The following is a 57,671-nucleotide window of genomic DNA, read 5'->3' as shown; positions in this document are numbered from 1 at the left end:
CAAACGGAACCAGGGCAGTGCAAAAATCACATAAAGCGGCGCATATTTTGGCAGGCTCCTTACTGAATGCGTCCAGCTGCGCGGTCAAGGCGCTGCAGCTGCAGAAGGAGATTGCCCTGCTGTGCGCGGGGACTCACGACGTATTCAGTCTGGAGGACGGACTGTGCGCAGGATTGCTGGCCGACGAACTGGTCCGGCTCACCGGCGGCGGCTGCGAGGTGAACGACCTGGGTCTGGCCATGATGCATGCGTACCGCCAAACGCACGACCGGCTCCCGGAGACGATACTGTCATGCTCGAACGGCAAACGTCTGATCCGGCTCGGATATAAAGAAGATGTTCTTTACTGCAGTCAGGTCAACCGGATTCAAGCCGTCCCGCAATTCCATGACGGAGCTATGGTGATTTGAAAGCTGCAGGAGAGTTCTGCGCAATGGCAGTGAGAAAATGGGGAGAAGCAGTGAGCAATCATGTCCTAAGCGGCAGCGGGAAGCCGCCGTTCTGCATATCGGCGGCCTCACCGTATGGAATCCCGCGACCGGTTTTGTATGGTTAATAAACAGAAAAATGCTTCGTTCTAATTCGGTTGACCCCTCATACATATAAAGTGATACCAAATGGACAAGGGGCTTAACCATGAACGGAGAGATACTGCTTGTTGCACTGATTATCATCGGGCTGATTGGCCGTTCCCATATTATTACGACAGCCGCCTGTGTGCTCTTGATCGTGAAGCTGATCAGCCTTGAGCGGTATTTGCCCACCATCGAACGAAGAGGGCTCGAACTGGGGCTGCTCTTTTTGACGATGGGAGTTCTGGTCCCTTTTGCCAGTGAGAAAATTTCCATCAAGGACGTCTCTTCCATGTTTACCACTTGGCCCGGAATACTGGCCTTACTGGGTGGAGCCATCGCCACGTATATGAACGGCAAGGGGCTTGAGCTATTAAAATTAGACCCACAAATGATTGTGGGTCTGGTCATTGGTTCGATATTTGGAATTATTTTCCTCAGGGGCATACCCGTCGGTCCATTGATGGCCGCCGGCATTACTGCTTTTTTGCTTAGAGCGTTTACTTTCTTATTTGATAAAATCCGCTAGCTTATCTTCTTTCCGACGGTCCGCCGACAAATACGGTTTGATCCGTATCCAGGCCATATGCCGTGTGCAGAGCTTGAACCACTTCGTTCAAACGGCCATTCTCGATAACGCAGGATGTCTTGATTTCGGACGTGCTGACCAGCAGGATGCTGATACCGAGCTCCGAGATTACTTCGAACATCTTGGCGGCGACGCCCGGCGTACTGACCATGCCTGCCCCCACGATGGACACTTTCACCAAATTCGTCTCGGAGGTCACTTCACGGAAGCCCACGGAAGAGCGAATGCCTGCAATAACCTGCAGCGCTTTTTCCAAGTCGGACGAGGATACGGTAAAGGAGAAATCCGCGAGTCCGTTAATCACACCGCTTTGCACGATAATGTCCACATCGATCTGTTCCTTGGCCAAAGCCGTGAACACCTGGGCCAACTGTCCTGGTTTTTCTTCCACACCCAGAATGCTGATTCTCGCTACATTTTTATCGTATGCAATGCCGCGTACCACGATGCCTTGTTCCATCGCCGCTTCCTCCTTCACTTGCGTACCTTCGTTATGGTTGAAGCTGGATCTGACAACCAGCTTTACATTATAGTTCTTTGCGTATTCAACCGCTCTGGGATGCAGTACCGCCGCTCCGAGATTGGCGAGCTCCAGCATCTCATCGTACGAAATTTCGTTTAACTTGCGCGCACATTTGACGATGCGCGGGTCCGTCGAATAAACGCCGTCCACGTCGGTGAAAATTTCACACACATCCGCCTGAATCGCTGCGGCAAGCGCAACGGCCGTCGTATCCGACCCGCCTCGCCCAAGCGTCGTGATCTCCCCTTCTGCGCTCATGCCCTGAAAGCCCGCAACAATGACGATCTTGCCTTCTTCCAGCGCTTTAAGCACACGCTGCGGCTGAATATCGGTAATCCGGGCTTTGCCGTGGAGCGCATCCGTGTACATCCCCGCCTGCCATCCGGTGAAAGAAACAGCCGATGCTCCCAGACTATGTATCGCCATGGACAATAAAGCAATCGAAACCTGCTCCCCGGTCGTCAGCAGCATATCCATCTCACGCGCAGGAGGGGTTCCTGTGTAAATTTGTTTGGACAAGTCAATTAAATCATCGGTGGTATCTCCCATCGCCGAAACGACAACCACGCACTGATGACCCTCGCGCTGTCTCTCTACTACGCGGTTGGCCACACGTTTCATTCTTTCCGCATCGCCAACGGAGCTGCCGCCGAACTTCATAACTATCAGAGACAAAACTGCTCACTCCCTACACAAACATTTGCATAACTAATGAGACATTATATCACAAGCCCTGTGTCTCTTGAAACAGAAAAATGAGGAAGCTTCAGACGGACCATCGTCTATTGTCTGTTTCTTCGCTGCTTCCAGTGGTGGAGTGCCGGCTTGATGAGAAAGGCATAGAGCAGTACACAACCGATAAAGGTAATCATATAAGCCCACCCCGGAACCTTCACGGCTGTACCGAACGATACGGTCCGATGATGCACCTCTACGGATTCATAGGTACTGATGATATCGGGAACATAGAGCATCGTCATCACATAACCGGAAATGATCTGAACGGTAAATAACAAAAAATGAACCGCCGCGGCAAATATCAATCCGTTTCTTATCGTTTTTACCATCTCGCTCCTCCATTCTACAGGCGACTCATCGCCTCCCGTCTACCGGCTTCTTCCCACCGGTTTCTCCAGGGAGTACAGCTCGTCTTCCAGCGCCGACATCCTCTCCAGCAACGTTCGTCTGGCATCCCCAATGGCATGGTTGTATACCGGGGGTCCTACCAGTCCGATCATAAAATCAATCAACTGCTCGGCCTCCAGATTTCCGATCGATTCGGTTCTTTCTTTTTCAAAATATTGCTGAACGCGCCACACCATTTGTTCTTTTTGCTCTTTGGAAATCTTTAGAGGGATCATTCGGCCCGCCCCTTTCCTTTGGCATCTCCCGGCAAAATGACTCAAAAAAAAAGAATGCCAGAATGCGGTCGCAGCTCTTTTTCTTCTCTTTTCCGAGTTCCAAACCAGCTTGCCTCCGAAATAAATGACCGGATTTCACTTGTTATATATATACATTTTTAGAAAAGACCCAATCCCCCGATCAATGTAATTCATAAGATGACAATATGTTATAGCGAAAGGAGGCTGTCATCAATGAGCTTCGCAAGAGGTTTTACTTCTATTGGCGTGATTCTCGTCCTTTTCATTCTTCTCGTTATCGTTTCGACTGCATGGTTCATCTAATATGATCCATCGACCTGCGCTCGGGCTAACAGCTCGGGCGTTTGGTTTGCGAATGATCAGGCCTGATCATTCGCAGAACGGGTATCCCCTAACGGAAGACCGCGCTGCTTTAACAACGCATGGGACAGCAGAGCCGTTGCACATCCTAAAGCGCCGATCATAATAAAACCCTGCCGCAAGGTCAGCAAATCTCCGGCTACCCCCATGACCAGCGGACCTGCAAACATCCCCAAGCCATAGATGGCCTGATAAAACCCCATCGCTGTAGCCCTTCTTCCCGCATCCATATGCTTTATGCTGAGAGCCATCAATACGGGCGCTGTGAGTCCACGGCCGATCCCCGCAAGACATTGGGTAACCATCAGCATCCACAAGGTTGAAGAAAACGGTATAAGAATTGTAAAGATTCCGGAAAAGATGAAGCCGATGATGATGATATGGTTTTCACCCAGTTTCCGGGCTACATATCTGCCCCCTACCAGGGACGCTATCGCCATAGGAAACGTGGAAAAGAACGTCAGCAGTCCCATATCGAGCTTCGTCGCTCCGATCGACTGGGCATATACGGGAGTAAATCCAAAAACCGTAGCGAATGTCAGCAATTGAAAAAGGACAGCCAGAAAAGAGACGGTCAACAGCCTCTTGTCGCCGCCTACCTCCAGCATGCCTTTGAAGGTCATGGGCTGTGTGCTTTTCTTAGGGGTTTCTACAAGAAAGAAAGCACCCGCAAGCCCCAGAGCGCCTACGGCGGCACCGATAAGAAAAGAAGATTCCCAGCCATACCTATCCGCGAACCACCCGCCGCAGAGAATGCCGAACATTTGACCGAGCGAGTTGTAAAATGAAATCGTTCCGATCGCTTGCGTCGTCTCTTCCTGACGGTAGTAGCTGGCAAACAAAACCGTAAAATCTACCCACGTCGCCGCAGCCGCGCCTGCCGCGGCCCTGAGCAGGAGAATCCACGTCAGTTCCTGCGTAACCAGAATCCCGACACCGGATAAAACCGAAAAAAACAAGCCGAATACAATAAACCATTTGTGCTTGTGATAACGGTCCGAGACCACGCCCACCGGTATCCGCAGAAGCATTTGACTCAATCCGTACATGCCGACAATCAGTCCGGCCATTTTATAAGAGGCGCCCAGATATTCAACGTATGCGGTCAAGATCGGCACACAAGTATACATCGAAAACCAGAACAGCAACGTGACCGTACAAAACAGCGGTATCCTATAGTTTCGCACTTCAGGCGTATCATTCATCCCCGGTATCTCCCCGTTTTCACTTCATTCATCCACCCCGCTTTAATGCACACGTTCACTGTTTATCATAACCGATTTCAGGAAGATTCTGAAGCACTAAATTCTGCAATGCTCCGCACCGGAATCATCATTCCAACAGGGTGCCGTGATATAAAAACAGGTTGATTTTTCAAGATCTTATGGTTATTATTGGTATGACAGTTGAATAACAACGGGAGCTTGGGAGTTGCCAGGCTGAGAGGACAGCCGATTGCTGTCGACCGTAAAACCTGATCTGGGTAATGCCAGCGGAGGAAAAGTCCTAGCCTTTGTGTATTCAAAGACCGCTTCTTTCCCGTTGCGGTCTTTTTGGTTTGCATCGAAGGGTTTCTCCGCTTGATCACATTCATTCTGAGGAGGAATTGAAATGGCAAGCGAAATCAAAGAAAAAGAAGCAGCCCCTCATCTTTCGTCTTTTCCGGGGAGCAAGAAGGTGTATGTGCAGGGTTCGCGGGAGGATATTAAAGTACCTATGCGGGAAATTAGCCTAACCCCGACAACCAGCGGCGGCAATGTACAAGAGAACCCGCCTGTCAGGGTATATGATTGCAGCGGTCCATACACAGACGGCAGCATCCAAACCGATATTCGCTCGGGACTTCCGCTTAACCGCCGGAATTGGATATTGGAGCGCGGCGATGTTGAAGAATATGCGGGAAGAGCGGTCAAGCCGGAGGACAACGGATATTCAAAAGAAGAATCCGTCAAGCGGGAAGAACGATTTCCGGGATTGCAGCGCAAACCGTTACGAGCCAAAAGCGGAGCGAATGTAACGCAGATGCATTATGCCAGAAAAGGAATCATTACGCCCGAAATGGAATATATCGCCATACGCGAGAACGTCTCCCCGGAATTTGTCCGCAGCGAAGTCGCACGAGGCCGGGCGATAATTCCGTGCAACATCAATCACCCGGAAAGCGAGCCGATGATTATCGGCAGTAAATTTTTAGTCAAAATCAATGCCAATATCGGCAATTCGGCTGTCGCTTCGTCGATTGAAGAAGAAGTCGAAAAAATGAGATGGGCGACCCGCTGGGGCGCAGATACCATCATGGACCTGTCCACAGGCAAACATATTCATACCACCCGTGAATGGATCATTCGCAACTCCCCCGTGCCCATCGGTACCGTCCCTCTTTATCAGGCCTTGGAAAAAGTCGGCGGTAAAGCGGAGGATCTGACTTGGGAAATTTATCGGGATACCCTGATCGAACAAGCCGAACAAGGCGTCGACTACTTTACCATTCATGCCGGTGTGCTGTTACGCTATGTTCCTTTGACGGCGAAGCGGGTTACGGGAATCGTATCCCGCGGCGGTTCCATCATGGCGGCGTGGTGTTTGGCGCATCATCAGGAAAATTTCCTTTATACTCATTTTGAAGAAATTTGTGAAATCATGAAAACCTATGACGTCGCTTTCTCCCTTGGCGATGGATTGCGCCCGGGATGCATTGCGGATGCCAATGATGAAGCTCAATTTGCCGAATTGGAGACGCTTGGCGAGCTGACCCGAATCGCATGGAAGCATGATGTTCAGGTCATGATTGAAGGACCCGGCCACGTTCCTATGCACATGATTAAAGAAAATGTGGATCGTCAGGTTGAAGTATGCCAGGAAGCCCCGTTCTATACCTTAGGCCCTCTTACGACAGACATAGCCCCGGGGTACGACCATATCACTTCAGCCATCGGCGCAGCCATGATCGGCTGGTTCGGTACCGCCATGCTTTGTTATGTAACTCCGAAAGAGCATCTGGGTCTTCCGAACAAGAATGATGTTCGCGAAGGCGTCATCGCGTACAAAATCGCAGCCCACGCGGCGGATTTGGCCAAAGGCCATCCCGGAGCCCAGGAAAGGGATAACGCCTTATCCAAGGCGCGTTTTGAGTTCCGTTGGAGAGATCAATTTCATTTGTCGCTGGACCCCGAAAGAGCTATGGAATACCATGACGAGACGCTTCCTGCGGAAGGCGCCAAGACGGCTCATTTCTGCTCGATGTGCGGCCCCAAGTTCTGCAGCATGAGAATTACACAGGACATTCGCGAGTATGCCAAACAGCAGGGGCTCGAGGAACAGCGGGCCATCGAAAAAGGCATGGAGGAAAAATCCAGAGAGTTTAAAGAAGCCGGCAGCGTCATTTATAAATAATAAAGCCATGGGGAACGGCAGCTTTACAGCTCCTTCTTTTTCCAATGAAAAGACCAACGAAATCAACGTTGGTCTTTTCATCATGATTTACTTTTGCTTTGCAGGCTGTGCCGCTCTCAGCTCTTCGATCGTTCTGGCTGCCGACACTTGCTGCGGATCGATGCGAACCTCGATCAGCGCAGGCTTTGAAGAAGCCAGCGCCCGCTGCAGCGCAGGTACAAAATCTTCATTCTTTTCTACAAGCTCTCCGTGTCCGCCCATATTCGTCATGATTTGCGCAAAGTTCGGATTCGATAATTCCGTTGCAATCACACGCTTTGGAAAATGCTTCTCTTGATGCATACGGATCGTACCGTACATGTTATTATTAGCGACGATCGCCAGGACAGGGATTTTGCAGCGTACAGCCGTCTCCAGCTCCTGCACCGTCATCATAAACCCGCCATCTCCGGCATAAGCCACAACGGTTTTCTCCGGTTGGGCCACCTTGGCTCCAATGGCTGCCGGAAGGGCATACCCCATCGCACCGGAAGTCGGCCCCACAAAAGTCCCTTCCTCCTGAAACCGGTAATGTTTGGCCATCCATCCGTAGAAATTACCTGCATCCGAAGTGAATATGGTGTCGGAAGGAAGGTGATTCATCAGATCGCCCATGATCCCTTCCAAATTCACATAATGCTGACCAGAAGTGACGCGAACCTCGGAATATTGTTCATATTTCTTCCGCTGTTCCTGTATATAAGCCTCACGCTCTTTGCTTTGCCCTGATTCGCCCAGCTCCGCAAGCAAGTCAAGCATAAAATTTTTCGTGTCAGCTACAATCCCGAGTGCCGGCCGGTATACTTTGTTCAATTCATCCGGTGAAATATCGACATGTATCAGCTTGGTCCCGGAGGTCAACAGCGTATAGTTCTGTGTCGTTATTTGGGAGAAACGGGTCCCCAGGGCAAGAACGACATCCGCTTCCCTTACGCACTCCACCAGATACGGCGCGGCACCCACTCCCAATTGCCCGATGTAGTACGGATGCTGATTAGGAAACGCGTCAAAGCGGCGAAATGCCGTTGCTACTGGAACTTGCAATTTTTCGGCCAGTTTCACTAATTCTTTCGCAGATTTGGTGCTCGTTACTCCGCCCCCGGCGATAATCACCGGACGCTTGGCATGCCGCAGGATTTCTTTGGCTTTGGCCACGGCTTGGCGATCCGGACGCGGATGGGATAACATCTCGGATTCTTGAAAAACCATTTCAGCCGTTTCATCCAGGACGTCCTGAGGCAAGGAGATCAAAACCGGGCCCGGTCTGCCGGATCTGGCCATATGAAAAGCCCTGTGGACTAATTCCGGGACCCGGCGGGCATCGTTGAGCTCCACTGTCCATTTGACCAAATGCCTGAAATAATCCGCCAGATCGATCTCCTGGAATCCTTCCCGTCCTCTAAACGAGCTTTCCACCTGTCCGATGAACGCAACCATGGGCGTGGAGTCTTGATGAGCGGTGTGCAAGCCGATGGATAAATTGGTTGCACCCGGCCCGCGTGTAGCGAAGCATACCCCTACCTTGCCGCTGGCCTTCGCATAGCCCTCAGCCATGAATGAAACCCCGCCTTCATGACGGCCGGAAATCAATTCAATCCGAGGTGTTTCGTACAAAACGTTTAATACGCTCAGATAGCTCTCGCCGGGTACGCAAAACGCCTTCTCGACGCCCTCCCTCAATAGAACCTCTACGATGGCTTTGGCAGCGGTCATGTGTGTCATAACTTTACTCCCCTCTTGTTTGATGTTGCTTGATCAAGTACTCAATGGCATTTTTTCTGGATGAAACAATATGTTCTTTCATTCTCATTTCGACCTTATCCGGATCTCTTTCCAGAAAAGCCTCAATAATGGCTACATGCTCGGGGATCGAGACATTATGCTTCTCATTAACGGATGAGGTGATAGCAAATATTCTATGATTATGGTCGTAAATGTTGCCCATGATATTATGGATAAAGGTGTTAGGGTACGAATAGATGATTTGATTGTGCAGCTCTTTATCCAAATCAATATAATAGGCTTTGCGTTCTTCGGGTGTCATCCCTTCGGGCGGTTCAACCAAGCGTTGCTTCATGTTTAACAGCCAATCCTCCGGAAGCTTGCGGCACACGCTTTTAGCTACGAAGGGTTCGATCAATTCCCGCATTTCATATACTTCATTGAGTAATTCTACGGTAACGCCGGAAACGATGATCCCTTTGCGGGGATAAATATATACCAGCTTCTCTTGCTCCAATTTTTGCAGCGCTTCTCTGATCGGAGTGCGGCTGATGTTAAGCTCTTCCTGCAGCCGATCCTCGGAAATGTCGGATAGCGCTTTCAATTCGCCGCTTAAAATTTTGCCCTTGATGATCCGGTAGGCCAAATCGGTTTTTCCTTGTTTCATTCCATCACCCTTTTTATACTCTATAGATGTATTTATAATATTTAATTGATATATCAGAATAATATTTATCATAATCCCAATAACTTACAGTGTCAATAGGAAATCAGACAAAAAAAACCACGCATACACGTGGGCCGATTTATGATTCATCGTTAAGACTGAAACTGCCTTTATCTATTAAAAATGAACATGCTCACTATGACTACTATTAATATGATTGCCAGCACAATAAAAAATGATTTGAAAAATCCCGCTATAAATTCCATGATTTCAGAGCCCGATTTCCATTCCAGTTTAACCCATAGCGCAATTAATGTAATGAACATGACCGTGACAGCAAAACGCAGTACTGTGAAAATATACTCTCTTAAAGGGATAACCCGATACTCAAAAAATCCCTTGCCATTATTTATCGTTTCCGTATCAGGGTAGATCAGTATGCCTAGTAACAGGCCTATAATCAGACTATATACTGCTCCTTTGACCAGTGTTCTCTCCATCGTTATCCTCCATTTGCGGTTTGCGGCAGCGGACCGGCTAGCTTGGGCCGCGGTTCTATTGAAATATCGATCTGAAATAACGCTCCTAAGATGACCTGATAAAGCTCAGGATTTCGATGATGTTGTTCACCTGGCCTATGGGCTTTACTCCCCTTTTGATCATCTCTTCCATCGTTGTGCCATAGCTGATGAAAGCAATCCCCGCATCATTCGACGCTTTACCGTCAATCCATGAATCTCCAACCGCAACCCATTCATCGGACGAGATATGCTCAAATTGTTTTTTGGCATAATGAAATCCGGATGGGGAAGGCTTAAGCGAAGTCATGTGCTCTCTTCCTATGATCAGATCAAAATACGCTATGATTTGGGTGATTTCCAGAGCCTTTCGAGCCGCTGTTACTGAATTATTCGTTACGATGACTAGAACATAGTTCTTGTACAAAGCTTCCAGCAATTCCCTGACCCCTGGTTCAAGCCCTGCGCCTTCCATCCCTTTTAATTCATGTTTTTCCGTTATCTTGATTATGGTTTCATACATCTCATCGGTCATGCCTGTATTTTTGGCGTGTTCGATCAAGGTGGATGTCGTGTGCTCCTGTACGGGAAATTCGGCAGGAATCACTTTATGGCGGACCAGAAAACGATACACATCGTGCTTCATGGCCGGGAAATCAATGTTGGATTGCAATAATGTGTTGTCCATATCGAATAGAATTCCCTTGATTGTACCGGTTCGCAGCATAAACTCCCTCCGAAGCTTTCCGTTTAAGACCGCAATGTCGCTGCTTTCTTATAACGTTCCAGCGTTTCTACTGTGTCACAACCTCTTTATTTTACATGGAATTCACGAACAAATATAGCTGTTCCGGAAAAATGTTTCGCGGGTAACCGGCTCCGCTTGCCGCGCTGTTCCGGACCGGTGGTCAAAATCTCGAATTCACTGTCATTTTCTATCGCAGGACAGTCCTGCCGTCGCAATCCTCTTGCAGGCTTCGAATCCTTTTAAATAGCGGACTTAGGGACCAAACCATCCAAGGAGTATAGTCATGAAAAAAATATGTACAACCCGAATCGACTGGAATAAAATTACAGAAAAATTGGACGATTTTTGGGAAGAAAAGAGTTTCACATGGAAAAAATGCTTAAATCCAATAACGAACAGAATCGGCTTCGGTATTTACTTTTATAAAAATATAACCATAAACCTGAATCGGATCAATAAAGAGATACTCCGATTCGCCGAGGACAGTGCCGCACTTTCCCAATTTAACAAAACGGCGTTTCCCCGTTTTATATCGGTTGCCGATGGAATTCATGCCAAGATGTTCACCCAATTGCCTAACCATGTCATTGAACAGATCACTTCTTTGATTCAAGCGCTCCCGGGTTATCAACTGCTGCAATCCGCCACGCGTCCATACGGGTATCAATGCGAGCTTTATTACAATCAAGGAAAAGTATTTTTCGGCTCACTGCAGATTCATTTCAAAAAAATCAACCATCAAGAATAGCCTGAACATACGCTCACTGACGATCAAGGGATCGGTGAGCGATTTTTTTACTTCGATTTCATCCTATTCCCACAAAATATATATTGGGGAGGGATCATCATGTTCATTACCAACGGTGTACAAGGATTGGAAGTTTCATCCAATTTCATGGGGCGAATGGATACTATTTATCCTACCCTGGTCTGGGACACAGACCATACGATTTTGGTGGATACCGGATATCCCGGCCAATGGCCGCTCATTCGCCAAGAAGCAGAGAAGTCCGGGATCGCATGGGATACGCTGAATAAAGTCATTATAACACACCAAGACCTGGACCATATCGGCAGTTTACCGACAATTCTCAATGTATTGCCTCAACCTATCGAGGTATTGGCCAATGACGTTGAAAAACCATATATTCAAGGAGAAAAAAGACTGCTTAAAATAAATCCGGAGTCCGTAGCCCAAGCTATGGACTCTTTGCCGGAAAATGTGCCGGAGGAGTGGCGCAAAGCCTTCAGACAAGTGCTTGAAAACCCGCCCAAATCAAAAGTGGATAAAACCGTAGCCGACGGAGAAGAATTGCCCTATTGCGGAGGGATCGTAGTGATTCATACGCCGGGACATACTCCCGGGCATATCAGCCTGTATCATATACAAAGCAAAACACTTATCGCCGGGGACTCTATGATCGTGGCAAACGGAGAGCTGCTTGGGCCCGATCCGCAGTACTGTATCGATGCGGACTTGGCCGTAAACTCTCTGAAAAAATTTGTACAGTACGACATTGAAACTATTATCTGCTATCACGGCGGCCTGTATAAGGATAACGTCAACCGGCGCATAGCGGAATTAGCAAACGGACAGTGACTGGAAACAACAAATCGAGCTCTTCTATCTTGTCTGAAGAGCTCTTGGATTAATTACGATGTTATAGGCGGGGATTCCAATTGCCGGCCATGTTCGTACTCTTGTCTTCGCAGTGCCTCCTTGCGCTGTTTCTCCAAGGCCGCATAACCAATCTCTTCGGCGTCTTCCGGGTTCACGGCGAACAGGCCGTCATCATCGCCTACAATTAAATCGCCGGGACGTATGCTTACCCCGCCTATGCTTATGGTGGTGTTCACCTCGCCCTGAAGTTTAAGGGAACGTGTGGTCAGCGCGCTGATTCCTTTCGAATAGACGGGAAAACCAAGTCCGGTTATCGCGCGAACATCGGTGACGCACCCGGATACAATGACGCCGGAAACTTTTTTGTCCAGCGCAGCGTAAGTCCTGAATTCTCCCCAGCATGCTCTTTGGCCATCGCCGGACATATCCACGACAAGAACATCGCCAGGCTGAACAAGCTCCATGGCATGGGAAATGGCGGCAGAGTCAAGATGCGGAATGCGAACCGTAACCGCGTTTCCTATCAGTTGGATCGGCCGAAAAAGGGGCTGCAGCCCGTTAAGAAAACCAAAATCCGTAAGATGGCCAATGGTGGAAGTACTGATACTCCGGTACAGCTCCAAAAGCTCTGGCGTAACCCCCTGTACTCTGGCCTGAATGCGAAACACGCGTCCCTCTCTCCTTTCCTGAATTCGTTAACCTGCCCTGCCTCATACCGAAGTTTCTATCGCCCCGGCACATACTTTAAAGGGATTCGGCGCTTCTCCGAGCCCAAAGGGCATGCTTCCCGGGACCCTGGAATTGGGCTTCAGAAGCGGCCGGATGATTTGCTTCCAGGGCCATCGTTCCCTGGCGAATAAACATTCCTCGAGTACGCACCTCACCTCATCCGGTACATTAGCCTCAATCATTGCCAGATTCAAACATTCCTGCAGTTCGATCCATAACCGTTCTTCTTTAATGCCGTAATACCGTGACAGGCTGTCAAGGATTGCGTAACTGTTGACCTGGATGCCAAGCATTTGGAAAAAGGAGAACAGCTGATGCGGCGTGTCATGATACAGAGAATTCGGATGACCCGGCCGCAATCGATACTCGGGATCTTCCAGCCCGTTGGCATTTAACCAGGGCACATGCAAACGCAGCGCATCATGATCGCGAAGCAGCAGACCTTCTATTTTCCCCCGGTTCAAGATTAGTATGGAGTTTTGTCCATGAACTTCAGGCATCATCCCCAGTCGGAACAAACGGAAACATATTTCAAAATAAGGCAGCAAAGCCTCTTTGAATAAACGCAAAACGGAGGATTCATTGACTTCCAGTCCTGTCATGCGCAGCCATTCGTCAAACAAATGCCCCTTCCTGTCCCTATCGAAAACCGTCAGAGACGACATGGGCACTAAACGTACATGTTCATGATCTGTGATTTCCGGAGGGTATTGTCTTATCATGGCGGACAAATGTCTGGGAGGATCGGCAAACAAGTCTCTGTTTTCAGGCAGATAAGCCCACCAAACGGTTTCATCGCATAGAAGCAGCCGTTTTTTCAAGACGGGGTCCCGTTCCAGCGCTTGTCTCATCAGTCGTTCCGCGCGCTGTCCATTCATAAGCTTAATGGCCGAAAGATAGCGAAGTCCGCCCAGGGAATGCATGCCCAGCGGAAGCTTGACGTGTAACTGGCCTCCATTGGCGGGCATCAATGACCGTAAGGAAGAAGTGGCGTAAAAGGTGCCCGCTTCAACGTTTAACGGTATGCAAATCCCTTTGCCGATTTCCTCTTGCAGTTGTCCAGGCAATACGGTAGACATTTGCCACGGGTGGACGGGAACAGGTACAAACTCCTCCGTACTCAGCCCTCGCCTGTCCATTTCCTCACGGATCCCGGCTTTCTGGTCTTCGGCAAGCAGCAGATCCGCCGGAGCTACCCCCCCTGTTTCTGCCTGCTTATATTGGTCTTCAATGGAATGTTCATCCAAGCCGCTAACGAGATACCGGCGTTTCACCGCCATCCAGTTCAGTTGAATCGGCCGGGCAAATTCGGCTGTATAGTTGCGGTAATCTTCCTGCGTCCAACCCAGCTTGACTTTGGAGACAGGGTGGAAAGGCCGGTCGCGAAAAGCCGCCTTTCTCTCCAGCTCCAATAATGAAGCTGCCGAAGGCAAACCCAGTATTCCTGCCGACGGTTGTTTGTTTTCAAGAGACCAGGACATTTGCAGCAATGTTTGATCGAGCATATTCATAAAGCGGTCCGCTCCGCCGGCATCTATGGCGGCCGGATCTTTCCCGTAAAGATGAACGATATGCCGCATCAGCCCCAACGGATCGAGCTTTTTCAGATAGACCGTATGGTTCTCCTCTATACGCACTTCGTACATGCCTGCGGATGCCTCAAAGCGGTATGGCTGCAAGATTGCAGGATGTACAGGAAAAACAATCATGGCCTCATGATAATCATCCAGCCGCCAGCAATAGACGCTTGCCTTAGGATGTAAAGAACCGAATTGCCGGTCTGCTGCGGCCAGTCCCATGTGACCGCGAACCATGAACTCCCATTCAGTTTGGGATAGAAGGTTCACCTCGTCGTGTTCGTCAAAAAATGTTTCCGCAAGCAATGCATTGACCAAGTCTTCCATGACCCGGCAATCGGCTTCATCAGCCGCTTCCTTCGAATGTGCGCGGGAATCGGGACCCTTATGTTCCGTCGTCATACTCTCCCTCCTCTGATTGTCCGGTATGGATATAGGGGATTCGGTACGGACTTTGGATCGACCTCCGCGTCTTTCCACAGCCGCCTTCTTGCCAATTGTTCGATTTGAATCGTTTCCGAGAACAGATCATAGTGCTCGAAATTTTGGCTGTATTGCGGATGCTCATCCTGATAGAGATAAATCACCCGGGCAACCATTTCCCAAAAATCCGTTTCCTGAAGCCCGTACTGTTCGTTTAAAAACATGCACAGCTCGCTTATGCACACAAAGAAAAACGCGCTGTGCACAAAGTCTTTGACCGCCGGGAGATCATCGGTTTGTATGAAGGAATGACGATTTAAAGCGCGATGATGAGCGGGCTCCGGATGAAGATCGGGACAAACTTCCGGTTGTCCCAGATGCTGTTTGGAAAACCGAACTCCATCGTGAAAATCTTTCAACGCCAGACGGCAAGGACGTCCCTCTTTATGAATGAGAATTATATTTTGAGCGTGGGACTCCATAGCTATTCCGTGTGCGTACAACATATGAATGATAGGGGTTATCGCAACCTCCAGCAGCCAGCGCGTCCAGTTTTCCAACCCGTACCTGCGAACCCACGGTTCAATCCATGGCTGCTCTCCGGCCATGTGGCAGAGCGCACTGAACGGAACCGCTTCTTCATCGTCTCTTAAATAGCAGTATAGACTCTTCCTCCAAATCACACCCAAGTTCCCATAGGTTTGCAGTTGTACAGTGGACGGAAGCTTCTCGTAATCAAAGGAAATTCCCGCAAATTCAGCTAAAAAAACAAAATCGAGTCTTCGAGCGGTTTCGTCATCCCTGGTTAGAGACAGCAGCCAATCCGAAACGAGGGGCGCGTTCATCACGGTATGCTTCGCCAATATTCGTTTCGTTGATGTATTGGTGATATTCAGCGCCAGCTTCATGTACGCTTTCTCTTTGTGGGAATGATTGGCCCAGCTGCGTATAGACTGCTGCGGACGGTACTCGTCGGAACCGTTGCCAAGCCGGACGATTTTCTTTTCGGATAGCTGACGATGAAAGTACGGCAGAATCATGTGCTCCCACTGCCAGGGATGAACGGGCATAAACCAGTAATCGCCGGCATCCAGCCCCTTTTCATTAAGCAAAGAAACAAAGGCTTCATACGCAGGTTTCCCGAGTTCATGCTGTATAAATGAGTTGTAGTCTGTTCCTTCCGATAAAGAAATCAGGCTCTGCGATTTGGAGACCGCCAACCATACCGGCTTTAGTTTTGTTTTAAATTCCGGTCCGTATAAGGCATTGTCCCCCAAGCTATAGCCGATCCGCGATTTGTAGCACGGATGATACGGATGGCCGTCCAAATCGCTTTCCAGATCATCGTAATCCCATGGCGTTTCCGGTATTGGAGCGACGGACTTATGGTATTGGGCCTGCAAATCTTTTACCAGCGTATGTTCCAGTTCTTGCAGCAGCATCGCCAAACGTTCATTTTTTTGAACCTGACCGAGCACTTCTTCCACAAATCCGGACAACGTTGCCGCAGTCGGGTCTTCCTTTGCTTCCTTGCGTCTTACCGTTCCTTTCTTTATGCGAAAACGGCCGAAACTGAATTGGCGTTTGCCCTCAAACATATATTCAACGGGTTCCCCTTCGTTTGTTTTTCCCGGGAGAACAAGGCGATCCTCGAAATCTCCGGACACGGGAAGCCCATGAAGGGGAACGGCAATTTCTTCATAAAGCACCGCCTCGATCAGCTGACAAAGGACTCGTTGTTCCACTTTAGCATAAATTTCGGACGAATAAGCACGAATCCAATCCTTCTCTTCTCCGCGCTGTAATGGTTCTAACACACTCATCAGTTCACGGCTCCCATCGTTCGAAAGTAATATGGCATCATCCATTTCATCTCCATGAAGCGTTTCGCTTTGATTCCATTCGTTCCCGGATTATTTCACCTCCCCGCTGCGGTTATTATCCTGCACACCGGCCATGCCGACCGGCTTGCTGTAACGGTTGGCGTCAGGGAGAGTGAATTTCATCAAGCCATTGTTGAGCAGCAAAAGAAAAGCGGAGCAAATAAAGATCGACGGTAATCCGAACCGGGAAGCGACGGCTCCCATGCCGAGCGCCCCTGCCATCCCGCCAAGAAATATGGCACAATTGACATAGCTGTAGGTCCGGCTTTCCATCCCTTTCGGCGCAAAATGACGAACGAGAACATGGATTGAAGGCATCATCCCGCCAAGGCACGCCCCCGTACAGAAACGCAGCACGATGAGCTGCCACAGTTCCTGGACAAATGCCTGCGGAACAGAGAACAGGATCGCTCCGAATGCGGCGCAGATTAACACTTTATGCGAGCCGTACTTGTCCCCTAATTTCCCCAGCTGCGGGGCGGTAATCATGTTAGCCATCCCCATCGACGCCGCCGTAATCCCGGCCAAAAAGAACAGATTATCCTGACTCGGCGCCAAGGACTGGACATACAGCGGGATGAAAGGCAAGGTGCCCACCATGGCCGATCGAATGATGGATGCGGAGACAAACAGGGATGCAATTGGTTTTCGGGATACGATTTTCCTGAAATCTTGCACAAAGTTTGTCTTTTCTTTCCGGTCTTGTTTCTCAAAGTTTTCTTTGACCAAAAAGATGACGATCAATGCCGCTATGAAAATACTTACACCGGTAAAGAAAAAGACGGCGGCGAACCCGAACCAGTCGGCCATCAATCCGCCCAATAAAGGGCCGCACATGGTTCCGGCCACAGATCCGGAATGCAAAATCCCCAATGCATACCCGCTCCGCTCCTTGGGCGTGTTCGTGGCTGTCAAGGCGATGGCGGCCGGACCGAATCCGGCCATCATCCCGTTTAATAAACGCAGGATCAGCAAGTGAATATGGCTGGTGGCCAACCCCATCAGCGTAATGGTGACGGCCATGCCAATTCCGGAACGGACAAGCATGAGCTTGCGTCCGTAGCGGTCTGCAATCTTTCCCCAAATCGGTGAAAAAATAAAGGCCGTCAGCAGGTTGGCGGCATAAATTATGCCCGTCCACCAGCGAACTTCTTCCGGATCGGTAAGCCCTAATTCCTGCAAATAAAGCGGTAAAAACGGGGTGACGCAGCTCATTGAAGCCATCGCCAGAAATTGCCCTACGTACAAAATGAACAAATTTCGTTTCCACTTTTCCACGGTGACGACACATTCCTTTCTCATTTTAAAAGGCCGTTAAACCTTATGGGAAAGCGGGCATTGGATGTCTGTCCCATAAAATAGGAATGTTAACGACTTTGGAAACGGAACGCCCTATTTTTACAAGCTTCCCGATTTTTGGGTTCGGCCGGGACCGCGTATTCATTTAGGCTTGTCCCTTGATGGGATTGGGAATATTGACAAACAATGGCATCTCTCCTTTGGACAGAAAGCAGCTTGTAAAATTCGCTTTGGCCGGCAAAACATCGCTGTACAATAAATCGTCGATGTAGGCAAGCAGCCGTTCGTCAGCTCCCGATTTTTCCTGTTCGAGCAAATGGTTGACGATGCCCCAGTAGCGTTCCTCGTCCTCCCTGCAGTAAGCCGCAATCGTATGGATCAGCGAACCCAGGTGATTCACAAAGAAATAATACTTGGTCCTCATCCAAGCTTTGGCTTCTTCATAGAGGACAGGGCTGTGATCTTCAATCAGCGTAGGGATCCAGCCTGCTTCGGCTGCTTTATGACGGTCGATGCTGACCCCTTCGAGATCCCGCACATAATAGCAATCGGGCAGTCCGTTCTTCAGGGTCAGCAGGGAATTTTGCAAATGCGCTTCAAAGCTGATCCCTTTCCCGGCTAAAATGCGAAGAAGCGGCAGCATGGAGATGTGCAAATAGCATTCCAGCCAATAAGTTAAATCAGGCAGCCGTCCTTGATCGTTTTGCCTGATCGCTTGAATCAGCTTGGGCTCCTCTTCTCCCGGAAAGCTTTCCAATAAGGAGGCCATGACAAATGTAGCGGCATGCGGCACGGCCAAGGGCCGGTAGATGACCGTAAAGCTCGATGACCAATCTTCTGAAACCGAATCGAATCCGACTCTGCTGTAGCCCGTTTCCGAAATAATTTTGAAATGCTCCGTGTTCAGCTCGTTTTGTAACCGGTGAATCACGTTGGCGGCATCCATGGTCCGTTTCGTTTGTTCCCGCGTATTTTCGCGTATCAAGTTGGTGATCCGAACATTCAGCGGCAGTTTATATCCGTATCCCCCCTCCGGATCCCACACTGTTCTTACCGAAGAAGTCGGATATACCACGGGACCGGATGGACCCAGACGAATAATGGCGGACAGATTCATCAATTCCTGAACCTCCGGCAGCCGCACAACATAGTTTGCCTGCCAGGGATGCATGGGCACCAGCACATACTCGCTTACTTTATCGCCCAATTGTTGCTGGGCATGTGCCATCACAGCCGGCGGCAGCGCTTGAGCTTCTCCATCAAGCCATTCTTCATAAACCAATTCCTTTCGGACGGCAAAGTAACTCAATTGAAAAGAAGCGCCCATTTCAGGACTGTACTGCGCAAGCTCCTCATCGGCGAACCCTTCCGAGCATTTCGGATAGGGATGAAAGGGATGACCGAAATAAAGCGATTGCTCGGAACGGACGCAATCCGGCTTCTTGTCCGCTATGGAATGCCGTTGGTTCCATTCGTACTCGATATACATGCTCATCTTGCGGAGACTGTTTTCGATGCGCGCCTTCATGTGATTCAGATGAGCCCCGCGTTTGTCAAAAGCTTCGAGATGGCTCAGCTCTTCAAGCAGCAGTGAAATCAACCGATGAATATCCAGCTTCCGAAGCGTTCCGTCTGAACTCACTTCATTAAATGCAGATCCGTAAGCATGCTGTCCGATCACAGAGTAATAAGTCAAAGTCCCCGTGATGGTCTTCCCGGTCGAGGGAAGCTTGATGACGACCGCTTCTCCTGGCTCAGGAAGGGGATTCCTTTGACCAAGCTTTAAGGCCCGTGGATCGATTACTCCGATCTCCCTGAGATAACTATTCAGCAAGGCGCGCATGGTCGCCTTTGCCGCCAGCTCCACACTTCTCACGGAGGTGGTTGCATCCGTTTGCTGCTGCAGCATTCGTATTCGTTCTCTCCTTTCTCATCCAACCGTCATCCGAATTACTCTCTTTAGGTTTCGCCAGTTTCGCTTCCGGATCAAACATACTCTCCCGCATGCAGGGCAGCGCAAGACGCATGGCAGGCTTCACTGAAAATCCGTGCAATTTCATCGATTTGCTGTTCCGTTACGATTAATGGCGGCAAAAAACGCATAACGGCGGAATGCCTGCCTCCAATCTCCAGGATCAATCCCCTGTGGAGACATTCCTGCTGAATGCGGCTTGCCAGCTTGGGATAAGCCGGAAAATGCCCCAGCTTGTCAGGCTCCTCATTGGCATTCACGATCTCTACGCCGATCATTAAACCGCGACCGCGGACATCTCCGATAAATTCCACTTTCGATTTCAGCTCGTTTAAACGATCCCTCAACCGATTTCCCAATTGCTCTGCTTTGGTTGCGATATCGTTTTCTTTTATATATTTCAATGTTGCCAGTCCGGCCGCCATAGCCATTTGATTGCCCCGAAACGTCCCGATATGCGCTCCCGGTTTCCAGGTATCCAGCTTTTTATGATAAATCACAACCGATAGCGGCAGACTTCCGCCGATGGCCTTCGAAAGGACCAGCACATCAGGGAGAATGCCGGCATGTTCGAAAGCGAACATTTTTCCGGTTCTCCCAAGTCCCGTCTGCACTTCGTCAATAATCAGAGGGATGTTTTTTTCCTGCGTAATCCGGCGCATCTCCCGGATCCATTCGACCGGCGCGGGAATAGAACCGCCTTCCCCCTGCACCGCTTCAAATATCATTCCGCAAGGAGAGACAACGCCGCTTTCAGGATCGTTTAGCAAATTCTCGATATAACGGCTGCTAATCCGATGAGTCTGCTCCCCGCCGACACCAAACGGGCAGCGATAGGCGTAAGGATACGGCAGGAAGTGTACATCCGGGATTAATCCGTGGACCCTTTCTTTTTGTCCAAGCGTCCCGCTTAGACTCATCGTTCCGTGCGTCGAGCCATGGTATCCTCCTTGAAACGAGAGAATGCTGCGATGGCCTGTTGCCGTTTTTACCAGCTTAATCGCCGCTTCAATCGCATCGCCTCCTGTCGGCCCGCAAAACTGGATGCGCGCATCTTTGGCAAATGCCTCAGGCAAGCTTGAAAATAATTCATCCACAAATTGCTCCTTCAGCGGGGTTGTCAAATCAAGGGTGTGCAGCGGCCGTTTGCTGTCCAGCATCGTTTTAATCGCGTCGATGACGACAGGATGATTATGGCCTAATGCAAGCGTTCCGGCTCCGGCAAGACAATCGTAATAAACTTTGCCGTCCATATCTTTTACATAAATGCCTTCCGCCTCAAGAATCGCGATCGGGATTCGCCTGGGGTAAGATCTAGCATTGGATTCCCGAGCTGCCTGACTCTGAAGATAGGGGTCATTTTTTGATTTTTCAGCAACATAAGCGTTCACGATATCCGTCCTCCTCCGGAAAAGTACAGAATCGATAATAATGATAATCATTATCATCGATGTCTGTTTTTAGAATAGCAGTAAGTCCAGATAGAGTAAATTCTCCAATCGAATAATCTAGATGATCTAAATGAAGTATGTTTTTCCTCCGTCCTTGCTCTCCCTATCCATCATCTGCTTCAATGTGTAAAGAAAATCCGCACCCGCCGAATCGATATCCAACGCTTTCTTCATGTTCTGAATATGTTTTTTTACCGTATTGACGCTGATATAAAGTTCATCGGCAATTCTCTTAATCGAGTAATGATTGCACAGCATTTCCGCGATTTGCTGTTGTCTCTGGCTCAACGCGGTCATATCCAACGATTCGACGCTTTCCTCATCGTTGGGTCTCTCCGCCGATTGCATGATACGCCCGGCGCCTACATATTCCAATGTTACTTTCACGTATTCTTTCATTTCCAATCGAATCACCTGATCAACAACGATTTGATGCAGCTCGCTGAGCTTGGCGCGATCCTGGTCATCTTTTGAACTGGAATCGATCGTCAGTCTTATTGTGCTTTTGGACATGCTCTCCCCTCACCATTCAGCAATAAAAATTCGCAAGGATAAAAAAAAGGAAGCGACTCAGGTTGCTCCCCTTCCCATTATGTCTTACTTAGTTTAAAGCTTTACATTGGCGGGCTGTGATACCTCCATAGACAATCAGCGGCCTATCGTTCACCAATAGATGGCAATATCTCTGTATTATCTACAATAGCGCTTCTGCAATTTCATCCACGACCAGATTGATGGCAATAGGACCGTAATAGCCGATCCACATCGTCGTGTTGACCGTATAGACCTGATTGGCTTGTACCGCATTCAGGCCTTTCCAGACGGATGTCTTTTGAAATTCATCCGTTAACTCCGTATTGGAATCATCTTTTAAGACAAAGAGGTGATCCGCGTTCAATTCCGGCATGACCTCTAACGAAATGGGCAAGCTGGTCTGCTCGTTATTCACTGCCATTTTCGGCGCTGAAAGACCGAGATCACGATACAAAATCTCTGCAGTACGATGTCCCGTCGTATGCAGCCGGATCATGTTATCGCGCGGACGGATCAAAGCAACGGTCTGCCCGTTCAGCTTGTCTGCCAACGCAGCCTTTAGATCGGCAATTTTTTGATCGTATCCTTCGAGCACCTTCTGCGCTTCCTGTTCCTTGGCGACAATTTGACCGAACTTGAGGAGCATCGTGCGCCAGTCTTCATTTCTGTCAAACATCAGTGTCGGCGCGATCTTGATTAATTTCTCGTAAACTTTCTCCTGAAACTCCGTACAAATAATGAGATCTGGAGCCGCCTCGATAATCGCCTCCAAATTAGGCTCCTCCTTCGTTCCTAACACCTTAACATCATCCAGCTTATCCGTCAGATATTCCGGGAATACCGAGCTGTCGCTCGTAGCGATGACACTTCCGATCGGCTGCTCTCCCAACGCGAGCAGTTGATCGATATACTGGTAGTCCAGCACCACAATTTTTTCAGGCTTTTGTTCGAGAACCAGTTCGCCTTTAAGGTGCTGAATGCTGCGCTGCGTGCTTTCCGCCGTTTTCCCCGCTGTATTGGCATTATCCGCTTCGCCGCGAGTGACGGCCGGCTGCACATTAACGCTGTTGGTCGGGGAGGCCCCTCCTCCACCAGATGTGCCCGAGCATGCGCCTAGCAGCAAAACAAGACTGAGCATCAAACTGATGGCCAATGACGCTTTTGAACTTCTATACATGTGTATAGCCCCTTCGTTTTTGTATTGATAATGATTTTCATCATCACCAATATCACTATATCTTCGCAATCTTCTGGCAACAATAGGGAATTGCGACAGACGAGATGGATTATGGCGACGATCGTTCCGCTGCCATGCCCGTTCCTTGAATAGACTGGGAGAAACCCCCATGTATTTTTTAAACATCCGGCTAAAATAGTAACTGTCCGTATAACCGACGGCCTCGGCAATTTGTTTTAACGGGACATTCGTCTGCTGCAGCAATGCCTTGGCTTTGTCCAGACGCACCTGAATCAAATACTCGATCGGACCCACATGCAGCCTCGCTTTGAATAACCGCTGCAATTGTCGCGCGTTGCAATCCAGCACAGCTGCCAATGAATTCAGCGTAATCGGCTCGGCGTAACGTCCCTCAATATATCGCATCGCTTGGGCAACCAGGTTCGGTTGAGTCGTCTCGCCTCCCTGCTCCTGCAGCTGATGCAGCAATTCATAAACAAATTGATGGAACAAGGCTTTGACATGGAACTGCTCCAGCGTGCCGATTTGCTGCCATTGTCGGTTCATTTGCTCTATTCCCAAAAAGAGCGGTGTCGGAAACTGGGGCGCAAAACCGTATTGTACCTGAAAAGGATTGCTTGTTTGATGCCGATGCACCAATTTTTGGCAGTATGGCGTGGTCAAGACCGCTGTATAAAATACCAGGTAATATTCGAATGCCTCCACTACCTGTGCAATATCCAGAAAAGCACCTTTGCCGGCATGACAAACATAGCACCGATCCACGGCATACTCATTCTCATCAATCAACACATGTGCCTTACCGCGAACAGTATACAGAAATACGCTGGCTGGAAGCTGATATGCGCGCAGGCTTTCGCCCGGCTGCAGGATGGCATGACGTACGTCCTGCACCCTGAGAGCCGCATGATTCCAAAGTAAGGTATGATACTGAAATAGCAACTCTCCCACCACCTGTTATTTTTTTGAATTCATTACCTTTTTCGGATAAGTTTATTATATTAATAACGATTCTCATTATCAATTATATTTTACCTGCGGCATCGGTCGTTGAAGGAATGGAAACAACAAAAGACCCTGGCAATAGGCCAGAGCCGATGCGGAAAAGCCATTTAGCATCCTCCTCGTTTGTATACGAGAAAGCCGCTCTCCTCAACGAGCGGATCCGAAACGCATTCGTAATTTTTGGAGCAAATAGAGATACACGGCACAAATGGCATAAATCAAAATATAACCCGCATGAAGTCCATAGATGGGAACAACGAACAAATAAGCGATATAGAATATAAATAACGCTGTTATACTATACGAATATCCATAAATGACGTATGGAAAAAGCCGATGATCGTCTTCGTAATGCAGTACGACAATGAGCGGAAAAAGGGTAGAGGGAAATGAACTTAAAATATTGGCCCATTTGCTGCCGACCATAGAGGCCGTTCCGGTGATCAGGATTAAAATCACTCCAACCGTTATACCTCTGATGAAATACTGCATTCCCGTGCTTTTGGTTCCCGAACCCTTCCCCTGCTGGCGGACCAGTTTCTTCATCAGGATCAGATTTAACATGAATACCGCAAAAAATATAAAAGAAGCCGATGCCACGTTTACTTCCAATGAATAAATAAAATAACCTGACAATAAAAAGGCAAAAATACCACCCGTGGATGATAAGAAAATAACGGTTCCTTTCCAATTCAATGCAAGACTTCCGGATATGACAAGATAAACGAAACAAAACACAAGAGCGGCAGCTAACCCGGCAATCCCCCAAGGTATCCCGCGAATCGTAAAATCAATCCCCTGCTCCAAAGAAATAAAATATATGGAGAGTCCCGTACCCAATGGAATCCCAGAGATCATCCCGGCCAGATGAGGATTTGCTCTTTTGGAAATCTCCGCCAATCCAAATACGATGAGAACGGAAATCACGATTTTCATGATCGTTAAGCTGAACAGTTCGTTCACCTACTTTATAGAATGCAGCAGCGGGTTGGACAGGCAGGCCTTTTACGAATGCGACCTATGTAAAATATCTTCAAGCGCCTTATCCAATGTATCGAATTTGAACGTAAATCCTTCTCTCTCCAGCCTCTCGGGAATAACCCAACGGCTTTTCAAAACCAATTCGGTTTCCGTTTTTATGACATAGGCACCTATTTCAAGCAGCCATTGGGGGGATGGCAGTCCTATTCTCATATTCATCGCTTTACGGAATTGATGCATGAGCTCACGATTGGTGACAGGGTGAGGCGATGAACAATTGAACACCCCGCTCAGTTCTTCTTTATCTCTAAGAAAGAGAATAATACGATATAAATCCTCGATATGAATCCAACTAAACATTTGATTTCCCGAACCCTGGGCACCTCCAAGTCCGAATCGGACCAGGTTTCGGATCGGATGGATAACTCCCCCGCTCTCCCCTAATACAATGGCTATTCTTAAGGCCGCTTGTCTGGTTTGGGGTAATTGAAAAGAAAAGAATGCGTTCTCCCATGCTTTGGCTACATCAACGGAGAACCCTGATCCGATTTCACCATGATCCTCGGTCATCGGCCGGTCTTCCGCATGTCGATAAATCGTAGCCGTACTGGAATTGATCCATAACGAAGGAGGGTTTTTGCATTCCAAGATGGCATTTCCAAGTATGCGGGTAGTCTCTGTTCTCGATTGCAGGATCTCTTCCTTATTTCTAGAGTTGTAGCGGCAGTTGACGGACTTCCCTGCAAGATTAATCAGCATCCCGGAAGCTTCCAAAGCATCTGCTATTCCTGCATGATCGTTCCATGAGATATGATGGTCTTGTCTGGAAATGATCTTCACTTCATATCCCAGTTCCAAAAATTTTCTCTCCAAATATTTTCCGATAAACCCCGTCCCGCCAGCTAACACCACTTTTTGGTTCATGTGATCCACTCATTTCTATTGTTCGACTGGATTATTCAAAACAGAACGATTTCCTGCTCTTCCTTTTTTTATCGTCTATCTTCACAATAAAATTAAAATGCTATATTGTAAAGCAAATTCTGACCATACCGGATGGGCGCAAGATTCAACAAAAGAAAAAGAACCGAGTGTAAAAGCTCTCGATTCTCTTACGGATCACGAGGTTATGAGATTTCATTCTCCGCTCAAATAGTTTGCCGACAAACGAATCATCGAACATGTCATGGAGCTCATCCATCAATTCCGTGGCAAGTACATCGTATTGATTCGGAAACAACGGTTCGGCAAAAACCGAAAGACCATCTACGAACAACGGTCTTCCGGTACGATGACGTACGTTGGAGGTCCGGATATAATTCTCCTTTTGCAAAGCATTGAGATGCCGGCGAATGGCCATTCCCGTTAACCCCAGATAGTCCGACATTTCCTGGACACTTACTGAACCGTGCTTCTTGAGCAGCATCAAAATTTCCCACCTTGTCGATGGTTCCCGTAAAGGAGGAGCCGCGCGTTCGTTCATGGATATCCTCCCTTCCATAGCAAGATCAAACGTTTAAAGCTAAAAAACTTTGCAAAAAGCAGCTTGCCGCTTTTGCAAAGTTTAGGTTATGACGATTAACGGATCGCTTCGTTATAGCGGCGATTGACTTCCTCCCAGTTGACTACATTCCACCATGATGATAAAAAATCCGGCCTTTTGTTCTGATATTGCAAATAATCGGCATGCACCCATACATCGACGACCAGAATCGGCATTTCACCTGTTCAAAGCTGCCGTAATGCTTTTCAATCCCCTTCTCAATATTGCCGTAAGGCTTCCCGCCGCCGGTCGGACTCATGACCGACCAATACAAGCTATGACCGTAAATGATTGGCACCTGTTTCCAAGTCTGGTGGAAGCGATCAGCCTTCGCCTTCGAACGGCCCATCAATGGCTATCATCGACGAACCGTTCAAAGGCAACCGTTTTGTTTACTGCGCACAGTCAGCCTGGTTCACCGCAAGCAAATATCGAATTTATTCAAGCATTCTCTGAACTGGCTAAGGTCGTAGCAGATCAAGCAACCTGCCAACATTGGATGCTTGCCTATCGAAGCGCAGGTCCTGCACCCCAGACATGGCTGAAACCGGATGTGTTTGACAGGATGGAGGAAGTGGCACAGGAAGGCGGCAAAGCTGTTGTCGTCTGCGACTTGTTATCTTTAACGGAAAATGTCGAGGCGATATTCGATTGCAGAATCAATAGCCAGCTTAAAGCGGAAGCTTGCGGATTGGAGTTTGTTTCCACCGAATTTCTGAACGATTCCGCTGATTATATTGATGCGCTTGCAGCAATGATACATGAAAGAATGATTCAATCGAGCACGGTTTATTGAACGTTAATCCCCTCCCTCGTACCACAATTCGAGAGGCAATCCTACCAGAGCTTTTCCAATCCATTCGCGAGCAATATTATTCGATGGTCCCATGGCAATCCCCGCCCTGGCATCGCGGTAAAGTCTTTCAAATATGCCTCGTTTGTAACCATAGCCGCCGGTTACGTCCAACGCCGCTTTCGCCGCTTTGTTCGCAACCTCGGCCGCATGAATTTTAAATTCGACCAGCGGCAGAAGCAGTTCAACCTGCTGCCGCCCTTGTGCTTGAAGTGCGTCTAATTGTTTAGCCAGGGAAAGCTGCCACGGCTTCAAACTTTCAATTAATACCTTGACCTCGGCAAGTTGCTGGCGAATGACTTGGTAATCCGCCAGTCTTTTATTAAAATCACGATGCACCATTGCTTTCACATAGTCAACAGCCGATTCCAACGCAGCCTCAGCTACCCCCAACCACGTCGAACCGAGGCCTATGAGGTAAACGGGTGAAACGCCGCTTTCCAAAATTTCGCGACCTTGTCCCTCCAAGCCCAGTTTATCTTCCGGGCGAATCCGGACGCCGTCGTATTTTATCGGACCGCTGTGGTTTCCTCTAACCCCCAATGCGTCCCAAACGCCGGCGTTGATTCCCGGAAGCTTGCCGTCCACGATAAAAAAGCTGACGTCCGTCGGCGTTTGCGCGCCGGGGGATTTGGTTTGGAAGATGTAGAAATCGGCTTGACCCGCGCTTGTTGTGAACGATTTTTCAGCGTTTATAATGTAGTCCTCTCCATCACGGGCGGCTTCGCTGAAATTATACCACCAGTGGCCCCCGGAAGCTTTTTCGCTTGTCGAATACGTTCCGATCCTTCCCTGGCGAACGGGCTTCAACCATCTTTCCTTTTGGTCGTCGTTCCCGTATAAAACGATCGTCTGCACCGCGCCTACATGCATTACATATACAAGTGACGTTGACGCACACCCTTTTGCGATTTCTTCCGTAGCAATGGCGAAGGCCACGTGATCAAGTCCCTGACCACCCCATTGCTCAGGGATTAACACACTGTTCCAACCCGCTTCCGCAAGCGCCAGAAGGTTCTCTCTGGGAAAAGCCCCTTCCCGATCGATCGTTTCCGCTCTCGGTTTGATGTCCGTCTCGACGAATTCACGGATTTGTCTACGAATCGTATCATAATCGAATCTCTGATCCAAGGTATTGGCTTGAATACTCAACTCCATTCACTCCTCTCCTTGATTGTATTATTGAGCAGCAGCGCTCAGAAGTGCGGCTTCCTTTGCTCTGACAAGCGGAATGACCTTCTCTCCAAAAATACGAATATCTTCATCGTAATGCAAGAACCCGGTAAGGATGAGGTTGACACCAATTTTTTTCAGCTCAATGATGCGGTCTGCGACCTGTTCGGCCGTTCCGATCAAGCCTGTCTTAAAACCGTCGTTATATTGTACCAAATCGTCAAAATTAGAGTTTGCCCACATTCCCTCCCTTTCAGGAGAAGCCTTGCCGGCGAATTGGACCTGACTCCGAAATCCTTCTACCGCTTCTTCATCCGCGTAACGGATAATATCCCGCAGCACTCGCTGCGCTTCTTCCTCCGTATCCCTTACAATGACAAAGGCATTGACTCCGAATTTCAGCCTCCGCTGATGTTCGGCGGCCAGCTGATTCACTTCAGCGATTTGTTTCCGGAAGCCATCTGCCGTATTGCCGTTCATGAAATACCAGTCCGAAACACGGGCTGCCATTTGGCGCGCGGCGAACGAATTACCGCCCTGGAACACCGGCGGGAGGACCTCGGGCTTCGGTTTGAGAGGAGCCCCGTTGATTCTGTAAAAATCGCCCCGAAAGCTCGTTTCCTCTTCCGTCCATAATTGCTTCAGCACCCTGATAAACTCCTCGGATCGGCGGTAACGCTCGTCATGATCCAGCCATGGTTCCCCGTAGCCGTAAAATTCTCCCTTAAACCACCCGCTGACGACATTAACCGCCGCACGACCTTTACTGATTTCATCTAGCGTGGAGATGGCCTTAGCGATCGGACCTGGATGCCATAGCCCCGGAAGAACGGCGGCAATCAGCTTCAGTTTCGTGGTGACGGCTGCCAAAGCCGATGCGAGAGTAATGGCTTCCAATTGATTTTCGGCTCCATAACTGGCGATAAACCGGGTCTGAAGCAATGCGTATTCGAAGCCCGCTTCTTCCGCCTGTTTGGCATATCTCGCATTGTCCTCAAACGTCCAGCCCGTTTTTTGAGGAATCTTGGAAATGACCAATCCTCCGCTTACATTGGGTACCCAATAGGCGAATTTTAATGACATGCTAATCCCTCTTTCCGCAAATGTTTTATAAAGACAGGGGACCTGCCCGTGGCTGATGGCTTTATCACGAAAACGGCATATTTGTTGTGTCCCCGACCTTTCGTCAAATCATAATGCTTCCCAAATTCTGCAAATGGAACAATCTCTATTGTCGGCTAAATAAAAAGGAGGCTCTCCACTTCCTGTGGTTCGCCTCCGGTTTTCCGGTCGTATTCGGGTTGTATACAGCAGCATTAAGCTTTTACTTCCTTATGATGGCCCTACTTTGTTCGATACGCTTTGCATAAACGCCTCCAGGCATTCCGTCAACCCTCCGCTGCCAAATCGGATAAACTTCTTATTACTATCCTTCTGAACGCGGCTGACGGCAAAAGTAAAGAAACGAAGCAGTATGGTTCTTCTTGCCCGAATATCCGTAAAGCCTCTGCGGTACAACCAGATCTCCGCCGTATTATAGATCCCCCGATTGATTTGGAAAGACTCGCAGCAGTACCCCATAAACATCAGATCCGGCCAGTTAACCGGGGATTCCTCCATTACCTGCATGGTTAACTTTTCATTCGAGATACGTACTACGGTTTGCTGCGGGTACTCATCCACTTCCCCTTCTTTCAAAAGGACCATTTGCAATCATTTTCTCCTTTTCCAGTATTCCCAACATCTCTCACACCGGCTTCGTGCTTTTCACCTTATTGGTTCCAATTAGAGAAATGCCGCAGCCCGAATCGGATCTCCCCGATGCTGCCGTTGAGCTGAATCCTCTCACATCTCCTCGAATTTATCTTTATTTAAATAGAATACGAGACCTTCAACTGCGCTTCTTGCTCCAAACTCGTATCACGCTCCATAACGCGGTCCAAAATCAGCTTTTCAAAATAGGCGAAGCCGCTATCCCGCTCCCTCGGCCGAGGAAGCGTAATGGCGACATCGAGCGCGATGGCTCCGTCTTTCATCAATACAACACGATCGGCAAGCGCCACCGCCTCGCTCACGTCGTGGGTTACAAGAATGGCAGAGAACCGCTGTTTTTGCCACAGCTTCTCAATCAAATCCTGCATGTCGATGCGTGTCAACGCGTCCAATGCCCCTAACGGTTCGTCAAGAAGGAGCAGCCGCGGGTTTCCCGCCAACGCTCTCGCAAGCGCTACTCTCTGGCGCTGCCCGCCTGACAGCACACCCGGCCATTCGTTCGCTTTATCCTCCAGCCCTACCATCCGGAGGGCCTCCAAAGCGCGCTCCTTATTTCCGTCTCGCACACCGATCCGAACGTTCTCCAGCACTTTCTTCCAAGGCAGCAGCCTTGCGTCCTGAAACAGAACCCTCGTATCCGGATCAATACCCGTGATTTCCTTCTTATCCAGCAGCAGCGTTCCTTCCGTCGGCTCATCCAAACCTGCCACCAGACGAAGCAGAGTACTCTTGCCGCAGCCGCTCCGTCCCACAATCGCGATAAATTCGCCGGACTTGATGTTCAGGTTCAGCTTCTCCAGCACCCTCACGTCGCCAAACCGCTTGCTCACGTCGTTGATGGCCAAGTGAGAGCCCAGCACTCCAGTTTTCATGATCATTCTCCTTCCTTTCCAATCCTTGCTTATCCCTTCCGATAGTTCGGATGCCACTGAAGGAATAATCCTTCGAAATACTTCGCGATCGAATCGGACAGCTTGCCAAGCAGTGCGTACAGGATAATGCTAAGCACGACGATATCCATTTGCATAAATTCGCGGGCGTTCATCGCCATATAGCCGATTCCCGAATCGGCGGAAATCGTCTCCGCCACAATGAGAGAGATCCACATGATGCCCAACGAGAAACGAACACCAACAAGAATCGATGGAAGCGCCCCCGGGAGAATGACTTTCCAGAAGAGCGGCAGCCCCCGTAAACCATACACCCTCCCCATCTCAATCAGCCCCGGATCCACCGTACGGATCCCGTGGAACGTATTCAAGTAGATCGGGAATGCAACGCCAAGTGCAACCAGAAACAGCTTCGCCGCTTCACCGATGCCGAACCAGAGGATGACGAGCGGAATAAGCGCCAGATGCGGAATGTTGCGGATCATCTGGACCGATGTGTCAATCAGCTTCTCGGCCAGAGGAACAATGCCGTTCAACAGGCCGAGTATTAACCCTATACCGCCGCCGATGGCGAAACCGATCAACGCACGGGTTGTGCTTGTTCCAATATAATCAAAGAGCATTCCGTTACCGATCAAAGTAAACAACGATTTCACCACAGCAACCGGAGTCGGCAGTATGCGTGTAGAAATGATTCCTAATTGCCCTAGAATTTGCCATAGAATGACAAGCGCAGCCGGAACGATCCAGACAAACCACGATTTATTTTGCCACTTTCGCAGGAGGCTGACTGTTCTTTTTCCCTGCATATTCCGCCACCTCTTTCGCACGGTTTTCCGCGACCTCGCCCGGAAGCTCGTTATTGGCGATCAATTCGCCGAACGGACTGACATATCCTTGTCTTTCCGACGTGCCCTGAGGCCGGTCAAGAGGCAGCAGCGGGAACAACAGCTCCGCCGTCCTGTACGCCTCCTCAAGATGCGGATATCCGGACAGGATGAACGTTTCGATGCCTAGCTCCGCGTATTCTTTCATCCGTTCGGCAACCGTTTCAGGGTCGCCGACGAGGGCCGTCCCGGCGCCTCCCCTGACAAGACCGATTCCTGCCCACAGGTTCGGGCTGATTTCCAGAGATGCACGGCTGCCGCTATGAAGCTGCGCCATGCGCTTCTGCCCTTCGGAATCAAAGCGCTCGAATATTTTTTGCGCCGCTTCAATCGTCGCGTCATCGACATATTGGATAAGCTCGTTCGCCGCTTTCCAGGCCTCCTCGTTCGTTTCGCGTACAATCACGTGCAGCCGGATGCCGAAGCGGATCGTTCTGCCCTGTTTGGCGGCAAGCTCCCGAACGTGTTCAATCTTCTCCTTTACCTGTTGCGGAGGCTCGCCCCAGCTCAAATATACATCGACATGCTCGGCCGCCACCTTATGGCCGGCTGGCGAGGAGCCGCCAAAGTAGAGCGGAGGATACGGCTTCTGGATCGTCGGGTAAACCACCTTGGCTCCGTTGACACGCAGGTGGGTACCCTCAAAGTCGACTTCCTCGCCCAAAAGCTCCTTCCGCCAAATATGCAGAAATTCATCGGTCAAGTCGTAACGGCCATCATGATCGAGGAACAATCCATCTCCGGCAAGCTCTACCGGGTCTCCTCCCGCCACTATATTAATAAGAAGCCTGCCGCCGGAGATGCGGTCGAAGGTGGACGCCATGCGCGCCGCCAAAGTCGGAGACATCAGCCCCGGACGGACCGCTACAAGAAACTTCAGCTTCTCGGTCGAAGAGATCAGGGAAGATGCCGTTACCCAAGCATCCTCGCAAGACTTGCCTGTCGGCAGAAGAACACCTCCGAAACCAAGACGGTCCGCCGCTTCCGCAATCTGCTTCATATACTGAAAATCGACTGCACGTGCGCCCTTGGTCGTCCCCAGATACCGGCTGTCCCCATGCGTCGGAATAAACCAAAACACTTCCATTGAAATCCCTCCATACCGCTTTTTTATTTATTCTTTAAAACCGCATCTTTGACTTGAATAGGCTTCGGAATAAGTCCGAGCTTCTCGAACGTATCCGCAATCCGCTGCTGCTCGGCGATGACCTCCTCACTGATTTGCTGCACGCCATATTCGCGTCGTCCGGAAGCAAGCTCCAGCGACGGAACGTCGATGCCAAGCTGAGCGGACAACAGCTCCGTAAGCTCCTTCAAGTTCGTCTTCGCCCATTCATCTACCTTGTCCAGTTCTTCAAGCAGTATAGCAGTAAGATCAGGGTTTTTCTCGACAAAGCTACGGGAGGCCAAATAAAATTCATGATTGCTTACAACACCCGTACCGTCAGCCAAAATGGTTCCTTTCGTAGCCGTTTGAGCCGCTGCCAGGAACGGATCCCAGATGACCCATGCATCCACGCTTCCTCTCTCGAACGCTACTCTGGCATCCGCCGGCGGAAGGAATACCGTCTCCACATCTTTATATTGAAGGCCAGCCTTCTCCAGCAGCACCACCAGCAAATAGTGGACATTAGAGCCTTTATTGAGCGCTACCTTTTTCCCTTTGAGATCGGCAACCGATTTGATCGGAGAGCCTTGCGGCACCAGAATCGCTTCGCCTTGCGGACTCGGCGGCTCATGCGCCAAATAGACGAGAGGCGCGCCGGCTGCCTGGGCGAAAATCGGCGGGGCTTCGCCGGTATGTCCGATATCGATGCTGCCGACATTCAGCGCCTCAAGAAGCTGCGGGCCTCCGGGAAACTCGGTCCATTCGACCTTCACGCCTTCTTTTCCAAGCCTCTCTTCCAGAACCCCTTTCGCCCTCAAAAAATTCATCGTGCCGTATTTCTGATAGCCAATCCTGATAACCTTCGCCTGGTCGCCGCTATTACCACCATTATCGTTTGTAGAAACCGCAGGTTTCTCCACGCTGCCGCAAGCGGGAAGCGCTAATGCAAACGCGATTAAAGCCACAGCTATTACGATTTTCCGTATCATGATATGATTTTCACACTCCCAATGCAGTGGCGATATTTAGGCCTTAACCGCGTTCTCAGACTCCCGTTTTCTCTCAATTCTCCATGCAGTCTCCCGAATCAGCTCTGCAACCGAGTTTTCAAGACGAGACTTTAATTCCTCTTCCAATTCGTAACCGCCTTGCTCGGTTTTCGCGACCCAGCTGTCGACTGCAAATACGCCGCCAAGCACATGTCTTGCGCCCAAAGCGGCCAAAACCGGCTTCAACGCATAATCGATCGATAGCAGATGGGAAATTGTACCGCCGATAAACAAAGGGAGCACAATCTTGCCCTCAAGCGCACCCTGCGGCAGCAAGTCCAGGTACGTCTTTAAAACTCCCGTGTACGAAGCTTTATATACCGGGCTCGCTACAATCACCGCATCGGCTTCTTGAACCTTCCCGTTCGCGAGACGCACATCCTGGCTGTCGAATCTTGCGTAAATCAAGTCATCGGGGGGCAGCTCGGTCACCTGAACCCAGTTCAATTGAACGTTCCCTGAGGCCTGCAACTTTTCCTCAACAAACCGGGTAAGTCCATTCAACCTCGATACCTTGTTCGGGCTCCCGACAATGATTGCGATCTTCAAATTCTGTTTAGCCATCCAATACCCCTCCATAATGTTTTTTCAGCGAACGCAAAAAAGGAGACGCACCCCTCCATACGTTCAAGGAATGTCATCTCCGGCTGTCCGGTGGATAAATCCTATATGAATACTTGGATTTCTTAATAAGGATAATTGTACCACTGGAACACTTCATCTGTCAATGATTTTTTCTGTTCTGCATTTTTTCCGAATGAATATGCGCTTTTTTTTTGCTTGTTCAGTTCAATCGCACCCGCTTCCGGGAAGCCAAAACTCCCCGTTTGCCCAAAACTCTTCCCGTCAACCAAAAGGCATGGCCGGCAACGGAGCCGGGAAGGGCATTGGGGCAAGCTGGATTCATATCGGTTTGGACCCTTACATGCCGGGGTTGAATTTATACCGTCCCGTATTGGTCAATTCGACAATAACGCGGACGTTGCGCAAAGAATCTTCGCGCAACAAAAATTGATCCTCGTCCGCAAGCCGGTGCCATTCCGATGGATTGCGCCGAAACAACGGCTCGCTCAGATTGTATACATCCACCTTCCGCTCAAACCCTTGCCGGTAGGTATGACGGATTTGTTCCTCGGTCTTCTGTTCTGCCAAGCTGATCAGTTCCCGCTTGGTCATTTCCTGATGCATTTCATTGACCCCTGCCTGCAGTATTACCGTAACGTCAAAATAGCCGCCGGGTTGAACTGAAGGCGTGATCTGCACCTCCGGTTTCTCCATGACCAACACAGCGGCCAATGAGTTCCCGCGAAAGAGATAAAGCGGCGCCCGAACCGTTTTTTCGTTCATCCAGGGCAATCCCTGCAAATCATTCAAATCCATAAGTCCCCGGTACCGATCTTTCTGAAAGACGTGCATGCCTTCATACTCTAACAGCGGATGTGCTTTCCTGCTTTCTTTCCATTGGTCCTCCACAATCCGAAGAGAAGCCAGGTAGCTAATTCGCGCATCCTCTTTCAGAGACGTGATAAATTGATACAGCCTGACCGGCTTAATGATCGAGCTTTGCCGGTAGTGATCTTCCGGACTGTGCAAAATGGACATTTTCGGGGACTCTTTAAAAAATGGAGTATTGTTAAAAATGTCTTCAATCGATTCCCTGGTGCTGAACGCCCATACCAAATAACGAATTTCCCTATATCGGTCGAGCAATTCCAATACATCCCGGTATTTGTTTTGCTTCAAAATTCGTTCGCTGAATACAATCGCTGAAACATGGCCCCAAAGCAATTTTTTTTGCGACGTTGAATATAAACTGTTAGCTGCTTCCGTAAACGATTTCCCTGTTCCTTTCCCGACCCATACAGGCGCTTCCGACAGTTTTTGCTGACCTTCCAACTTGGCTACACTGGAAAAATCCAGCATCTGCACATACATGATGCATTTTCCGTCGCTGTAATCGACCCCAATGGCCGTTGCATAGTTGATGTCCTGGACTTCCCGGATGTTCCAACAGCCGGTGGTGATGGTCAACAGTACCATCACCACAGTAAATAGCTTCAATCCCTTCACTTCTTATCTTCTCCTTGACTACTCGTATCATCGAGCATATTGAGCATCTTTGGACGCCGCCTCTTCCACACCCAAGGCAATCGGAACAGCGCATTCGGCAGGTCCTTGAAAAAGGGAGGAGACAATGGAGCCAAATAAGGAACACCGAAAGAGTAAAGTGTCGACAAGTGAACCAGCAAGATAAAAATACCGAGAAAAAAACCATATAACCCGAACAATGCGGCAAAACAGAAAAACATGAATCTTAATATGCTTACCGTCCCGCTCAATGCCTGATTGGTCAACGTTGCGCCGAATACATGAGTCAGCGCGCCGATCACAACAATCCCCGGAGACAAAATGCCGGCTCGAATGGCGGCATCTCCGAGGATAAGCCCTCCGACGACGGTAAGCGTCGAACCGACAGCGGACGGAAGACGAACACCCGCCTCACGCAATATTTCAAGAAAGAGCAGAGCAAGGAACATTTCTATGGTTACCGATAGCGGAATACCGAGCCGGTTGGTCGTAAGAGTGGCCAGCAGGTAGAACGGAATATGATCGTGATGATAAGCGAGCAATGAAACCCAGAACGCCGGCAGCATAAGAGACACAACCAATCCCAATAGCCGGAGCGATTGTCCGAATGTCGAGGATAATGCTGTATAATGGATGTCCTCCGGCGTCTTGACCAGAAGCGTTAAATTAGCAGGAGCAACCAAAGCCGCCGGAGTTCCGTCCACCAGCAGGACAAATCGTCCATTCAGCAAACAATTGACTGCAAAATCCGGCCTGCCGGTATACACCATTAAGGGAAACCATGCCTTGGCCGGCGCTATGAGCTCCTCCAATTGCGTCGCGCTGAAAATGCCGTCGATGGTAATTTTTTGAATCCGTTGTTTCACGTCCTGTATGGTTTTCGGATCGGCTATATCATACACGTACATCAATCCGACTCTCGTCTGCGTGCGTTCACCGACGACTAACGAATCATAGGCCAACGAAGGAGATTTAATCCGCTTGCGGATCAGCGCGACATTGGTGACCAAATCTTCCACAAAACCATCCCTCGGTCCCCTGATGGAAACCTCCAAATTCGATTCTTCCGGCTTTCTCGTCGGCAAGTCGGCAATATTAACCGTACCAGTGACCCCAAGTGCGGGGATATGCATGAGCAGATTGCCTTCAAACACATTTTGGGCCGCTTTCCGCTGCCAATCATGATCCGGTAAAAGCTCCAGATGAAGTTGACTCGCCGATATCAGCCACTCGACTTCCGTAAAGCCGTATATTTCATAAAAACGCTGCAAACGAGGCAGCACCAACTCATGAATCATTTGCTGGCTATCGCTCAAACCTTCACAGTAGACGAATAAAACGGATGAACGGTCATCATTTGCATTCAAAGTGTATATATGATGCTTGACATCGGCGCAACGTTGGAAAAAAGCTAAAATCGTATCGGTATCGGCGGGTTCAAACGTTAGGTTTGAGGATGGTTTGGAAGCTGGATTGTGTTCTTGGTTCGGGGACTGCGTCGAACCGTGCGATCCTCTTAGAAGCCGTTTCATCAGCCACTCTTTAAACACCGTCATTTCACCTTCTTATTCTGTTGGATATCCAAATTTTTGTTACAAACAACGCCGTTAATCCCAAAACGACATAGACCGACAACGGGAAATACACTTTACCAAGAAAATCCAAAAACTCAGCATCACTGAAAGGCAGAACGACAGCCCCGATCATCAGTATGGCGGTGAGTATCAGCCATGGCAATGGCTTATTCGGTTTCCATATGTCGACCAGAACAAAAAGGGCCAGTGTGACACGAATAAATGTTCCGGAGAGCCACTGGTAGATGGAGAAAAAATCAAGATGCGCAATATACTGTCCCAATTGGACCATACGCCACTGTTCAAAAGCGGGATAACGCTGTTCTGCCGCCTCATTGGGTCCAAAAATGGCGATGGAACCCGTCAACGGACCCAGAATCAGACCTGTTAGCAATACGAGGACCAGCATGAGATTGCCGAATCGCGGGCGCTTGGTTAAGTGCTCCTGAAAAAAAAGAATGCCCATCATTTCTAAAAGCCCCCCCGCAACATAAAAGAGGCCTTTCCATATGGGTGCCGTCCCAAACTCCATAACCGGAAACAGCAGGCTGTAATCCTTGTACTTGAAATTGGCTGACATGACAAAATCACCGAATATGATCACAAAAGGGAGCAAAATGCCGGTTACGATCGCAATCGAGCGCAATCCGGCTTTCGCAGCAAATAAATTGCAGATCACTCCCGCTAATACTAATGCCAAAACCGGTGTTTGCGGCAAATAAGAGGCAATGGTCCATGTTATGGTGTCTTTGAGGCAAAGCGTGCCCATGGCGAACACATAGACACTGATCAAAATTAACAAGAAGCATGATAATAGCCTTCCAAAGTGCCGGTACAGCCAAGATTTGAGCGGTACCCCGTTCATGTCCTTGATAATGTAGGACAAACACGCGACCCAAACCGGGGATATAGCCAAGACGACCAAAACACTAACCCATGAATCTCTATGGGAGACCGTTAGCAATAGTGGGATAATGATCACGTGATTCAGAATACCGATGGCTATCAGGATCAGCATATATCCTTGAAGCAGCGATATCTTGTTGTTAGCCGATGCGATAGTGATCACCACTTTTCTATATTTTCCTTATTATTGTTTCCCATTTCACCCTGAATAAACAAAAAATTCCTGATGGCGGATCTCGCGGCGCCAAAAAATAAAAAAAATGCCAGACCCCAAAACCGGTCTGACAATTTTCTTCATCATATGGACCTATGACCTGAATGGCGCAAGGCGTTGTGCCAGGAACTGTGCTCCCTTTTTTGCTCCAACCATCAGCCCCGAGGCCCGGAGCCTTAAAATCTCCCTGACTTAAAAATCGAATATAACAGCCACAAAAACATGATCATCGCCAATCCCAAACCCATTTCAATCGCCGGAAATTGCCAGAGCAAGGTGGATTGTCTGCCCAGAGAAGAACCGATAATCACACCTACCATAATAATACTGAAGGATAACAAAACAATACTAAAAGACAACCGGTTGCTGATCCGATCCAATTTCTTTAAGAAAAGATCCAGTTCAGGGACAGCGATCTCAAGCCGAAGTCTCCCCTGTTTGATCAAAGAGGTTACTTCTTTCATGTGTTTGGGAAGATCCAGCAGCAGTTCCCCGTAATCGGAAACACGATTCCATACCGTTACCGATACACTTTTGGGATGCAATCGTTCCTTTAACAATTGACGCCCAATGGGCTCCGCAATGTCGAAGATGCGAAACGCGGGATCCAGTTTTTCAACAACGCCTTCAACCGTCAGCAATGTCTTTCCCAATAACGTCAAGTCTGGGGGGATCCGGATGGAGTGCCGAAACGCTGTGCGAAACAGGTCGTTGACGGCCTCTCCGAGACTGATTTGACTTAACGGGACACCGTAATACTTCTCCCTCAATTGTTCTACATCGCCGCGCAGCTGCGCCATATTCACATCATCCGGCACCAATCCCATGCGAAGGATGGCTTTTATGACCCCGTCTGTACTTTGACGCATCAAAGCAATGACCAAAGAAGAAAAATGGTATTTCATCTCGGGACTAAGCCGTCCTACCATGCCAAAATCGATAAACGCGATCACTTCACCCGGTAATACGAGCACATTTCCGGGATGAGGATCCCCATGGAAAAAACCGTTATTAAAAATTTGGTGAAAAATCGCCTTCGCAAGACGTTCCGCCAGATTTTTCGGGTTGTAGCCGTACTGTTTCAGTTTATCCGGCTCATTGAGCTTTACTCCGTCAACGTATTCCATGGTCAATACTTTCTTGGCGGAATATTCCAAAAATACTTTGGGAACATAAATGGCAGGGTCATTGCCGAATTGTTTTGCGATTTTCTCCGCATTGCGGCTTTCCATCGTATAATCGAGTTCTGCCCGAAGGGACTTGGAGAATTCATCCACCATATTCCGAATTTGATATCTGGCCGCCCATTCCAGACGATGTTCAGCAAGAGCCGCCAAATCCTGAAGAATTTCCAAATCCGTTTCAATCACACTGGCGATATTCGGACGCTGGACTTTGACCGCTACTTTTTCGCCGGTTCGCAAAACAGCCTGGTGGACTTGTCCTATAGACGCAGCAGCCAACGGAGTATCTTCAAAATGCTGAAAAATGTTATCCGGTTCGTCCGCCAATTCCTCCTGAATAATGCCGCGCACTTCCTGAAATGAAAAAGGAGGGACCCGGTCCTGTAATTTTTCCAATTCACGGATGATCTCTTCGGGAAGCAAGTCGGGACGCGTACTTGCGATTTGCCCCAATTTCACGAAAGTGGGTCCCAATTCCTGCAGAACGAGCCTGATCCGTTCGCCAACGGTTTTTGGATCCTTTTTCTTCGGTTCGAAGAACATTCTCTGGGGAAGAGAGAGAAACTGAGCAAAACCGATTTCCTCTACCACGATTCCAAATCCATGACGAATCAAAGCAATGGCAATATCCCGATATCGACTGATATGGCGCATCCTTTTTCCAATCATCCATACGTCCCCTTTAACAGCCGGGGGGCCTTGAATGGGCCCCCTTATTTACTCGCCTCGTTTTTCCAGGTTCTGAATTCGCTGTTCCAGCCGCTGGATATCATCCTTTGTGGCTAAATTCAATTCGTCCGTCATTTGTTTAAGCTGCTCACGCACCAAACGTTTTAATCCATCTTTTTCTTCTTCGCCTCGTTGAATCAGTTGATGGATCATATCCTTCGACTCTTCCTTGGATAATTCCCCTTTTTTTACCATTTCATTAACCAGCTTTTCCACCTGTTCTTTGCTTATAACGGCCAAACCCAGTCCAAACGCTAATCCTTTTTTGACAAAATCCATCATCACCGCGACCTCCGTTTCTGATTTATTTCAGCAGGGATATCACTTCATGAATCTTGTTTTGGGCTTCTCGTTCCCCCGCTAGAATACACTCCCGGATTCTGCCGATGTCGAAGGCGAAAATATGCCCGACTTCCGGCCGAAACACCACATCCGCAAATTTTAGATTGCCCCGGCGCTGTACCGTGGTCATAATCGTAAAAGAACGGTAAACCACTTCCAATAGATTGCGCGGCTCCTGTTCTTCATGCTCTCTTTCGACATCCACCGCAAGGATTGCATCCATTCCCGCCGTACGCAGAAGATCAGCGGGGAGGTTATTCAACACTCCCCCGTCCACCAACACTTTGCCCTGATAATGAACGGGAGAGAAGATACCGGGAACCGATGTGGTGGCCCGGATGGCCAAAACGAGACTTCCTTCTTCAAAAACAAAAACGTCTCCTTTTATCAGATCGACCGACACCGTCCGGAACGGAATCTTCAGATCCTCGATTCGGATGTCGCCAAGCCCTTTATGTTCCAGAAAATGAATCAGCATGGCGTATATTTTATTTCCGGCAAAAATCCCGCGCTTGAGAATTCCGATATCCACGAACCGGTAGGAGGGGGTGTTCAGAATAAACTCTTCAATCTCCTCGATGTCAATACCGGCGGCAACCAACCCCCCGATGGCACCGCCCATGCTGGTACCCGCAATAAAATCAATCGGGATTTGATGCTTTTTAAAAACTTTGATCACGCCAATATGCGCTAACCCGCGTATTGCCCCTCCTCCCAAAACCAATCCCACTTTCATGCTCATTCTGTCCTTCTCACCCCTTGAGGTTTGACGAGAAATATATCGTATGGTTCCACGTCCGTCGGATTGATTCAAAACAGCTTCTCCATTACAGTTTATCCATGCCGGATACCAATTCATTCCTCCTTTCATTTTTCTTGTTATGTGCGCCCTGACCCATCAGGCCAGAGATTCATAAAGAAAATCGGAAAGCATTCCCCTTTCACGGTCGGAAAGGTCTGTAATCGACTTTAGATACCGTCCGATCAAATCGGTTACCTCGATGCCCATCTCGTGATTCATCGTTTGAATGATCGTGCCAAGGACGGTCCCTACAAACATCGTCATCCGCATTTCGTTTGTCGGCGCGTGTTGAACAAGACTTTTGATCAAAGACTCGGTTCGCCCGCCCAGCTTGCGAAGGTAAACAAGAAGAAGCCCGATGATGTACGCGCAGAAGGCAACCCGAACCTGTACCTTCGGAATCTCCTCCATCACCTTTTGAACGGCGTCGCTGAGGCTGCTGCTTTTTAAGCTGTTTAGAAGCGCAAGCACCTTCGTTTTTATTTGATGCCACTCTTCCGGATCGATGACTTCAGAACGAGGTTGTTCGAACAAACTCGAAGCTTTGGCTGTCGGCTGAAAAACAATTTGGGAACGTCCTGTTTCGCCGGGATTTACTGCGTAATCACGGGTGAGACAGCCAAGCTTTTCAAGTTCCTTCAGCATGTCGTAAGCCGTCCATTTGCTGACGCCAATCGCTCTTGCTAATGTTTCATAATGAACAGGCATGTTGGTTTTATTGTACAAGTCGATCAATTTCTGAAGAAATTGCTTTCGGCGTCCGGTCAAAATCACGCCACGGCCACCCCCCAAAAAACCAAAAATATATGCTGTCTAAAATATAAATCCAATTCAAAACGGTTGTCAATAAACAATCCCCAAAAAAGCAAAAAAACAGGTGCGACTCCCTCTATTTATCCGGCTTTTCCAATCGTGACGCTTAAAGCAAGGGAATCGGATTTTGCATATTTGCTTCTCGGGCATTATATGATATATTTTAGTTTGTCTTTTGTGTCTTTTTTGTTTTTTGTGTATTTATATTGTGGAGGGAATTTTATGCGTTCCAATCGTGATCATAATGGGGTCGGCATTACAGGTACAGGATTTTACGTTCCGCCATTCGTTTTAACCAATTTTGACTTGCCGGAAGCTCTGGAAACTTCCGATGAATGGATTCGACAAAGAACAGGCATCCGTCAACGGTATATAGCCGATGAGTCGACGAACACATCCGAACTGGCTGCCATCGCCGCAACTAAAGCTTTAAAGCAAGCCCGGTTATCCCCGAAAGAGGTTGATCTTATCATTGTGGCGACCTCAACTCCGGATAACGCTTTTCCGTCAACTGCCGCACTTGTTCAGCAAAAGCTCGCTTGCCATGCGGCTGCATTCGATCTGTCGGCGGCATGCTCGGGTTTTGTCTATGCCTTGTCCGTTGGCAACCAATTGATTCGGTCCGGTGCCTACAAGACCGTTCTGGTCATAGGAGCCGACGTGTTTTCAAAAATTTTGAATTGGAACGACCGAAACACGGCAGTGCTGTTTGGAGATGGGGCAGGCGCAGTTGTTCTTCAATCCCTCCCCGGCTCCTTCCCGTGTTACTCTCTATTGGGTGCGGACGGTTCCGGATCAGAGCTGCTCAAGTCCCCGGTTACGGGACCGGTGACGATGAACGGACGAGAAGTATTCAAGTTTGGAGTCCGAATTTTTGAGGCCTTGCTTCGGAAAGTCCTGGACGATTTGAGTCTGAGCATAGATGACATCGCCTTGATCATTCCGCATCAAGCTAACATCCGAATGATCGAGAAAGCCGCAGAGTCAGCCAACATCTCTCTCGATAAAGTATTTGTAAACGTTGAGAAATACGGGAATACGTCAGCAGCTTCCATTCCCATCGCTCTTGCAGAAGCCATTGAACAAAACCGTGCACGTTCCGGTGACATTGTTGTATTGATCGGTTTTGGCGCCGGACTAACCTGGGGCGTTCAGGTCATTCAAGTGGCTTGAAAAAATAAAATATTACTGTATAAGGTCGGGACTATCGATTCATTTTGCATATCAAGGAAGGAATTTAATTCCATTCACCGAAAATTTATGTAATCATTTTTCTTTTTATTGAAATAGTAATGAATCATACAGAACGCTAGGAGGACCTCAATGAAGAAATTCATCCGTGTAATCGTCAAGGTATTGCTTGCCGGATCTTTGGTCGTGTCAGTCAGCCCGACGATCAACGTATCCCAGGTTTACGCAGCAAGTTATGACAACTCGTTCGTTCAGGCTGTCGAATCCCGGTACAACCAGCTGGAGGCGAAATACAGCGACCTGTATGCATCGGACAAGAAGAAAGCGACGGCAGCATACGACGCCTTTTATGAGCAGATTCACAACGAGCAGCGCATCTTGAACGACCTTGTCGAAAAGGATCTCGACGAACTGGCCAAGCTGTTGGACAGGGACTACACTGAACTGTCGGATAAATATGGCGGCAGCGGTTATCGAGATGCATTGAATGCCTACCAACGGGAGATCAACCCGAATTACACCTCCGGAGCGTTATGGAAATATGCGACGGCGATCAACGAGAACTATTTGTCGAGCACGCATTGGCATTTCGCAAATCAGATCAACGAGAACTACAGGTCTTCCCTGATGTGGAATTACCACAACGAGAACAACCCCAACTACTCCGGCAGCACAATGTGGGACTACAGCAACGAAATGAATCCGAACTACACCAGCAGCACAATGCGGAAACTGCGCAACGAATCCAATATCAATTATTCGGGCGGGACGATGCGGGAATACCGGGTCGGGCGGATCTCGCGGGCAGAGGCGGAAAAACGGATCGACAAGGTGCTGACGGATGGGGAGAAGGAGCTGCAGGAGATCCGCGATGCCGCCGTAGCCTCCCTGGACAAGACACAGAAGGATACCGTCCTAAAGCTGACGGCGCTGCGCGATACGACGGTAGAGAAGCTGCTGCTTCAGCGAACGAGCTCGTTGGAAGAAATCATGAGCTTGCGGAAGCGGCATTTTGGCGGAGAGCTGGAAGTGAAGCCGCTCATCATCAGCTTCGATAAAATCAAAGTGATTATCGACGGCGAGCTGCAGAAGTTCGAGCAGCCCCCGGTCAACAAAGACGGGAGCGTTCTGGTTCCGATGCGCGCGATTTTCGAGAGGTTGGGGGCCGTGATCTCCTGGAACGATACAGAGCGTTCGGTGACGGCAACCAAGGGCAGCGTGACGGTCAATCTCCGGATCGGCAGCACCCAGCCTACCGTCAACGGGATTGCCAAACCGCTTGAGGTGCCGGCCCAACTGGTAAACTCATACACGATGGTGCCGGTACGCTTCATCAGCGAATCGCTGGGCGCCGAGGTGAGCTGGGATCAGGCATCCCAGACCGTCTACATCAAAACGCAATAAGCCGTTAGAAAACGGATTGGTCATTCAAGCCGGGGTTCTTCTACCCCGGTTTTTTGCTATGCGCATCCTGGGTCCGGTAAACAAACGGACCTTGCAGCGGATGACATTGAGGATCGGATGAGCTAAACCATCCCATAATGACAGGCTCAGCCGAAAGCGATTCCATGACCATGGACCGAAGTATTACAATTCACCTTCCAGTGATGTAAAATGTAATCAAAAGGAGGGTTTCTCGATGGAGTTAAGGCATTTGCGCTACTTTGTTACTGTTGCTGAAGAACTTCATTTCGGACGGGCTGCTTCACGTTTAAATATTGCACAACCTCCACTCAGTCAACAAATAAGGCAGTTGGAAGATGAACTAGGGTTTCCCCTGTTATTCCGTACCAAACAACGAGTAGAACTTACAGAGGCGGGAAAAGTATTTCTCGAAGAATGCCGCTTATGCCTGGCACATATAGACAGGGCTATAGATGCCGCCGGGCGGGCAAATAAAGGCGAGATTGGCCGGCTTGACATCGGATTTGTCGGGTCGGCAACTTATAGTATTGTGCCTTTTCTGCAAAGATACCGCTTACAATATCCTTCAGTGAACCTAATGCTCCATCAAATGAAGACAACGAATCAAATACAAGCCTTACATGACGGACGCATTCATCTTGCTATCGTTCGCACGCCAATTCAAAGTCCATTTTTGACATCGAAGATCATTCTTAAAGAGCGGTTCATTGCCGCACTTCCACAGAAGCATCCCTTAACAAGAAAAAGAAAACTGCATATGCAGGATCTTGCCGGCGAACACTTTATTATCTCATCACGCAATAACGGATCCATTTACCATGACGCCGTGATTCAACTCTGTTATAAGTCGGGATATCGTCCGAACGTTTCTTTGGAGGCGCCGGAAATATTGACCATTGTTGCTTTTGTATCGGAAGGCATGGGCGTTGCATTGGTCCCGGACTCCTTTCGAAATCAAAAAAATAAAGGCGTCATCTATCGGGATTTAGAGGATGTTGAACCGTGTCTGGAGATGTCCCTCGTCTGGAGAAATGACGAAAAATCGCAAGTTCTGAATGAATTCCTGAAATGCATCAAATAAACCGTAGCGGAAATCAAAAAAACAATCCCTCGAAGCGTTCGATAACATCATTCGAGGGATTTAGCAGAATACTCCGACTTCCATTATTTATCAGGCTCAGGCAATACCGTCTTCGCAATTTTCGCATCCAGCTCTTCGTAATCGTAATACCGGATCGTCTCGTACAGTTCTTTGCGGGTTTGCATGCGATCCAGGGAGTCGACCTGTGTTCCCTTATTTTGAATCTCGGCAAAAACGCGTTCGTACGCCTTGGCGGCAACCCGAAGAGACGTGACCGGGAAGATGACCATGTTATATCCCCACGCTTCATATTGTTCCGCCGTATAATAAGGGGTTCTCCCGAATTCGGTCATATTGGCCAGCAAAGGACATTCCAGCTTGCTTCTGAAGTGCTTGAATTCTTCCTCGCTCTCCAACGCCTCCGGGAAGATGCCGTCCGCTCCGGCGGCTGCATATTGTCTCGCTCTATCGATCGCGGCATCGATTCCTTCCACGCTTTTCGCATCCGTACGCGCAAGAACAAACAGCGTAGGACAAATCTCTTTAATCGTGCGGATTTTTTGTACCATTTCCTCGACGGTAACAAGCTTCTTCCCGTTCAGATGACCGCATTTTTTCGGCAGCTCCTGGTCTTCGATCTGAACGGCGGCGACTTTAGATTCCGCCATTTCCTTGGCGGTCCGGGCCACATTGAGCACCCCTCCAAAACCGGTATCGATATCGACCAGCAGCGGTAGACCGGACGCGCGAATAAGATCGCGCGCCCTCTCAGCCACCTCGTTGGAATAGACAATACCCAGATCCGGCAATCCCCGGCTGGCCGTATAAGCGGCTCCCGAAAGATAGATCGCTTTAAAGTCATGCTGCTTCGCTATTCTTGCCGACATTCCATCATGTGTGCCAGGAATTTTGAGAATCGGTCCGCCGCTTACAAGCCTTCGGAATTCGTCGGCCAGCCTGCTTTGTTCCGGTTCCTTTTCAATTAACCACGCCATAATAACCTCCACGTTAACATGTCTTGAACGTTATCTGTCAAATCACATACAGACTCAAATATTCTTGTACCGGCAACTCGGTCAATCGGTTATAATCCGAGGACAGCTGCAAAATATCGGCAGCCTTTTTACGGGGAAAACGAGTTAACAGATTGGCTTCAAACTTTTCGAGAACTTTGGGCAAGCCTTCCGCGCGGCGTTTGCGATGACCGATCGGATATTCGCAAATAACCTTCTCCGAATGCGTGCCGTCCTTGAAATGAATTTGTACCGCGTTGGCAATCGACCGTTTCTCCGGATCAAGGTAGTCTTTGCTGTACTGCTCATCCTCAATGACAACCATTTTTTTTCGAAGCTCGTCGATTCTGGGATCGGATGCCGTTTCGTCCTCATAATGTTCGGCGGTCAACGTACCGTACAACAACCCGATGGCCACCATATACTGCAAGCAATGATCACGGTCAGCCGGATTATGAAGCGGGCCCTTCTTGTCAATAATCCGAATGGCGGATTGATGCGTCGTTAAAGTAATTTGATCGATTTCGTCGAAGCGGTCCTTCACCGATTCGTGCAATTGGAACGCGCATTCGACCGCTGTCTGCGCATGAAATTCTGCCGGGAACGAAATTTTAAACAACACGTTTTCCATCACGTACGATCCCAAGGGCCGTCCCAACACCAATGCCTTGCCATTGAACAGTACATCCTGAAATCCCCAATGTTTGGCCGACAACGCAGTAGAGTATCCCATTTCTCCGTTTAACGCCATAAGAGCCAAGCGTACGGCCCTGCTCGTAGCATCGCCGGCAGCCCAGGATTTGCGCGAGCCGGTATTGGGGGCGTGGCGATATGTTCTCAAGCTGCCTCCATCAAGCCATGCATTGGAGAGCGCATTGACGACCTGTTCCCTGCTGCCGCCCAGCATGGCCGTAACCACTGCCGTTGAAGCCACTTTGACGAACAGCACATGATCCAGTCCGACCCGGTTCAAGCTGTTTTCAAGCGCCAATATCCCCTGGATTTCATGCGCTTTAATCGCAGCCGTCAGCACATCCTTGATCGTGAATGGCGATTTCCCCTCTACTACCCGACCGCGGCTCAGATAGTCCGCGACGGCGAGTATGGCGCCCAGATTATCCGACGGGTGCCCCCATTCGGCGGCGAGCCATGTATCGTTATAATCCAGCCAGCGGATCATGCAGCCGATATTAAATGCCGCATGAACGGGCTCAAGCTCGTATCTCGTTCCCGGAACCCGGGCCCCGCCCGGCAAATTGGCACCCGGTACAACAGGACCCAGATGCTTGGCGCATTCCGGGAAACGGAGCGATAATATAGCTGTTCCGAGTGAATCAAGCAGTACATGCTGGGCGATGCGATACGCTTCCTCACTCTCTACAGTATAATCCAATACGTAGTCGGCAAGATCATTCAATAATTGATCCACTTGTGAGTCATTCTTTTGAATGTAGTCTGTTGTACTCATTTGCAATTCACTCTCCGTCTCCATTTATCGTGATCATCTCAATTTTGTGGATGTAATCCGCGCGGACCGTTATAAAACACGCGAGGCCGGAACAACCGGTTGTTTTCATGCTGCTCCATCACGTGCGCACATATGCCGATCGTGCGTGCCGCAAGAAAAACCGGCGTGAACAAATCGATCGGAATACCCAGCAAATAATACACGGGAGCTGCATAATAATCGAGATTCGGATAAAGCCCTTTTTCACGTTTCATCACATTTTCTCCGATGACACAAATATTGAAAAGTTCATGCTTATCTTTCTCCTGCACCAATTCAGCCAGCGCTTCTTTCATCAGCATGGCGCGCGGATCAACTTTTTTCATGTACACGCGATGACCGAAGCCCATGATGCGTTCCTTGCGGGACAACTGGTTCAGCAAGAGCGGTTCGATTTGGCTTTCCGTTCCCGCCTCAAGCAGCATCTTCATCACTGCTTCGTTCGCACCGCCATGAAGCGTACCTTTCAGCGATGCGACGGCGCCAGTCAAAGCTCCGTATATATCGGATTGCGTAGAGGCAATCACGCGCGCGGCAAACGTGGAATTCGGCATCTCATGCTCGCTGTACACGATCAAGGATTGGTCAAAGACCCTCTCCTCCAACTTCGTGGGAACGGTTCCTGTGATCATGTACAAGAAATTGGCTGAATAGGAAAGATCCTTGCGCGGTTCCAACAAGGGTTGCTTTGTAACGGCCCTGTATCCGTTTGCAACGATTTGCGGTACTTTGGCCAGCAGGCGAATCGATTTGCGGTAATTCGCATCCCGCGAACGATCCTCCAGTTCCTCATCATAGCCGGAAATAGCGGAGATCCCCGTTCTCAATACATCCATTAAATTCGTCTTTTGCGGAAGCAGCTTCAATATCGAAAGGACGTCTTCGGGGAAGGAATACTCGGATTTCAATTTTTCCTCCAACGCATTTCGTTGAACCGGGGTAGGAAGCTGGCGGTTCAACAATAACCCGACGACATCCAGATAGGTTACTTTGCGGGCAAGTTCAATCAAGTCATAGCCACGCAATACAATTTCTTCATTCTCAACATCCAGATAAGAAATGGAAGTTTCGCTAGCAATCACGTTTTCAAGACCGGGCTGATATTGGACAGTCATTCTTTCTTCACTCCTTTATAAGGATGGATTGCTTTAACAAGTGTATTAAACAAGCGCCCAACCGTCTAATATACATATCATCTTTGGTAATATATCAAACATATCAACTCATTTAATTGTATGCGCTTTCAAAATATCTATTCCAGCGACCATTCCCCATAAAAACGGGCGTTTGCCTTGATCCGGCTGCAAACCGTCATCAGATTTACGGCGAACAAATGGTTAAGCTTCTATCTTTCATCCCGAATTCTCATCACCATGGTTTTAGCGGCCATGTCATGCACCCCTTTTTCTCCTTTGCCTGCAAATAGTATGAGAATGTACAGAAGCAGCATCAGATTAGGGATGTAAATGAGATGCATATGGGCCGGCGGCCCTTCCATACCCCACCATGGTTCGGGAACCAGGATAATGATATGCGTTAATTCCCAGGGCAAGAGCCTGATAAAGGTTCTTAGGAACGCTTGCCTGAAGGTTATTTTTGATCGTTCACGATTCGTTACTTTTAATTTTAGCATCCGTTTTCCAAGGGTTTGCTGTTGATTAAGCTCAAACCAAATAAAATATAACCAAACCGGCAGCGACATGGATAGAAGCACCCAAATTTCAATGTGATAGCCTTCCTTCAAGAAATGAAAGGGAAATCCGGATGTTGTGATATAAACCAGCCCTTGCAAATCGACTAAAATGATTGCCAGCAATACGAAATCCAGCCAATAGGCCAGCAGTCTTCTCAGAGCTAATGTCATTTGATCACCTTTCATTTCACGGTATTCGCTTCCCGCGATAAAACCATATTGCACAAATAGGCTTTGAATCGCGCACTTGCTGCGGCGGTTTTTCTTCCCACGAAAGGAACACGTCATGGACAATGTCTTCCGCTTCGATGATGCTCCCCAAAGTATGATATGCTAACGATAAAAGCAGTGGTTTCATCTCATTATATACCTTTTCCCGCTCCAATGCGCAGTTCTCCCCCTTTCGAAACGCGATAGTCGGTCAACCACCGATCACCAAGCCACGCAGTTTCAATCTGAATAGCATACAGACCGGATGGCGACACGAATTCAGCTTTTGCATGTACTGTTTGAGGAGATAATATGGCTCCGTTCGCGGCTTCACGATACGGGTGGTCGTACAGGGGGGGTGGCTACTTTTAAGTTGAGGTCGGCGTTCATTGGACGGATTACGCCAATTTTTGTGTTTTCTACTTTGATCCACATATTACCAAGCCAAGTTGTATGTATTTGAATCCATGTATTGTCGTTTGGATATGCATAACCATTATTATCGAACTGAGTTGAAACCACATTTACCTCTTGTGGACTGAGCGAAGCCCAAGGTTGGCTGGAATGACATTTCGCTGCTATTCGTCTGTCGCTGATTGAAATAATGGAAGGGAACACCCAGCCTGGGTGGGATGGGCATAGGAGATATCGCTTGATGGAAGGATATGGGGGTGCATTTACTGAATGCGCTGCTTTAAGGGGAAGTCGATTTAGGGGTTTAGGAGCCCCGCTTAGAAGGGAAGCAAATGTCGTTATTGTCGCATACGGTGCGGAAGGTGGACAGCGGAGGCCGCTTCGCCGCTTTAGGGAATACGGATGTCCCACGATCCGGCTCCGGCAGAAGAAGAGAGCGGAACAGTATAGCTTTCACTCGTCTTCTCTGCTCGGGTTCGCCTGCCCCCGCCCTATCCCCTATCGACTAAACGAAAATATCCTTTTGCCGCCGGTTACGGCAGATTGATTTGCCACGAAACCCCGAACTTGTCCACAAGCCAGCCAAACTTCTTGCTGAAGGAATAGTCACCCAATGGCATCAGAACTTGTCCGCCTTCGGATAAATGCGATTAATCCCAAAGCCGGATGCTTTCTCGGGTGAGGAGCACCCGGCATTCAGTCTTTGACTTGCAGCAATCGCAAACTGTTGAGGGTAACCATTAAGGTTGCCCCCATGTCGGCGAAAATCGCCAACCACAGCGTAAGCCATCCGGGAACAATGAACAGCAGCGCCAAGACTTTAATTCCAAGCGAGAACACGATGTTCTGCTTAATGATCGCCAGTGTTTTTCGGCTTAGGCTTATGGTGTACGGCAGCTTGCTTAAATCATCGCCCATCAAGGCAATATTCGCTGTTTCCAGAGCTGTATCCGTACCGGCGCCTCCCATTGCAATTCCGACAGTGGAAGCAGCAAGGGCAGGAGCATCGTTTACCCCGTCGCCAATCATGGCGACATTGCCGTACTGGCTGCGAAGCGTTTTAATATACTCCAATTTATCCTGCGGCAGCAGTTCCGCTTTGACTTCTGCTATACCTAATCGCTTGCCGATCGCATCGGCAGTCGCTTGGTTGTCGCCGGTAAGCATGACGGTTTTCTTCATGCCAAGCTCATGCAGCTTATGAATGACATGCTGGCTGGAATCCCTCACTTCATCGGCAACCGCGATCAGAGCCAAGATGTTTTCTTCCGTCCCCAGCAACATGACCGTTTTCCCTTGGTTTTGCAGCTCACCGATTTGTGTCAGAATTTCTTTATCGATGGATGTCTGCAGCTCAGAGAAAAGTTTGGGGCTGCCCATGTAATAAAGCTGTCCGTCAACCTTCCCTTTTACCCCTTTACCGGTGAGGGAGCTGAATTCTTCCGCATCGGCTTTAAAATCGACTTGCACCGCTTCTGCTTTTCTTACAATCGCAGACGCGATAGGATGCTGCGAGCCTTTTTCCAAAATGGCTGCAATTCTTAAGAATTCATTATTTTTCCCAAAAAGATTCTTACCAATCGTGATAAAATCAGTGACTTGAGGCACGCCCTTTGTCAGCGTTCCTGTTTTATCAAAAGCAACCGCCGAGATTCGCCCCGCTTCCTCCAAGTGAATGCCGCCTTTAATGAGCACGCCGCGTTTCGCCGCGTTGCCGATCGCCGTCACGATCGATACCGGAGTGGAGATCACAAGAGCACAAGGGCAGCCTACAACAAGAAGCGCTAAACCTCTATAAATCCATTCTCCCCAGCTGCTGCCAACGAATAATGGCGGAATGACAGCAACAAGTACGGCCGCGATCATAATCGCCGGCGTATAATATTTCGCGAACTGGTCAACGAACGCCTGAGAAGGAGCCCGCTCGGCTTGCGCTTCTTCCACCAGATGAATGATTTTTGCAATCGTCGTATCCTCGACCGTCTTGGTTACTTGTACTTCCAGCAGCCCTTCTTCATTAAGCGTACCTGCATAGACTTCATCATCGACGGTTTTTGCGACAGGAATCGATTCGCCGGTAATGGCTGCTTGATTGACGTTAGACTCTCCTTTAATGACGACTCCATCCATCGCCAGCTTTTGACCGGGCTTTACGATCATAATGTCCCCGACCCGGATATCATCTACGTTTACGGTGAGCTCGGTGCTGCCGCGGCGAATCAACGCTTCTTTCGGTGCAATGTCCATCAGCGAGTGAATCGATTGGCGAGCTTTTTCCATGGAGTACCGCTCTAATCCTTCGCTGATTGCAAACAAAATCACAACCGTGGCCCCTTCGCCCCATTCGCCAATGGCAGCAGCCCCTATAATGGCTACGGTCATTAGCGTATTCATATCAAACTGAAGGCGAAAAAGGTTCTTCAAGCCTTTTTTAAATAATTCATAGCCGCCGATCAGCATAGATGCGCCATAGGTTAGAGAGGAAAGCAAACCTTCCCCGTACTGCTCTCCCAAAAAGTAACCGGCGATCAGAAGCAAGGCAGAAACAATGACATTCCAGTTTTCTTTCCAAAGTGGTTCTTTCTTTTCCACGGCACGCTCTTTGTCAGGCGTCACTTTCAGGTTTTCAAATGCTCCCGCCTTTTCTAATTCCTCTATCGATGCATTCCCAAAAACCGTTATTTTGGATGCTCCGAAGTTTACTTGCGCATCCTGAACGCCTGGGAGATTTTTTACGTTCTTCTCAAAGATGGCTGCACAATGGGTACAGGTAAAACCTTGAACCCGGTACACATTTTTCTCTTCTTTAGGATTTTGCGTTTTAATGTTCAACGGTCAACATCTCCTGACGATGCGCGGAAGCGAGTTTAATGAGTTGGCGCACATGGTCATCATCCATAGAATAAAATACCAGCTTTCCTTCTTTTCGGTACTTGACAAGATTCATTTTTTTTAACGTTCGCAGATGATGTGAAGCCGTTGCAAGCGTGGAGCCGATAATGTTGGCCACATCGCAGACACAAAGTTCATCTTCTTGGCATAGAGCAAAGGCCACTTTCATCCTCGTTTCATCGGCGAGCGCTTTAAACATATTCGCCATGCCTGAAATATCCTGCCGCATTAGCGAGTTTTGAACGCGCTGCACTTTTACTTCGTCAAAACAATACAGTTCACATGTATCTTTTGGCGTCATTCAAACACCCCATCAATCAACTAATCGTTTGAGTATAGGATCATCATACTCCCCATTTTCTAATCAGTCAAATATTTGTTTGAATGTTCTCATGAGAAAAACAAAAACAGCATGCAAATTAGACGATCCAATTCACATGCCGCTATCCTCACTAATGAACTTATTAAGGCTAACTCAGCCTCCGTTTCATTTTTCTGTAGTATTGTCGTATTTTTCATTTCATGGTAATTTATTAGGTAATTAGAGCTATGATAGGAGGATAATACCGATGAAACTCAAGAAAACCATTATGATTATTGTCCTGCTCTGCTTTCCTTTTGCTTCAATCGCTAACGCTCATCCCGGTAGAACAGATCAGAACGGCGGTCATACTTGTCGAACCAATTGTGAGAAATGGGGTTTGAAATATGGGGAGTATCACTATCATAACGGCGGTAACAACAGCAGCCGTTCGTCAAGCAGTTCCGGTTCTTCAGCAAACGCTGCCTCTTCAAGCATATCGCCAAAAGAAAACGTTCCTGAGGGGTCAGTTAAAGTAAGTCTGCCTGGCTTCAACATTTTTGTGAATGGTCAACAGATTTCAAACTCAACATCTAAGTATCCTGTTGTTGTTTATAAAGACATTACTTACTTTCCAATGACATGGAATTATACTCAGGCACTCGCCTTGGAGACAAAGTGGGATGCTGAGGTTGGCTTCGTGATCAGAAAGACAAATAATAAACCGGCAAATCTTAATACTGATCCCGGCGTCCCGGCTTCAAAGCTTTACGCCACAATGCCTGAATTTAACGTGTACGTTAATGATGTTTGGATTGATAACTCCTCAGAAGAGTATCCCTTACTGGTTCTAAATGACATAACCTACTTTCCTATGACTTGGAAATTCGCTGTTGAAGAACTTGGTTTGACAACAAAGTTTGAAAATAATTCATTTTATATTTCTAAATAAACTAGTGAGGGCCGACTTTTCTGTGCTGAAAATCAAGTTACGACGGATCCGCCGTTTACGAACAACACTTGGCCTGATATGTAGGTCGAATCATCGGAAGCCAGCAGCACGTAAGTCGGCGCCAATTCAAATGGCTGCCCCGGCCGTTTCAAAGGCACTTCTGTACCAAAAGTTCTAACCTCTGCCGCGGCAAATGCAGACGGAATTAGGGGCGTCCAAGTAGGTCCGGGCGCTACCGCGTTTACCCGAATCCCGTCTTTGGCCAACGACAGAGACAATGAACGGGTAAAGGATACAATGGCCCCTTTCGTGGCCGTATAATCGATCATATTCCCCATCCCGGAAAAAGCGGTATCCGAGGTCGTGTTGATGATGGAGCCCCCGGCGGGCAAATGAGGCAGCGCAGCTTTGGTCATATCAAAAAAAGAAATAATATTGGTTTGAAACGTGTTCATCAGCTGTTCTTTTGTAATATCCAAAATACTGTCCTGATGAAACTGTACGCCGTGATTATTCACCAAGACGTCGAGCCGTCCAAAGGTTTTGATCGTTGTCTCCACAATATAGCGGCAGGCGTCTTCCTCCCTCAAATTTGCAGCTATAGGCAGACAATTTCGGCCAAGCTTGCCGATGATTTGCTTCGTTTCAATCGCATCCTGGTGTTCGTCGAGATAAGGGATCACCAGATCGGCTCCTTCCTTGGCAAAAGCTATGGCCACGGCCCGCCCGATTCCACTATCCCCGCCCGTCACAATCGCTACTTTATTTTTCAACTTTCCGCTTCCCGTATAACCCGGATTATCGAAAATCGGCCGGGGATTCATCACATATTCAAATCCCGGATGCCTGTTCTGATGCTGCGCAGGAAAAACGACCGGAACATTCGTGCATTGCTGCTCCCAACCTATATAAGGATACATAGGATACGCCATTGTCATTCTCCTCTCGAACTGCATTTCATAACCTATTGTATTTTCGGCCGAAATCAAACATGCCGATATCCCGGCGCGGCCGGCATGAGATGGACAAGGCGCGTTGAGGCAACTGTAGAAAATCCGCAATCAGCGACAAGCAATTTCGACGTTAAGAATCCTTATAGGACACGGGCCTAAGGCCTTCGATAGGCATAACTACAAATCGTCGCATTTGGATATGATTAATTTCAAATTCAATTTATTGTTTCCTTCATCGGTATGATCGGTAAAAGTACTCGTGATAAATGCTCGGGCAAAACTTCATGCTTGCATTCAGGACAAATATCATTTACTAACTGCACCTGATTATTACACCATGGACATTCAATCATACTTCTCTCCCTTTCTATATAGTCCTATTTCAGATAACGTTCTTGTGAACCCTCATTGGCTTAAAGCGCGTAGCGCCGGGTCCGACGGACTTAGCCAGTGCATGGTTGTCTATAATGCTCCCATAGGCTGAGACACGGGAGCGTGAAAAATAAGTTATAATGAGATCATGGAAAAACGGAACCGATATACCTCAGAATTCAAGACGAAGGTTGTGCTGGAGGTGCTCCGCGAGGAGCAGACCGTCAACGAGATTGCTTCGAAATACGAACTTAGCCCGGTGATGATCAGCCGGTGGAAAGCAGAGTTCCTGGAGCGCGCTTCGACCGTATTCGAGAAGAAGACGAGCGAAACAGAAAAAATGAAAAAGGAATACGAAGCCAAGCAGGAGCGCTTGGAGAAGCTGGTCGGTCAACTTACGGTTGAGGTCGACTGGCTCAAAAAAAAATCTGGCCTCAAATGAATCTCTCGAATCGCGTAAAACGATGGTGGAGCCGGACAACGCAACGACGATCACGCTCAAGCGCCAAGCTGAGCTGCTGTCTGTGAATCGTACCAGCATCTACCGACCGGC

Annotated in this window: 55 protein-coding genes, 2 pseudogenes and 1 riboswitch (1 of these 58 running past the window's edge); of the genes and pseudogenes, 13 read left to right on the top strand and 44 right to left on the bottom strand. The window is 48.8% G+C overall.

The window, feature by feature from the left end:
- Both NR121_RS06725 and NR121_RS06720 read left to right on the top strand, forming a co-directional pair.
- Positions 1–410, top strand: partial view of a 2-phosphosulfolactate phosphatase gene (locus tag NR121_RS06725; RefSeq protein WP_054817749.1) — the 3' portion only. Its footprint begins 298 nt before the window's first position; the window shows 410 of its 708 coding nt (coding positions 299–708); its start codon lies off the left edge, out of view; the stop codon is at positions 408–410.
- A 226-nt stretch (positions 411–636) separates the two neighbouring features.
- Entirely contained in the window at positions 637–1,101 is a 465-nt protein-coding gene (locus tag NR121_RS06720; RefSeq protein ID WP_054817748.1) for a DUF441 domain-containing protein, read from the top strand.
- 1 nt (position 1,102) lies between these two features.
- On the opposite strand, the gene NR121_RS06715 is transcribed toward NR121_RS06720, so the two are convergent.
- The 3 genes from NR121_RS06715 to NR121_RS06705 form a co-directional block, all read right to left on the bottom strand.
- Complete coding sequence (locus NR121_RS06715; RefSeq protein WP_062408944.1) at positions 1,103–2,359, bottom strand: aspartate kinase; 1,257 nt, start codon at positions 2,357–2,359, stop codon at positions 1,103–1,105.
- A gap of 107 nt (positions 2,360–2,466) precedes the next feature.
- Positions 2,467–2,751, bottom strand: coding sequence for a hypothetical protein (locus NR121_RS06710; protein WP_074726774.1), 285 nt, complete (start codon positions 2,749–2,751; stop codon positions 2,467–2,469).
- 39 nt (positions 2,752–2,790) lie between these two features.
- Positions 2,791–3,045: a DUF2164 domain-containing protein gene (locus NR121_RS06705; protein ID WP_217437285.1), complete on the bottom strand. Its 255-nt coding sequence runs from the start codon at positions 3,043–3,045 to the stop codon at positions 2,791–2,793.
- A 234-nt stretch (positions 3,046–3,279) separates the two neighbouring features.
- Here NR121_RS06705 and NR121_RS06700 point away from each other — a divergent pair, with 234 nt between their 5' ends.
- Complete coding sequence (locus NR121_RS06700; RefSeq protein ID WP_074726773.1) at positions 3,280–3,369, top strand: sporulation protein YjcZ; 90 nt, start codon at positions 3,280–3,282, stop codon at positions 3,367–3,369.
- 56 nt (positions 3,370–3,425) lie between these two features.
- Here NR121_RS06700 and NR121_RS06695 read toward each other — a convergent pair whose 3' ends face one another.
- Positions 3,426–4,631 carry an MFS transporter gene (locus NR121_RS06695; RefSeq protein ID WP_256830977.1) on the bottom strand — a complete coding sequence of 402 codons (1,206 nt, stop codon included), beginning with the start codon at positions 4,629–4,631 and terminating at the stop codon, positions 3,426–3,428.
- 201 nt (positions 4,632–4,832) lie between these two features.
- Positions 4,833–4,945: riboswitch (TPP riboswitch) on the top strand.
- 92 nt (positions 4,946–5,037) lie between these two features.
- Between NR121_RS06695 and thiC the strand changes: the two genes are divergently transcribed.
- Positions 5,038–6,819: a phosphomethylpyrimidine synthase ThiC gene (thiC, locus tag NR121_RS06690; RefSeq protein ID WP_062408947.1), complete on the top strand. Its 1,782-nt coding sequence runs from the start codon at positions 5,038–5,040 to the stop codon at positions 6,817–6,819.
- Between the two features lie 87 nt (positions 6,820–6,906).
- On the opposite strand, the gene NR121_RS06685 is transcribed toward thiC, so the two are convergent.
- The 4 genes from NR121_RS06685 to NR121_RS06670 all read right to left on the bottom strand — a co-directional run bounded on the left by NR121_RS06685 (position 6,907) and on the right by NR121_RS06670 (position 10,492).
- On the bottom strand, positions 6,907–8,580 hold the full coding sequence (locus NR121_RS06685; protein ID WP_256830976.1) for a thiamine pyrophosphate-dependent enzyme: 1,674 nt from the start codon (positions 8,578–8,580) through the stop codon (positions 6,907–6,909).
- 4 nt (positions 8,581–8,584) lie between these two features.
- Positions 8,585–9,247, bottom strand: coding sequence for a GntR family transcriptional regulator (locus NR121_RS06680; RefSeq protein WP_256830975.1), 663 nt, complete (start codon positions 9,245–9,247; stop codon positions 8,585–8,587).
- Positions 9,248–9,417: 170 nt separating this feature from the next.
- Positions 9,418–9,747 (bottom strand): hypothetical protein, encoded by a 330-nt coding sequence (locus NR121_RS06675; protein WP_062408950.1) that lies wholly within the window; start codon positions 9,745–9,747, stop codon positions 9,418–9,420.
- Between the two features lie 85 nt (positions 9,748–9,832).
- Complete coding sequence (locus tag NR121_RS06670) at positions 9,833–10,492, bottom strand: HAD family hydrolase (protein ID WP_062408951.1); 660 nt, start codon at positions 10,490–10,492, stop codon at positions 9,833–9,835.
- A 304-nt stretch (positions 10,493–10,796) separates the two neighbouring features.
- On the opposite strand from NR121_RS06670, the gene NR121_RS06665 reads away from it, so the two are divergent.
- Positions 10,797–11,261: a hypothetical protein gene (locus NR121_RS06665; protein WP_256830974.1), complete on the top strand. Its 465-nt coding sequence runs from the start codon at positions 10,797–10,799 to the stop codon at positions 11,259–11,261.
- Positions 11,262–11,360: 99 nt separating this feature from the next.
- Positions 11,361–12,113: an MBL fold metallo-hydrolase gene (locus NR121_RS06660; protein ID WP_256830973.1), complete on the top strand. Its 753-nt coding sequence runs from the start codon at positions 11,361–11,363 to the stop codon at positions 12,111–12,113.
- Positions 12,114–12,166: 53 nt separating this feature from the next.
- On the opposite strand, the gene NR121_RS06655 is transcribed toward NR121_RS06660, so the two are convergent.
- From NR121_RS06655 to NR121_RS25175, 12 genes and pseudogenes are all read right to left on the bottom strand, one after another.
- Entirely contained in the window at positions 12,167–12,802 is a 636-nt protein-coding gene (locus NR121_RS06655) for an RraA family protein (RefSeq protein ID WP_062408954.1), read from the bottom strand.
- A 42-nt stretch (positions 12,803–12,844) separates the two neighbouring features.
- Complete coding sequence (locus NR121_RS06650; RefSeq protein ID WP_256830969.1) at positions 12,845–14,842, bottom strand: IucA/IucC family protein; 1,998 nt, start codon at positions 14,840–14,842, stop codon at positions 12,845–12,847.
- Entirely contained in the window at positions 14,839–16,686 is a 1,848-nt protein-coding gene (locus NR121_RS06645) for an IucA/IucC family protein (protein WP_256830968.1), read from the bottom strand. The genes NR121_RS06650 and NR121_RS06645 overlap by 4 nt, the downstream gene beginning before the upstream one ends.
- 90 nt (positions 16,687–16,776) lie before the next feature.
- Positions 16,777–18,024 carry an MFS transporter gene (locus NR121_RS06640; protein ID WP_256830967.1) on the bottom strand — a complete coding sequence of 416 codons (1,248 nt, stop codon included), beginning with the start codon at positions 18,022–18,024 and terminating at the stop codon, positions 16,777–16,779.
- Between the two features lie 166 nt (positions 18,025–18,190).
- On the bottom strand, positions 18,191–19,954 hold the full coding sequence (locus NR121_RS06635; protein WP_137669793.1) for an IucA/IucC family protein: 1,764 nt from the start codon (positions 19,952–19,954) through the stop codon (positions 18,191–18,193).
- 77 nt (positions 19,955–20,031) lie between these two features.
- Positions 20,032–21,408: an aspartate aminotransferase family protein gene (locus NR121_RS06630; protein WP_249929469.1), complete on the bottom strand. Its 1,377-nt coding sequence runs from the start codon at positions 21,406–21,408 to the stop codon at positions 20,032–20,034.
- Positions 21,409–21,534: 126 nt separating this feature from the next.
- On the bottom strand, positions 21,535–21,981 hold the full coding sequence (locus tag NR121_RS06625) for a helix-turn-helix transcriptional regulator (RefSeq protein ID WP_054817729.1): 447 nt from the start codon (positions 21,979–21,981) through the stop codon (positions 21,535–21,537).
- 181 nt (positions 21,982–22,162) lie between these two features.
- Positions 22,163–24,142, bottom strand: a complete 1,980-nt coding sequence (locus tag NR121_RS06620; RefSeq protein WP_137669794.1) for an AraC family transcriptional regulator — start codon at positions 24,140–24,142, stop codon at positions 22,163–22,165.
- A gap of 210 nt (positions 24,143–24,352) precedes the next feature.
- Complete coding sequence (locus NR121_RS06615; protein WP_171005818.1) at positions 24,353–25,168, bottom strand: hypothetical protein; 816 nt, start codon at positions 25,166–25,168, stop codon at positions 24,353–24,355.
- Between the two features lie 42 nt (positions 25,169–25,210).
- Positions 25,211–26,110, bottom strand: a complete 900-nt coding sequence (locus NR121_RS06610; RefSeq protein WP_054817727.1) for a TIGR01777 family oxidoreductase — start codon at positions 26,108–26,110, stop codon at positions 25,211–25,213.
- 145 nt (positions 26,111–26,255) lie between these two features.
- Positions 26,256–26,669 carry a helix-turn-helix transcriptional regulator gene (locus NR121_RS06605; protein WP_256830964.1) on the bottom strand — a complete coding sequence of 138 codons (414 nt, stop codon included), beginning with the start codon at positions 26,667–26,669 and terminating at the stop codon, positions 26,256–26,258.
- Positions 26,670–26,764: 95 nt separating this feature from the next.
- A pseudogene (locus tag NR121_RS25175) lies at positions 26,765–27,015 on the bottom strand (superoxide dismutase); the annotation flags it as partial.
- On the opposite strand from NR121_RS25175, the gene NR121_RS06595 reads away from it, so the two are divergent.
- On the top strand, positions 26,929–27,525 hold the full coding sequence (locus NR121_RS06595) for a ferrochelatase (RefSeq protein WP_306277221.1): 597 nt from the start codon (positions 26,929–26,931) through the stop codon (positions 27,523–27,525). The pseudogene NR121_RS25175 and the gene NR121_RS06595 overlap by 87 nt on opposite strands.
- 3 nt (positions 27,526–27,528) lie before the next feature.
- Here the strand turns inward: NR121_RS06595 and NR121_RS06590 are convergent, their stop codons facing one another.
- The 15 genes from NR121_RS06590 to NR121_RS06520 all read right to left on the bottom strand — a co-directional run bounded on the left by NR121_RS06590 (position 27,529) and on the right by NR121_RS06520 (position 43,075).
- A complete protein-coding gene (locus NR121_RS06590) occupies positions 27,529–28,740 on the bottom strand; it encodes an acyl-CoA dehydrogenase family protein (protein ID WP_074726761.1) in 1,212 nt (403 codons plus the stop codon).
- A 21-nt stretch (positions 28,741–28,761) separates the two neighbouring features.
- Positions 28,762–29,838: a dimethylsulfone monooxygenase SfnG gene (gene sfnG / locus NR121_RS06585; protein WP_054817724.1), complete on the bottom strand. Its 1,077-nt coding sequence runs from the start codon at positions 29,836–29,838 to the stop codon at positions 28,762–28,764.
- Between the two features lie 249 nt (positions 29,839–30,087).
- On the bottom strand, positions 30,088–30,462 hold the full coding sequence (locus tag NR121_RS06580; RefSeq protein WP_054817723.1) for a hypothetical protein: 375 nt from the start codon (positions 30,460–30,462) through the stop codon (positions 30,088–30,090).
- Positions 30,463–30,626: 164 nt separating this feature from the next.
- On the bottom strand, positions 30,627–31,400 hold the full coding sequence (locus NR121_RS06575) for an ATP-binding cassette domain-containing protein (RefSeq protein ID WP_054817784.1): 774 nt from the start codon (positions 31,398–31,400) through the stop codon (positions 30,627–30,629).
- A 29-nt stretch (positions 31,401–31,429) separates the two neighbouring features.
- Positions 31,430–32,227: an aliphatic sulfonate ABC transporter permease SsuC gene (ssuC, locus tag NR121_RS06570; RefSeq protein ID WP_054817722.1), complete on the bottom strand. Its 798-nt coding sequence runs from the start codon at positions 32,225–32,227 to the stop codon at positions 31,430–31,432.
- Positions 32,181–33,392: an FMNH2-dependent alkanesulfonate monooxygenase gene (gene ssuD / locus NR121_RS06565; RefSeq protein WP_074726759.1), complete on the bottom strand. Its 1,212-nt coding sequence runs from the start codon at positions 33,390–33,392 to the stop codon at positions 32,181–32,183. Before ssuD ends, ssuC begins: the two co-directional genes overlap by 47 nt.
- 23 nt (positions 33,393–33,415) lie before the next feature.
- The gene (locus NR121_RS06560) at positions 33,416–34,402 is read right to left on the bottom strand and encodes a sulfonate ABC transporter substrate-binding protein (RefSeq protein WP_074726758.1); all 987 of its coding nucleotides are present in this window, start codon (positions 34,400–34,402) and stop codon (positions 33,416–33,418) included.
- Between the two features lie 36 nt (positions 34,403–34,438).
- Complete coding sequence (ssuE, locus tag NR121_RS06555) at positions 34,439–35,026, bottom strand: NADPH-dependent FMN reductase (RefSeq protein ID WP_054817721.1); 588 nt, start codon at positions 35,024–35,026, stop codon at positions 34,439–34,441.
- Between the two features lie 357 nt (positions 35,027–35,383).
- Positions 35,384–36,532 (bottom strand): Ger(x)C family spore germination protein, encoded by a 1,149-nt coding sequence (locus NR121_RS06550; RefSeq protein WP_256830957.1) that lies wholly within the window; start codon positions 36,530–36,532, stop codon positions 35,384–35,386.
- Positions 36,529–38,100: a spore germination protein gene (locus tag NR121_RS06545; protein ID WP_256830955.1), complete on the bottom strand. Its 1,572-nt coding sequence runs from the start codon at positions 38,098–38,100 to the stop codon at positions 36,529–36,531. The genes NR121_RS06550 and NR121_RS06545 overlap by 4 nt, the downstream gene beginning before the upstream one ends.
- 7 nt (positions 38,101–38,107) lie before the next feature.
- Positions 38,108–39,196 carry an endospore germination permease gene (locus NR121_RS06540; protein ID WP_256830953.1) on the bottom strand — a complete coding sequence of 363 codons (1,089 nt, stop codon included), beginning with the start codon at positions 39,194–39,196 and terminating at the stop codon, positions 38,108–38,110.
- A 224-nt stretch (positions 39,197–39,420) separates the two neighbouring features.
- On the bottom strand, positions 39,421–41,097 hold the full coding sequence (gene ubiB / locus NR121_RS06535; protein ID WP_256830952.1) for a 2-polyprenylphenol 6-hydroxylase: 1,677 nt from the start codon (positions 41,095–41,097) through the stop codon (positions 39,421–39,423).
- Positions 41,098–41,145: 48 nt separating this feature from the next.
- Positions 41,146–41,436 (bottom strand): phasin family protein, encoded by a 291-nt coding sequence (locus NR121_RS06530; RefSeq protein ID WP_062410965.1) that lies wholly within the window; start codon positions 41,434–41,436, stop codon positions 41,146–41,148.
- 25 nt (positions 41,437–41,461) lie between these two features.
- The gene (locus NR121_RS06525) at positions 41,462–42,235 is read right to left on the bottom strand and encodes a patatin-like phospholipase family protein (protein ID WP_256831044.1); all 774 of its coding nucleotides are present in this window, start codon (positions 42,233–42,235) and stop codon (positions 41,462–41,464) included.
- Between the two features lie 162 nt (positions 42,236–42,397).
- Positions 42,398–43,075: a LexA family transcriptional regulator gene (locus tag NR121_RS06520; protein WP_054817718.1), complete on the bottom strand. Its 678-nt coding sequence runs from the start codon at positions 43,073–43,075 to the stop codon at positions 42,398–42,400.
- A gap of 261 nt (positions 43,076–43,336) precedes the next feature.
- On the opposite strand from NR121_RS06520, the gene NR121_RS06515 reads away from it, so the two are divergent.
- From NR121_RS06515 to NR121_RS06505, 3 genes are all read left to right on the top strand, one after another.
- Positions 43,337–44,287, top strand: coding sequence for a beta-ketoacyl-ACP synthase III (locus NR121_RS06515; protein WP_256830950.1), 951 nt, complete (start codon positions 43,337–43,339; stop codon positions 44,285–44,287).
- 150 nt (positions 44,288–44,437) lie between these two features.
- On the top strand, positions 44,438–45,709 hold the full coding sequence (locus tag NR121_RS06510; RefSeq protein ID WP_256830948.1) for a copper amine oxidase N-terminal domain-containing protein: 1,272 nt from the start codon (positions 44,438–44,440) through the stop codon (positions 45,707–45,709).
- A 235-nt stretch (positions 45,710–45,944) separates the two neighbouring features.
- Positions 45,945–46,811 (top strand): LysR family transcriptional regulator, encoded by an 867-nt coding sequence (locus NR121_RS06505; RefSeq protein ID WP_074726753.1) that lies wholly within the window; start codon positions 45,945–45,947, stop codon positions 46,809–46,811.
- 83 nt (positions 46,812–46,894) lie between these two features.
- Here the strand turns inward: NR121_RS06505 and prpB are convergent, their stop codons facing one another.
- The 5 genes from prpB to NR121_RS25290 all read right to left on the bottom strand — a co-directional run bounded on the left by prpB (position 46,895) and on the right by NR121_RS25290 (position 51,382).
- Positions 46,895–47,806, bottom strand: a complete 912-nt coding sequence (gene prpB, locus NR121_RS06500) for a methylisocitrate lyase (RefSeq protein WP_074726752.1) — start codon at positions 47,804–47,806, stop codon at positions 46,895–46,897.
- A 37-nt stretch (positions 47,807–47,843) separates the two neighbouring features.
- Complete coding sequence (locus tag NR121_RS06495; RefSeq protein ID WP_062408976.1) at positions 47,844–49,292, bottom strand: bifunctional 2-methylcitrate dehydratase/aconitate hydratase; 1,449 nt, start codon at positions 49,290–49,292, stop codon at positions 47,844–47,846.
- Between the two features lie 38 nt (positions 49,293–49,330).
- Positions 49,331–50,446: a citrate synthase gene (gene mmgD / locus NR121_RS06490; protein WP_062408977.1), complete on the bottom strand. Its 1,116-nt coding sequence runs from the start codon at positions 50,444–50,446 to the stop codon at positions 49,331–49,333.
- Between the two features lie 230 nt (positions 50,447–50,676).
- Complete coding sequence (locus NR121_RS06485) at positions 50,677–51,195, bottom strand: RDD family protein (protein WP_054817782.1); 519 nt, start codon at positions 51,193–51,195, stop codon at positions 50,677–50,679.
- A 16-nt stretch (positions 51,196–51,211) separates the two neighbouring features.
- On the bottom strand, positions 51,212–51,382 hold the full coding sequence (locus tag NR121_RS25290; RefSeq protein WP_137669802.1) for a sigma factor: 171 nt from the start codon (positions 51,380–51,382) through the stop codon (positions 51,212–51,214).
- A gap of 598 nt (positions 51,383–51,980) precedes the next feature.
- Here NR121_RS25290 and NR121_RS06480 point away from each other — a divergent pair.
- Positions 51,981–52,157 carry a hypothetical protein gene (locus NR121_RS06480; RefSeq protein ID WP_256830946.1) on the top strand — a complete coding sequence of 59 codons (177 nt, stop codon included), beginning with the start codon at positions 51,981–51,983 and terminating at the stop codon, positions 52,155–52,157.
- Between the two features lie 24 nt (positions 52,158–52,181).
- Here the strand turns inward: NR121_RS06480 and NR121_RS06475 are convergent.
- The 3 genes and pseudogenes from NR121_RS06475 to NR121_RS06465 form a co-directional block, all read right to left on the bottom strand.
- Positions 52,182–52,292 (bottom strand): annotated as a pseudogene (locus tag NR121_RS06475) (VOC family protein); the annotation flags it as partial.
- A gap of 52 nt (positions 52,293–52,344) precedes the next feature.
- Positions 52,345–54,474, bottom strand: coding sequence for a heavy metal translocating P-type ATPase (locus NR121_RS06470; protein WP_459979277.1), 2,130 nt, complete (start codon positions 54,472–54,474; stop codon positions 52,345–52,347).
- Positions 54,470–54,841 (bottom strand): ArsR/SmtB family transcription factor, encoded by a 372-nt coding sequence (locus tag NR121_RS06465; protein WP_054817715.1) that lies wholly within the window; start codon positions 54,839–54,841, stop codon positions 54,470–54,472. Before NR121_RS06465 ends, NR121_RS06470 begins: the two co-directional genes overlap by 5 nt.
- Before the next feature lie 268 nt (positions 54,842–55,109).
- Here NR121_RS06465 and NR121_RS06460 point away from each other — a divergent pair, with 268 nt between their 5' ends.
- Complete coding sequence (locus NR121_RS06460; RefSeq protein ID WP_054817714.1) at positions 55,110–55,793, top strand: YHYH domain-containing protein; 684 nt, start codon at positions 55,110–55,112, stop codon at positions 55,791–55,793.
- Between the two features lie 32 nt (positions 55,794–55,825).
- On the opposite strand, the gene NR121_RS06455 is transcribed toward NR121_RS06460, so the two are convergent.
- Positions 55,826–56,725, bottom strand: coding sequence for an SDR family oxidoreductase (locus NR121_RS06455; protein WP_256830942.1), 900 nt, complete (start codon positions 56,723–56,725; stop codon positions 55,826–55,828).
- A 541-nt stretch (positions 56,726–57,266) separates the two neighbouring features.
- Between NR121_RS06455 and NR121_RS06450 the strand changes: the two genes are divergently transcribed.
- Positions 57,267–57,560: a transposase gene (locus NR121_RS06450; RefSeq protein ID WP_062410518.1), complete on the top strand. Its 294-nt coding sequence runs from the start codon at positions 57,267–57,269 to the stop codon at positions 57,558–57,560.
- The last annotated feature ends 111 nt before the right edge of the window (positions 57,561–57,671 follow it).

The sequence above is a fragment of the Paenibacillus sp. Pae15 genome, from assembly GCF_024519685.1.
Classification (GTDB): Bacteria; Bacillota; Bacilli; order Paenibacillales; family NBRC-103111; genus Paenibacillus_G; species Paenibacillus_G naphthalenovorans.
The sequence above is the reverse complement of the archived record's forward strand: the minus strand, read 5'-3'. Positions and strand labels throughout refer to the sequence as shown.

Bases quoted from the DNA above. Each gene is read 5' to 3' on its own strand.
- NR121_RS06685 (WP_256830976.1), bottom strand. From the start codon at position 8,580: ATGACACACATGACCGCTGCCAAAGCCATCGTAGAGGTTCTATTGAGG.
- NR121_RS06515 (WP_256830950.1), top strand. From the start codon at position 43,337: ATGCGTTCCAATCGTGATCATAATGGGGTCGGCATTACAGGTACAGGA.
- NR121_RS06635 (WP_137669793.1), bottom strand. From the start codon at position 19,954: ATGCTGCAGCAGCAAACGGATGCAACCACCTCCGTGAGAAGTGTGGAG.
- NR121_RS06625 (WP_054817729.1), bottom strand. From the start codon at position 21,981: ATGTCCAAAAGCACAATAAGACTGACGATCGATTCCAGTTCAAAAGAT.
- prpB (WP_074726752.1), bottom strand. From the start codon at position 47,806: ATGGCGTGGTTAATTGAAAAGGAACCGGAACAAAGCAGGCTGGCCGAC.
- NR121_RS06710 (WP_074726774.1), bottom strand. From the start codon at position 2,751: ATGGTAAAAACGATAAGAAACGGATTGATATTTGCCGCGGCGGTTCAT.
- NR121_RS06480 (WP_256830946.1), top strand. From the start codon at position 51,981: ATGTCGTTATTGTCGCATACGGTGCGGAAGGTGGACAGCGGAGGCCGC.
- NR121_RS06610 (WP_054817727.1), bottom strand. From the start codon at position 26,110: ATGAACCAAAAAGTGGTGTTAGCTGGCGGGACGGGGTTTATCGGAAAA.
- ssuD (WP_074726759.1), bottom strand. From the start codon at position 33,392: ATGGAAGTGTTTTGGTTTATTCCGACGCATGGGGACAGCCGGTATCTG.
- ssuE (WP_054817721.1), bottom strand. From the start codon at position 35,026: ATGGCTAAACAGAATTTGAAGATCGCAATCATTGTCGGGAGCCCGAAC.
- NR121_RS25290 (WP_137669802.1), bottom strand. From the start codon at position 51,382: ATGAAACCACTGCTTTTATCGTTAGCATATCATACTTTGGGGAGCATC.
- NR121_RS06660 (WP_256830973.1), top strand. From the start codon at position 11,361: ATGTTCATTACCAACGGTGTACAAGGATTGGAAGTTTCATCCAATTTC.
- NR121_RS06720 (WP_054817748.1), top strand. From the start codon at position 637: ATGAACGGAGAGATACTGCTTGTTGCACTGATTATCATCGGGCTGATT.
- NR121_RS06590 (WP_074726761.1), bottom strand. From the start codon at position 28,740: ATGGAGTTGAGTATTCAAGCCAATACCTTGGATCAGAGATTCGATTAT.
- NR121_RS06670 (WP_062408951.1), bottom strand. From the start codon at position 10,492: ATGCTGCGAACCGGTACAATCAAGGGAATTCTATTCGATATGGACAAC.
- NR121_RS06605 (WP_256830964.1), bottom strand. From the start codon at position 26,669: ATGAACGAACGCGCGGCTCCTCCTTTACGGGAACCATCGACAAGGTGG.
- NR121_RS06495 (WP_062408976.1), bottom strand. From the start codon at position 49,292: ATGAGTACAACAGACTACATTCAAAAGAATGACTCACAAGTGGATCAA.
- NR121_RS06525 (WP_256831044.1), bottom strand. From the start codon at position 42,235: ATGAAAGTGGGATTGGTTTTGGGAGGAGGGGCAATACGCGGGTTAGCG.
- thiC (WP_062408947.1), top strand. From the start codon at position 5,038: ATGGCAAGCGAAATCAAAGAAAAAGAAGCAGCCCCTCATCTTTCGTCT.
- mmgD (WP_062408977.1), bottom strand. From the start codon at position 50,446: ATGACTGTCCAATATCAGCCCGGTCTTGAAAACGTGATTGCTAGCGAA.
- sfnG (WP_054817724.1), bottom strand. From the start codon at position 29,838: ATGTCATTAAAATTCGCCTATTGGGTACCCAATGTAAGCGGAGGATTG.
- NR121_RS06465 (WP_054817715.1), bottom strand. From the start codon at position 54,841: ATGACGCCAAAAGATACATGTGAACTGTATTGTTTTGACGAAGTAAAA.
- NR121_RS06675 (WP_062408950.1), bottom strand. From the start codon at position 9,747: ATGGAGAGAACACTGGTCAAAGGAGCAGTATATAGTCTGATTATAGGC.
- NR121_RS06575 (WP_054817784.1), bottom strand. From the start codon at position 31,400: ATGAAAACTGGAGTGCTGGGCTCTCACTTGGCCATCAACGACGTGAGC.
- NR121_RS06530 (WP_062410965.1), bottom strand. From the start codon at position 41,436: ATGGATTTTGTCAAAAAAGGATTAGCGTTTGGACTGGGTTTGGCCGTT.
- NR121_RS06455 (WP_256830942.1), bottom strand. From the start codon at position 56,725: ATGGCGTATCCTATGTATCCTTATATAGGTTGGGAGCAGCAATGCACG.
- NR121_RS06695 (WP_256830977.1), bottom strand. From the start codon at position 4,631: ATGAATGATACGCCTGAAGTGCGAAACTATAGGATACCGCTGTTTTGT.
- NR121_RS06460 (WP_054817714.1), top strand. From the start codon at position 55,110: ATGAAACTCAAGAAAACCATTATGATTATTGTCCTGCTCTGCTTTCCT.
- NR121_RS06595 (WP_306277221.1), top strand. From the start codon at position 26,929: ATGCTTTTCAATCCCCTTCTCAATATTGCCGTAAGGCTTCCCGCCGCC.
- ubiB (WP_256830952.1), bottom strand. From the start codon at position 41,097: ATGATTGGAAAAAGGATGCGCCATATCAGTCGATATCGGGATATTGCC.
- NR121_RS06560 (WP_074726758.1), bottom strand. From the start codon at position 34,402: ATGATACGGAAAATCGTAATAGCTGTGGCTTTAATCGCGTTTGCATTA.
- NR121_RS06665 (WP_256830974.1), top strand. From the start codon at position 10,797: ATGAAAAAAATATGTACAACCCGAATCGACTGGAATAAAATTACAGAA.
- NR121_RS06485 (WP_054817782.1), bottom strand. From the start codon at position 51,195: ATGACATTAGCTCTGAGAAGACTGCTGGCCTATTGGCTGGATTTCGTA.
- NR121_RS06580 (WP_054817723.1), bottom strand. From the start codon at position 30,462: ATGGTCCTTTTGAAAGAAGGGGAAGTGGATGAGTACCCGCAGCAAACC.
- NR121_RS06700 (WP_074726773.1), top strand. From the start codon at position 3,280: ATGAGCTTCGCAAGAGGTTTTACTTCTATTGGCGTGATTCTCGTCCTT.
- NR121_RS06510 (WP_256830948.1), top strand. From the start codon at position 44,438: ATGAAGAAATTCATCCGTGTAATCGTCAAGGTATTGCTTGCCGGATCT.
- NR121_RS06680 (WP_256830975.1), bottom strand. From the start codon at position 9,247: ATGAAACAAGGAAAAACCGATTTGGCCTACCGGATCATCAAGGGCAAA.
- ssuC (WP_054817722.1), bottom strand. From the start codon at position 32,227: ATGCAGGGAAAAAGAACAGTCAGCCTCCTGCGAAAGTGGCAAAATAAA.
- NR121_RS06705 (WP_217437285.1), bottom strand. From the start codon at position 3,045: ATGATCCCTCTAAAGATTTCCAAAGAGCAAAAAGAACAAATGGTGTGG.
- NR121_RS06505 (WP_074726753.1), top strand. From the start codon at position 45,945: ATGGAGTTAAGGCATTTGCGCTACTTTGTTACTGTTGCTGAAGAACTT.
- NR121_RS06650 (WP_256830969.1), bottom strand. From the start codon at position 14,842: ATGACGACGGAACATAAGGGTCCCGATTCCCGCGCACATTCGAAGGAA.
- NR121_RS06645 (WP_256830968.1), bottom strand. From the start codon at position 16,686: ATGAGTGTGTTAGAACCATTACAGCGCGGAGAAGAGAAGGATTGGATT.
- NR121_RS06450 (WP_062410518.1), top strand. From the start codon at position 57,267: ATGGAAAAACGGAACCGATATACCTCAGAATTCAAGACGAAGGTTGTG.